Below are 53,775 nucleotides of genomic sequence, written 5' to 3'. Positions count from 1 at the left end.
TCCTCCCTGGGGCCGCAGACGCCCCCGGCCGCACCGGGCACCCCGGCTTCCCCGGCCTGACGGCCCCGGCCCGAGGGCCCCGCCCGCCCGGCGGGGCCCGCCCCCGCCTGGACCGCCCCCGCCTGGACCGCCGCCGCCAGCCCGGCCGCGGCCGCCAGGCCGCTTCCCGGGCTGGTGAGCACCGGTGCGCCCGCGCCGTCCCCGAGCAGCTCGGCGGCGGGGGCCATGGACGCCTGGGCCAGGACCAGGGCGTCCACGCCGCCGGCGGTGCGCAGCCGCCGCGCCGCGCCGGCCACCGCGGCGAGATAGCCCTCCTGGTCGCCGGCCTGGAACCGCTCCCAGGCGCCCGGCACGAGCACCGTGCGGACCTCGGCCCGGCGGCCGGCCCGGTGGGCCTCCTCGGCGATCAGCTCCTCGGTGGGCGCCAGGGTGCTCTCCACGGCCGCGAGCACCGCGATCCGGGGCCCGGCCGCCACCGCGGCGGCGGCCATCGGCCGGTCCACCCGGAGCACCGGCAGCCCCAGGGCCGGGCCGGCCGCCTCGGCCACCGGGCCGAGCGTCGAGCAGGTGCACAGCGCCGCCCGCGCCCCGGCGCGCACCGCCTCGCCGAGCGCCCCGGCGACCTCCTCCGCGACCCGCGCGGGCCCCAACTCCCGCGCGCGGGCCAGGAGTTCCGGGCGGACCAGATGGTGCAGCGGCAATCCGGGCGCCTCCTGGTCGCGCAGGGTGTCGAAGACCGGGACGTGGACGGGCGAGGTGTGCAGCAGGGCCAGCATCCGGCGAGCGTAACGGCCGCGGGCGGGGCGGCCGGCGACGGGGCCGCGGGGCGACGGCGCGGTGCGCGGCCGGAAACGGGCGGGGCATTGGTCTTGACCAAGGGTGGGGTCGGTCATATCGTCGGGATACTGCAACAACCTTTAATAAAGAACCGCTCATTATTCGGGCCCGGGGGCGGGCCCGCGTCCTTGGGGGTGGGGACCACGCAGCTCGAAACGGCTCCGGAGCCCAAGTACTGGCATCTCAAGACCGTGCTCAGCGACGCGCTGGACACGGAGTTCTCGGTCGGCGAGATCCTGCCCAACGAGCGGGACCTGGCGGCCCGGTTCGGCGTCGCCCGGGCCACCCTCCGCCAGGCGCTGGAACAGCTCGAACTGGAAGGCCGGCTCCAGCGCCGCCGCGGTGTCGGCACCACCGTCGCGCCGCCCCGGGTCGGCGTCGCCGTCGATCCCGCCCGGCACACCTGGCCCGGCGCCACCGGTGACGACTGGCAGCCGGTCGCCGCCGAGGAGGCCGCCACCGTGCCGGCCCCGGTGGCCCGCCTGCTGGAGCGCGCCCCCGGTGAGCCGGTGCACGTCGTGCGCCGCAGCCGGGTCTCGGCGGGCCGCCCGGTCGCCGCCGAACTCCTCTACGTCCGCACCGACGCGCTCCCCGGCTGCGCCGACCCGGCCGGCCCCGACCCCGCCGCGCGCGCCCGCGCGGTCCTGCACGCCCTCCAGGCCCTCGACCTGGACGGCCAGGACCGCACCGTCGAACTGGGCTCGGCCAGCGCCGAGGACGCCAAACAGCTGGACCGGCTGCCCGGCGCGCCCGTCCTCGTCGTCACCACCCGCTATGTGTCCGGCGGCCGGCCCACCGCCGTCGCGGTCTCCACCTACCGGGCCGACACCTGCCGCCTCACCTTCGGGGAGCGCGCGGCGGAGCCGGTACTCACCGGCTGACCGCCCCGCTCGCCGCCCGCCTCGGCGGTACGGGCCCGCACCGGACGCCCCGGTGCGGGCCCGCCGCCGTCCGGCGCGGGGCCACCCCGGGACCTGTCTGACAAACGATCTCGGGTGGGTTCGCGGAGCCAGAGGATGAGTGCCGCGAGGTGGAGTCGGGCCTTGTGGCGGGTGGCCAGTTTGCCGAAGCGGGTGGCGATCGCGCGGAACTGCTCGAGGCGATTGAAACCGCGTTCGACCACATTGCGGGCCTTGTGAAGCTCTCGGTCGGAGGCCGTACCGGAACGCCACGACGGTACCCCGGCCACTCCCACCAGCTGCAAAGCTCCCCGGCCGTGCACCTGCTGGCCGCCTGGTCGCCGCCCGCAAGGACCCGCTGACCGGGCTTCTGCGGCGCGACGCCTACCTCGCCAAGGCCCGGCAGACCCTCCGCCGCGGCGACGACGCCCTGGGCCTTGTGACGTGGAGGGGGATCACGGCCCCACCCCGCGTCGCCGCAGGTGAGCGCGGTTGGTGTGGGAGGAGTACGCCGTGTCGGCCAGGGACATGTCGGGCCGGGTGCGGGGCGGAAGAGGGGAGGGGGCGGGCCGCCGTGCCGTCGGGGCCGGCTGGCCGTCGATCTGGAGCGTTCCGGGTGCCCAGTCCTGCGCATCATGACTACGATGCGGATCGTTCGTCTCGCTTGATGGTCTCAAGGAGGAGACATGGCAAGGAAGTTAGGCCGGGCAAGACTGGCTGCCACACTCGGCGCGGCGTGTGCGCTGCTGCTCGTGCTCCCTCCGGCGGCGCAGGCCGCGCCCGCAGCCTCCGATGCCCATGCCGACACGCTGGCGGCGCTCAAGGCGTTCCAGTCGGCCGCGGGCCCGGGCGCCGGCGTCTACGCGGGGGACGCCACGAACTCCTGGAGCCTCTCCGCCGGTACCGGCACCATCAACACCAACGCCCCGATCCAGCCGAACGAGCACTACCGGATCGGCAGCCAGACCAAAACCTTCACCGCGGCCACGGTCCTGCAACTCGTCGACGAGGGCAAGGTCTCGCTGGACGCGTCGATCGAGAAGTACCTGCCCGGCGTCGTCGACGGCAACGGCTACGACGGCAACGCCATCACGGTGCGGCACCTGCTCCACCAGACCAGCGGGATTGCGGTCTACGAGCCGTTATCCGCGCCGCCCGCCAGTAATCCGGACGGCTCGTACTCCCTCGAGGCGCTGGTCCGAGAGGGCCTGAAGCGCGCCCCGGCCTCCGCGCCCGGCACCGCGTTCCTGTACTCCAACACCAACTACCTGATTCTCGGCATGCTCGTCGAGAAGGCCACCGGGATGCCGGTGTACAAGGCCGTCACGAACCGGATCAGCACGCCGCTCGGCCTGACCCAGACCATTTTCCCGGCCCCCGGCGATCACTCCCTGCCCACCCCGTCCGTACGCGGGTACCACGGAGTGCGGATCGGCGGGTACTACTTCTGGTCCCGGGTCGTCGACTACGACCCGTCCCTCTTCAGCAGCGCCGGAGCAATGATCTCGACGGAAGAGGACCTCACGAAGTTCTACCGGGCGTTGATCGGCGGCAAAGTCGTCTCTCCGGCCGCCCTGGCCGAGATGGAGAAGACCGCGGGCGCCGAGGGCGTGGGAGGCGGGTACGGGCTCGGGCTGATCAGGCGCGACCTGCCCTGCGGCGGCTCGGCATGGGGTCACAACGGCATGGTGCCCGGCTACCACACCCAGACGATGGTCACCGCAGATGGCCGCCACGTGTCCGTGGTGACCAATGCGTATCTCGCGACCAACGTACCCAGCGCGCAGATGGACAAGGTCCTGACGACGGCCCTGTGCGAGAACCGCTAGGACCACGGACGACCCCGCCCGTCAACACCCGGCAGCAGCGGTGCTACCCGCTCCCACGTCACATCCGCCAGCTCACCACGACCCACCACAAGATCAATCATCAGACAGGTCCTGGCGCGGGGGCGGCGGGGCCGAGGCGGGCGGTGCTCGTCAACGGCCCCCGCGGCGGCGCGGCCGCTCACCGCCGCCCCGTCACCGTGCCCTCCACGGCGAACAGTTCGCCCTCCACGTGGTCCAGGGCCAGTCGCAGCGCCCCGGTGGCGATCGCCGCCTCCCCCAGCTCCGACAGCACGACCTCCGGCGGCCGCAGGCAGTAGCGCGCCAGTTCCCGGCGCAGCGGCGGCAGGACGCCCGCCAGCCCGGAGGCCCAGCCGCCGACCACCACCAGCTCCGGGTCGAGCGCCAGCACCAGGGCCGCGACGTCGTGCACCAGCCGCCGGATGAAGCGGTCCACCGCCTCCCGCGCCTGCCCGTCCCCGTCCCGGGCCGCCGCGAACACCGCCGCGACCTGCGCCTCGTCCAGCGGGTGCAGCGGTTCCCCGGTCGTCGACAGCAGCGTCTCCGGGGTCGCCTCCCGGCCCAGCAGGTGCAGCGCCCCGATCTCGCCCGCCGCGCCCCCGAACCCGCGGTGCAGCCGCCCCCCGATCAGCGCCCCGGCCCCCGGACTCAGGCCCGCGAGGACGAACACCACATCGCCGGAACCGGTCGCCGCGCCCTGCCAGTGCTCGGCCACCGCCGCGGCGTTGGCGTCGTTCTCCACCAGCACCGGGCAGCGGAACGACCGCCGCAGCCGCTCGCCCAGCGGCAGCCCCGTCCAGCCGGGCAGCGCGGTGCTCAGCCGCACGGTGCCGTCCGCCTCGACGATGCCCGGGCCGGCCACCCCGACCGCGCGCAGCGAACCGCGGGCCACCCCCGCGCGGCGCAGCAGATCGCCCACCAACGCCCGTACCCGGTCCAGCCGTTCGTCGGCCGGCGCGGTCTCCGCCACGGTGCGCTGCGCCGCGTCCAGCACCTGGCCGCTGAGGTCGGAGAGCAGCGCCGCGACCCGGTGCGGGCCGATCTCGATGCCCAGCAGGTGCCCGGCCTCGGTGCGGAAGCGGAACCGGCGGGCCGGCCGCCCCTGGCGCCGGGTCTCGCCCTCCTCGGCGGCCGCCTCGGCCACCAGCCCGGTCTCGACGAGCCCCTCGATCACGCCCTCGACCGTCGGCCGGGACAGACCGGTCACCTGGACGAGATCGGTGAGCGTGGGGGAGTCCGCGGCGCGCAGCGCGTGCAGCACCACCGCGGAGTTGATCCGTCGCAGCAGGGAGGGGTCCCCGCCGGTGAGCCGACCCAACGTCCGTCTCCTCGCCTCGCCTGTCTGGCGGATCGTAGCCGGTCAGCGGGTGTGCGGCGAGCCCCGTGCGGGGTGCGCGGCGGACCGGGCGGCGGGCCCCGCGGCGGCCGGCGCCGACCGTACGGCCGGCCGGCAGGCGGGTGCGGACGGCCAAGTGTCAGACCCCGGCGGTTTACTGACGGTATGACGACGAAACCCGAACCCCAGCCCGGATCCGGAACGGGATCCGCAGCCGAAGCGGCGTCCGAAGCCGGAGCGGCATCCGCATCTGCACCCCGCTCCGCAGCCGTTCCCGCCCCGGCGTCCGGCTCCGGCCCGCGGCCGGGCGGGAGGACGCCCCCGCCGCGTCCGGCCCCGGCGCTGCCCGGGCCGCGCGGTGGGCCGCCCGCCGCTCTCGCCGCGCTCGACGCGTTACGCGCCCGGGGCTTCCCGGCCCGGCGGGAGCGGACGGCGGACGGCGAGAGCGGACCCGGCTTCCACGTCGCCCCGGTGTGGACGAGCGGGGCGCTGTGGGACGCCGACCCGGCGGACGTCGCGGCGGCCCGCGAGGAGTGCGTGGCGCAACTGGCCGCGCTGGCCGCCCTGCTGTCCGTGCGGTGGGGCGAGCCGGTCGTCCACGACCTCGCGGAGGCGCTGGAGCGCGGCGCGATGGGCCTGCCGGTGGCGCCGCCGCTGGACGTGCTGAGCGCGCTGGCGCCGCGGGTGTACGCCTGGCGGGACGGCACCGGCCGGTGGATCGCCCTCGGCGCGGACCGGGCCGGCGCGGACCCGGGCGGTACGGACCGGCCGTGCCAGGTGGTGGCGGCCGTGGCGGCGGCGCCGCCCGGCGGCCGGATATCCGCCCCGTAGGTGATCAGGCCCCGCCGGACGGACCTCCGTCCTCCGCGAAGGCCGCCGTCCGCAGCCGCCCGTACTCCTCGGCCATCGTGGTGAGCGACCAATGGGCGTTCAGCCCGCTGGGGTTGGGCAGGGCCCAGATGCGGGTGCCGCCCAGGGCGCGTTCCTGGGGGCCGATCGCGGCGTGCTTGTCGCCGAACGCGACGCGGTAGGCGGTGACGCCGGCGACCGCGAGCCAGCGCGGCCGCAGCCGCGCCACCTTCTCGGCCAGTATCCGCCCGCCCTCGCGGAACTCCTCCGCGGTCAGCTCGTCGGCCCGGGCGGTCGGCCGGGCCACGACGTTGGTGATGCCCAGCCCGTGGTCGAGGAGTTCGGCCTGCTCGGCGGGGCGGAAGCGCCGGGGGGTGAAGCCGGCGGCGTGCAGCACGGGCCAGAAGCGGTTGCCGGGGCGGGCGAAGTGGTGCCCGGTGGCCGCCGACATCAGCCCGGGGTTGATGCCGCAGAACAGCACCCGCAGCCCGCCCGCGATGACGTCGGGGACGACGCGGTCGCGGGCGGCCTCCAGTTCCTCAGGGGTGAAGCGCATACCGGTTCCGGCTCTAGAGGATCGCGCCGGGGGCGTAGGCGGCGGCCTCCGGATGCCGCGCGGCGATCTCCTCGATGCGGGCGACCACCGCGGCCACCTGGTCGCCGGCCGCGCCGGTGAAGGACAGCTTGTCCGCCATCAGGGTCGCCAGCTGCGCCGCGTCCAGCGGGATCCGGGAGTCCGCGGCGAGCTTGTCCAGCAGCTCGTTGCGGTCCACGCCCTGCTCCCGCATGGCCAGCGCCGAGGCGACCGCGTTCTCCTTGATGGCCTCGTGCGCCTCCTCGCGGCCCACGCCGGCGCGGACGGCGCCCATCAGCACCTTGGTGGTGGCCAGGAACGGCAGGTAGCGGTCCAGCTCGCGGGCGACCACGGCGGGGAACGCGCCGAACTCGTCGAGCACCGTCAGGAAGGTCTCCAGCAGGCCGTCCAGCGCGAAGAAGGAGTCCGGCAGCGCGACCCGGCGGACCACCGAGCACGACACATCGCCCTCGTTCCACTGGTCGCCGGCCAGCTCACCGGCCATCGAGGCGTAACCGCGCAGGATGACCATCAGGCCGTTGACGCGCTCGCAGGAGCGGGTGTTCATCTTGTGCGGCATCGCCGAGGAGCCGACCTGGCCGGGCTTGAAGCCCTCGGTGACCAGCTCGTGCCCGGCCATCAGCCGGATCGTCTTGGCCAGCGACGACGGCGCGGCCGCCAGCTGCACCAGCGCGGTGACCACCTCGTAGTCCAGCGACCGCGGGTAGACCTGGCCGACGGAGGTGAACGCCTGGCCGAAGCCGAGGTGTGCGGCGACCCGCTGCTCCAGCTCGGTGAGCTTGGCCGCGTCCCCGCCGAGCAGGTCGAGCATGTCCTGGGCGGTGCCGACCGGGCCCTTGATCCCGCGCAGCGGGTAGCGCGAGAGCAGCTCCTCGACCCGCGCGAAGGCGACCAGCAGTTCGTCGGCGGCGGTCGCGAAGCGCTTGCCCAGGGTGGTGGCCTGGGCGGCGACGTTGTGGGAGCGGCCGGCCATGACCAGCTCGGAGTGCTGGGCGGCCAGCGAACCGAGGCGGGCCAGCACCGCGACCGTGCGGTCCCGCACCAGTTCCAGCGACAGCCGCACCTGGAGCTGCTCGACGTTCTCGGTCAGATCGCGGGAGGTCATGCCCTTGTGGATCTGCTCGTGCCCGGCCAGCGCGTTGAACTCCTCGATCCGCGCCTTGACGTCGTGCCGGGTGACCTTCTCGCGCTCGGCGATCGACGCCAGGTCGACGGTCTCCAGCACCCGCTCGTAGTCGGCGAGCGCCTGCTCGGGGACCTCCACCCCCAGGTCCTTCTGGGCGCGCAGCACCGCCAGCCACAGCTTCCGCTCCAGCTTGACCTTGTACTCGGGGGACCACAGCACGGCCAGCTCCGCGGAGGCGTAGCGGCCGGCCAGGACATTGGGGATGCGAGGCTTCGCAGACACAGCAGTCACGTGGTCAGAGTCTACTGGCGGTTTGCGCAGGCCAGCGCCCCGGTCCTGGTTGTGGGTTCCTCCAGGCGGAATGCCGGGCCCCGGGCGGCCGGCGGGGCGCCGGGCCCCGGTGGAATCAGGTCTTCCGCGGGGCGGCGTTCCCCTCGTCGTCCTCCGGCAGCCGCTCGCCCTCCGCCTGGGACGGCTGGGTGCGCATCGTCTCGGGGTGCCGCTGCTCGGCCGGATCCCGGTCCTCGTCCAGCCGCTCGCCCTCGGCCTGGGACGGGGTCGTGTACTCGTCGTACTGGCTCATGCCCGCCTCCGCACGATCGGGACGTACCCCTACAGAACGAGCGTAGCGCGCACCTTCCGGGCCGCCAGCGGCCCGCCGCCCGGGCCGCCTCTCCGCCCGGCGACGCGCGGGGGACAGCACTCCGGACGCGGGCGCCCAGCCTCCGGAGGCCGGGTGCGCCCGTTGCGGGAGGTCGCGCGGGCCCGCCCCGAGGGCGTCGGTGCAGAGCTGGACGAACCACCGCAGGCCCGGGATCGCCAGCAGCCAGCCCAGTACCGCCCAGCCCAGGTGCAGGTGGCCGAGCAGCCGGCCGAGCGCGGCGACGCCCTCGGCCCGGACGGCGCCGTCGTCGGTCTCGTAGGTCATCCGGCGCAGCGGCCGGGGGTGCCGCTCGGCCGGGACGAGGACCAGCGCCACCGGCCGCCGCCGCGCCACCCAGCGCCCGAACCGGCTGCACGGCCCGCAGCTCTCCGCGACGTACAGCCGGGCCCCGGCGCTGCCGCTCCAGGGCCGGAACCGGGGCAGCCAGGCGGGCACGGCGGCCCGGTAGGCGGTCCAGGGCGCCCCGTGGCTCGCCCGCATCCGGCCGCCCTCGTGCCAGGCGGCGAGCCCGGCGCCGTACGCGAACGCCGTGGCGGCCGCCGCGAGCAGCCGCACGTCCCGCGCCAGCACTCCCAGAAGGAGGTGGGAGAGGACGAGCGAGAGCTGCATGGGGTTGCGGACGTAGGCGTACGGGCCGCTGGTGACGAGCCGGCGCGGCGGGTCGTAGGGCAGCGGGGTGCCGCCGCCGCGCTGGACGAACTCCCGGACGGCGACCGCCCCGAGGAGCAGCGGTACGGCCAGGAGCTGGGCGGTGACGGTCCAGCCGACCCGGCCGCCGGGCAGCGCGGGCCGGACCAGCGCGAGCGGCAGGGCGAGCATCAGCGCACCGCTGAGCAGCAGTTGGGCGCCCGCGCGCAGGGCCAGGCGGCGGCCGCGCACCGTCCAGCGGGCGAGCAGCAGCCCGGGGACGAGCGCCAGCGCCACCGCGGCCGCCTCCCCGGCGAGCCAGCCGCCGCCGAGCCGGACGACCGGGGCGGCCAGCGGCATGGCCGCCAGATCGCACCACGCCAGCGCCGCGGCGAGCAGCGGCAGCCCGATCCGGTCCGCGCCGGCCAGGACGGGCAGCGCGCCCCACAGCAGCACCCAGCCCAGCAGCAGGTCCACCGGGAGCCCGGCGGCGGTGCCGCCGTCGGCGTGGAAGGTCCACCAGCCGCGGGCGAGGGCGAGGAGGTTCACGGCGGGCAGCCAGACCGCGTTCCAGGAGGCCGCCAGGAGCGCGGCGGCGAGCGTGCGCCGGTCCGGGGGCCGCCGGAGCGCCGCGGCACCGGTGGCCAGGAGCGGGCCGAAGAGGCATACGGCGCGGATCAGCGCGGGGTCGCCACCGGGGACGGCGGTCACCGGGCGTCCGGGCCGGCGGTCGCCGCGGCGGGGTGGGTGAAGGTGTCGGCGAGGTAGGCCGCCGCCTGCTCCATGCCGTACTGCTGGAGCGGGCCGAAGTACCAGCCGGGGTCGAAGGTGCGCCGGTAGCGCAGGGTCCAGGTGACCTCGGTGCGGCCCGGGGCGGCGGACCGCCAGGTCACCTCGGCCGACCGGAGGTCGAGCCAGCGGGCCAGCGTGGTGTCCCGGGCGACGGTGAAGACGACCCGGCCGGGGGTGTGCGCGGTGACCACCAGGCGCATCCCGCGCGGGGTGGGGTGCGACCCGATGCCCAGGGACCGGTGCGGGTTGAAGGTGACCTGCCGGTGGGCGCCGACGGCCAGGCCCGCGCCCTCGGAGCGCTGCGGGCGGGGGAAGGGGATCTTCAGGAACACCGGCCGGGGCGCGGCGAAGCGCGGCGGTGCGGCGAGGGCCTGCGCGAACTGCCCGGTGCTCAGCGCGACGGTCCGGGTCACCGACGCGGTGCCCTCCCGCGGCAGGTCGTACGCGCCGCTGCCCTCCAGGGCGAGGACCGCGATCAGCGGCACGGTCGCGAAGGCGTGCGCCCGCCCGCCGCGGCCCCGGCGCCGCCGGCGGGACGCCCAGTCCACCGGCGCGGCGATCGCCACGGCCAGGAGGTAGAACAGCGGCGCCGCCATGACCAGGCAGACCACGCCCTCGTCGAGCAGCGGCCCGGCCAGGGCGAGGCCGATGGTCACGGCGGCCAGGGCGGTGCCGGTGGCGCTCCTGGGCCGGGCGCCGACGGCCACCGCGAGGGCGATGAACGCGGGCAGGCCCACGTAGAACAGCGCGGTCTGCTGGAGGTGGCCGGCGTGCAGCACCTTGTAGACCAGCATCGCGGTGAAGAGCGCCGCCAGTACGCAGACCAGTTGCCGGCGCGCCCGTGTCATGGCCCGGCGTTCCGGTGTTCCGTCCATCGTCCCCACCCCTGTCTTCCGTCGTCCGCCGTCGGTGCGGCCGCCACCGGGCTCCCCGGTGTTTCATCGAGCGATTTAACCACTTGATTAAACCGTATGATGAAGGTTCAGCGAGAGGACGGTCGATGACGGCGGAGCGCGGTGCGGGCAAGGGCCCTGACGGAACGAAGGATTCCGGAGGTGGGAAGCGGCAGCGGGGGGCCGGCGGTGCCGCGGACACCAAGGACCGGCTGATCGAGGCGGCCACGGCGGTCCTGAAGGAGCAGGGCTACGCCGGCACCAGCGCCCGGACGATCGCCAAGGCGGCGGGGGTCAACTCCGCGCTGGTCTTCTACCACTTCGGCGGCGTCGACCCGCTGCTGCTGGCGGCGCTGGACCGGTCGTCGGCGGAGCGGATGGCGCGGCACAGCGCCACCGTCGCCGGCGTCCGCACGCTGGAGGAACTGGCCGACGCCGCCACCCGCATCTACCGCGACGACCTCGACGGCGGCCACATCACGCTCTTCTCGGAGCTGGTGGCCGCCGCGGTGGCCAAGCCCGAGCTCCGGGAGCCGCTGTCGGAGCGGGCCGAACCCTGGCTCGGCTTCATCGAGGCGACCCTCGACCGCGTGATCGGCGGCACCCCGCTGGCCCGCCTGACCCCGCCCCGCGACCTGGCGAACGCGGCGATCACCTTCTACCTCGGCGTCAACCTCTTCACGGTGCTGGACGCCGACCGGTCGCGTACCGACTCGGTGTTCGCGATGGCCCGGCGGCTCGCCCCCCGCGCGAAACTGCTCACCCTGCGGCTGCCGCGGCGCCGGTCACGGGGCGAGGAGTGAGGGAAACGGGGCAGGGGCAGGGGTCGCGCGCCGGCTCAGGGGGCCAGCGCGCGCCAGCCCGTGACCGGGCCGGGTGCGGTGTGCTCGGCCGGGGTCATCCAGAAGGGGGCGCCCAGCTCGGGGTGGACGTGGGCGCCGGTGCGGCCGTCGCCGGAGGAGCGGCCGGTCAGCCGGCGGCCGATCCAGGGGAGGAGGTGCTCCCGGGCGAACCGCAGATCGGCGGCGCGGCGGGCGGCCCAGCGGGGTGGGGCGGCCGGCGGCAGCGGCGCGTTCCAGTCGGACTCCGCGGGCAGGCCCAGCGCCTGCCAGACCGCCTCGGCGACCCGGCGGTGCCCCTCGGCGTTCAGGTGCAGCCGGTCGTCGGCCCACATCCGGGGGTCGGCCAGCGCCGCGGAGGAGTAGAGGTCCACCACCACGGCGCCGTGCCGGGCGGCCAGGTCGTCGATCCGGGCGAACAGCCGCTCCATCCGGGGCCGGAAGCGCTCCAGCACCGGCCCGCGGCGGCCGGGGCTGCGCATCAGCACCAGCTGCCCGCCGCCGCGCGCCAGCAGCTCGGCGCAGTCCGCCAGCCGGGCGCACACCCGCTCCACGTCGCAGTTCGGGCGCAGCACGTCGTTGAGCCCGCCGACCAGCGTCACCAGGTCCGCGCCCATCGCGGCGGCCGGCCCGCACTGCTCGTCGGCGATCTGGTCGATGAGCTTGCCGCGCACCGCGAGATTGGCGTACCGGAAGCCGGGCCCGGCGGGCTGCCCGGCCGGCGGGCGGGGGAGGGCCGCGAGGCGGGCGGCGAGCAGATCCGCCCAGCCCCGGTACGAGCCGTCCGGGAGGCCGTCCGCCATCCCCTCGGTGAAGCTGTCACCCACCGCGACGAAACTGGTGTACCGCACAATCTTCTCCATGGCGCGGTGATCCTATCCCGCGGTGTACGGTCGTCTGCGGCCGGAGTGCGGGCCGCGGAGAGGTACGGAAAGGCAGAGGTGGGCGTGGGATGAGTCCCCGGCGGAGCACGGATCCCGAGGCGGCGACGTTCACCGAACGGGCCCGGCGCCGGCAGTTGATCGAGTGCACCATCGACCTGATCTCCACCCGCGGCTACCCGGCCACCTCGCTGTCCGCGATCGCCGAGCGCGCCGGGGTCTCCAAGGCCGCGGTGCTCTACCACTTCACCTCGAAGGACAACCTCACCCGTGCCGCGCTGACCCAGGTGATGGCGGAGTTCTCCGCTTACGTCCGCGAGCGGGTGGAGCGCGCCCCGGACCCGCTGGCCGCGCTCCTCGCCTACGTCCGCGCGATGATCGGCTACCAGCGGGACAACCGCCGCCACGTCCGCGTGATCACCGAGATGCTGCTCGACGACGGCGGCGGGACCCGCCTGAAGAACCCCGGCTCGCACGACACCCACGACCGCTGGCAGTCGCTGGCCGCCCTGCTGGCGGACGGGCAGCGGGCGGGCGTGCTGCGGGAGTTCGACACCCGCACGGTGGCGCTGGCGATCGGCGGCGCGATCGACGGGGTGATCGGCCACTGGCTCGTCCACCCGGACCTCGACCTCGACGCCGCCGCCGCGGAGCTGGAGACCTTCACCCTCAACGCCGTCGCGCCCCGGGACTGACCCGGGCGAAGTCCGGGGTCGGCTCGGGCCGGATGCCGATGCCGCCGAGGTAGCCGGTGACGGTCCGCAGCGGGGGCACCCGCCGCAGCAGCCGCATCGGGACCGGCAGCCGGTCGCCGTGCAGCGTGCCGTCGAGCGCGGACCGGATCATCTCGTGCTCGCCGCGCTGCGACGCCTGCACCACCGCCATCGGCCACTCCCGGCGCCGCTGCACCCGGGCCAGGTCCGCGCCGGTGACCGCGGTGCGGCGCAGCGGGCCGGCCAGGATCCGGGCCGCGGCCACCGCGTCCTGGAGCGCGAGGTTGACGCCGACGCCGCCGACCGGCGACATGGTGTGCGCGGCGTCCCCCAGGCACAGCAGACCGGGCCGGTGCCAGCGCGGCAGCCGCCCGAACGTCACCTCCAGCAGCTTGACCTCGTCCCAGGAGGCGATGGTGCCGGTCACGGCGGCGTCCCAGCCGAACAGCGTGCCGAGCCGGTCGCGCAGCCACTGGATGTCGTGCCGGCGCAGCGCGGCGTCCTGCCCCTTGCCGATCAGGTACGAGGTCTGGAAGTAGGTGCCGCGGTCCATGGTGACCGCGGCCTGGCCGCCGCCGAACCGGCCGAAGACCCGGCCCCCCTTGAGGGCGTCGGCCGGCGCGTCCACCCGGATCTGCCAGACGTCCATCGGCACGTCGGTGTACCGCTGCCGCAGTCCGGCGGCGGCCCGGATCGCCGAGTCCCGGCCGTCGCAGGCCACGACCAGGTCCGCGGCCAGTTCCCCGGGCGCGCCGTGCTCGTCGGTGTAGCGGACCCCGGTCACCCGGCCGCCGCCGGTGCGCAGTCCGGTGGCCCGGGTGCGCATCCGCAGGGTGAAGGAGGGCTCCCGCGCGGCGGCGCCGGCCAGCAGGTTGAGGAAGTCCCACTGCGGGACCATCGCGAAGTACTTGTGCCGGCCGGGGATGCGCCGCATGTCGGCCATCACCACGGTCGTGCCGCCGACCTGGATCCGCATCTCCTCCAGTTTCCGGAACGGCAGCCGGGCGAACTCCGCGCCGAGCCCGAGGTCGTCCAGGAGGTTCAGGGTGGAGGGGTGGACGGTGTCGCCGCGGAAGTCGCGCAGGAAGTCGCCGTGCTTCTCCAGGACGGTCACCTCGATCCCGGCCCTGGCCAGCAGCAGTCCGAGCATCATGCCGGCCGGGCCGCCGCCCACCACGCAGCATGTCGTGCGGTCCATGTGTGCCCCCTCGTCGCGTACGCGTACGGATGCGTGACCGGGCCGCCGCGGCGGTTCCGCACGCGACTGACCGATCGGTTAGCAATCTAACCGATCGGTCAGTGAGCGTTTTTCCGGGGGTCGGATCCGCCCGCCGCCGGGCCGCGGCGGGCGCCGGATCAGCCGGCCGGCCGCTGGAGCACCAGCTCCCGCAGGACGTCCTCCATGGTCACCAGCCCGGCCAGCCGCCCGTCGTCACCGATCACGGCGGCCAGGTGCGTGCGCGATCCGCGCATCGCGGTCAGCACGTCGTCCAGCGGCGTCGCCGCCCGCACCCGGGCGATCGGGCGGAGCGCCGACACCGGGAACGGCGTGCTCCGCCGGGCGGCGTCCAACGCGTCCTTGACGTGCAGGTAGCCCAGGATCCGGCGGGTGTCGTCGACGACCGGGAAGCGGGAGAACCCCGACCGGGCGGCCAGCTCCTCCAGCTCCTCGGCGGTGATCCCCATCCGCGCGGAGACCACCTCGCCCACCGGGAGCACCACGTCCCGCACCGGGCGGCGGCCCAGCTCCAGGGCGTCCCGCAGCCGCTCCTGGGCCCGCTCGTCGAGCAGCCCGGCGGCCCGCGAGTCCTCGACCATCTGGGCCAGCTGGGCGTCCGAGAAGGTCGCCGCGACCTCGTCCCTGGTCTCCACCCGCAGCAGCCGCAGCACCCCGTTGGCCAGCGCGTTCACCGCGAAGATCACCGGGCGCAGGGCGCGGGTCAGCGCCACCAGCGGCGGCCCCAGCAGCAGCGCGCTGCGCACCGGCTCGGCCAGCGCCACGTTCTTCGGCACCATCTCGCCGAAGAGCATGTGCAGATAGGTCGCCGCCGCCAGCGCGATCACGAACGACACCGGGTGGATCAGCGCGTCCGGCAGCCCCACCGCGTCGAACACCGGGGAGAGCAGGTGCGCGATGGCCGGTTCGGCGACCGCGCCCAGCACCAGCGTGCACAGCGTGATGCCCAGCTGGGCCGCCGCCAGCAGCGCCGAGACGTGCTGGAGCCCCCACAGCACCCGGCCGGCCCGGCGGTCCCCGGCCTCCGCGTACGGCTCGATCTGGCTGCGCCGCACCGAGATCAGCGCGAACTCGGCGCCCACGAAGAAGGCGTTGACGACCAGGGTCAGCAGGCCCACCAACAACTGGAGCGCGGTCATCGCCGGGCCTCCTCGGCCTCGGCGGTGCCGGCCGGCGGCGCGTGCAGCAGCACCCGCGCCGCCCGGTGGCCGGACGCGTCCAGCACGTCCACCGACCAGCCGGCGACCTCCAGGGCGTCGCCGCGCCGCGGGATGCGGCCCAGCTCGGTGGCGATCAGCCCGGCCAGCGTCTCGTACGGGCCCTCCGGCAGCCGCAGGCCGATCCGCTCCAGCTGGTCGGCCCGGGCGGCGCCGTCGGCCTGGTAGAGCGCCCGCCCGTCGCCGTCCCGGCCGGCCGGGGCCAGGTCCGGGTACTCCAGCGGGTCGTGCTCGTCGCGGACCTCGCCGACCACCTCCTCGACGATGTCCTCCAGCGTGGCCACCCCGGCCGTACCGCCGTACTCGTCGATCACCACGGCCATCGTCCGCCGGCCGGACAGCCGGTCCAGCAGCCGGTCCACGGTCAGCGTCTCGGGCACCAGGAGCGGTTCCCGCAGCAGCTCGGAGACCGGGTGGCGGGGGCGCAGCTCGGCCGGGACGGCCAGGACGTCCTTGATGTGCGCGACGCCGACGACGCTGTCGAGGGTGCCGCGGTAGACGGGGAAGCGGGACAGACCGGTGGCCCGGGTGGCGTTGGCCACGTCCTCGGCGGTGGACTGCACCTCCAGGGCGATCACCTGCACCCGCGGGGTCATCACGTTCTCCGCGGTCAGGTCGGCGAGGCTGAGGGTGCGGACGAACAGCTCGGCGGTGTCCGCCTCCAGCGCGCCCTCCCGGGCGGAGTGCCGGGCCAGCGCGACCAGTTCCTGGGGGCCGCGCGCCGACGCCAGCTCCTCGGCGGGCTCCAGGCCCAGCCGGCGGACCGTGCGGTTGGCGGTGTTGTTCAGATGGCGGATCAGCGGCCGGAAGGCGGCGCTGAACACGCGCTGCGGGCCGGCCACCCGCTTGGCGACGGCCAGCGGGCTGGAGATGGCCCAGTTCTTGGGCACCAGCTCGCCGAGGACCATCAGGACCACGGTGGACACCGCGGTCCCCAGGACCAGCGCCACCGAGTCCGCGGCCGACCCGGACAGCCCGACCGCGGTCAGCGGCCCGGCCAGCAGGGTGGCGATGGCCGGTTTGGCGAGCATGCCGATGAGCAGGCCCGTCACGGTGATGCCGAGCTGGGCGCCGGAGAGCTGGAAGGTCAGTCCCCGCACCGCCGTCAGGGCGCTGTCCGCGCCCCGCTCGCCGCGCGCGACGGCGCGTTCGAGGTCGCTGCGCTCCACGGTCGTCAGCGAGAACTCCGCCGCGACGAAGACACCGCAGGCCAGGGTCAGCAGGAGCGCCACGGCCAGCAGGAGCAGGTCGGTCATCGGGTCACCTCCGTTCCATGATCGGACACGTCGCGGAGGTTCGCGCCCCGTCGCGGGGACGTATGACAACTGGGAGGCTCGGCCATGGCCGGACGCTCACACACCTTTCCGTCGAAATGGGTCCCGGACCGTATACCCGGACCCTCCATGGTAAAGGCACGGCAAAGTGCCCCGGTGTGGTGCGCCCCACCCGCCCCCGTGCGCGGAAGAGCCCGCCCCGGAAACGGGACGGGCTCTTCCGCGGCCGGCGGGCGCGTCAGCCGGTGAGCGGCTTGACCCAGCGGCTCCACTGCGGCTCGGGCGCGTAGCCGGCCGCCCGCCACGCGTGCTGCGCGAGCGCGTTGCGGTCCAGCACCATCGCGTCCGCGCGCCGGCCGCCGAGCGCGGCGAACCGCTCCTCGGCCGCCGCCAGCAGCGCCCCGCCGATCCCGCGCCGCCGGTGGTCCGGGTGGACGGCCAGCCGGTACAGGTGGCAGCGCCAACCGTCGAACCCGGCGATCACGGTGCCCACCAGCTCCCCGTCCCGCTCGGCCAGCAGCAGCGCCTCCGGATCGCGCGCCACCAGGCGGGCCACCCCGTCGGTGTCGTCGCTGATGCTGGTGCCCTCGGCGGCCACCTTCCAGAAGGCCAGCACGGTGTCGAGGTCGGCCGGTACCGCGGCCCGAATCTGAAGATCACTCATGGCCGGATCCCACCACCGGCCGCCGCTCCCTGTCGACCCTGCCCGCCGCCCCGGCTCCCGTGCAGCTTCCCCTCAGCTCCCCTTCAGCTCCTCGATCACCGGCGCGAACTCCTCCAGGCAGGTGTCCAGCACCGTGATGTACGAGAAGCCGTACTGCTCCCGGCGCTCCCGCAGCTGCTCGGCCATCTGCGCCGGTGTGCCGATCAGCAGCGTCGGCACCTCCAGCGCCTGGTCCTCGTCCACCCCGACGCCGTGGCCCGCGAACTCCCGGGCCGCCGCCCGCCGGTCGCCGGTCACCAGCACCCGCTGCACCAGGATGTTCAGCTCGGCCGGCTCCGCGCGGTCCGCGGCGTACGTGCGGTACGCGGCCACCGACGCCGCCACCTCCGTTGCGGGCAGCAGCTCCAGCGTGCCCTCCGGCTTGCCCGGCGCCTGCCGCCCGCCGGTGAACGCCACGATCTCCGCGTACCGGGCGGCCAGCCGCAGCAGCCGCGGCCCGTTGCCGCCGATCAGCAGCGGCGGGCGGGGCCGCTGCGCCGGCCGGGGCAGCTGCTCGGGATCGCCGAGCAGCCGGTCCAGCTCCCGGACCGTGTGCGCCAGGTGGTCCACCCGCTCGCCGGGCGTCCCGAACGGCAGCCCGGCCGCGTCGTGCTCGTCCTTGACGTACCCGGTGCCCAGGCCCAGCTCCAGCCGGCCGCCGGTGAGCGCGTCGGTGGTGGCCGCGTCGCGGGCCAGCAGGGCGGGGTTGAAGAAACCGGCGTTGAGCACGAAGGTGCCCATCCGCGGGCGCTCGGTCGCCTCCGCCGCGGCCACCAGCGCGGGGAACGGCGACGGCCACCCGAGGTGGTCGGGGACGAGCAGGACGTCGTAGCCGAGCTGCTCGGCGCGGCGGCACTTGGCGCGCCAGGCCGGGCCGGATTCGAGGGTGAGCAGATTGACGCCGAAACGGAACGGACGTGGCATGGCGGCCCCCTGGATACGTGGTCACGCACGGTGCGTGTAACCGTCAACGGTTATGCAATCACGCCCCGTTGGCCGTTGTCCGGGGGAATTCCGGGCCGGTGGCGCCGGGAGGGGAGGGGCCCCGCCGGGCGGGTCAGCCGCGTGCGGGCCGCGGGTTCGGGGTCCGCCGCCCGGGGCGGGCGTCCGCGTCGTCCGCGGCCTCCAGGGCCGCCTCCTCCGCCGCGGCCTCCTCGGCCAGTCCGCCCCAGATCTCCCCGGTCAGCGCCACCGCGGTGGCGGTGTCGCCCGCCGCGCAGGCGTCGATCAGGGCGTCGTGGCGGGCGGCGGAGGCCCGGGCCGCGGTGCTGGAGAAGCGGCGGCGCTCCAGCCGGCGCAGCAGCGGGGTGTAGCGGCGCACCGTCTCGGCCAGCGCCTCGTTGCCGCACACCGCCAGCGGGACGGCGTGCAGCGCGTCGTCGGCGGCGACCGCGGCGGCCGGGTCCTGGGCGTCCAGCGCGCGGACGAACGCCGCGTTCGCCGCCCGCATCGCGGCCAAGTGCTCGCCGGTCAGCGCCGGGACGGCGGTCCGCACCGCGAGTGCGTGCATGGCCTGGACGACCGCCAGCGCGTCCCGGATCTCCCGGGCCACGACCGGCGCGACCCTGGTGTAGCTCTGCGGTTTGGAGACCACCAGCCGCTCGGTGGCGAGCCGGGCCAGTGCCTGGCGCACGGGAGCGCGGGACAGGCCGAGCCGCTCGGCCAGCTCCCCGTCGTGCAGCCGCATCCCCGGCGGCAGCTCGCCGGAGACGATCGCCTCCAGCAGCGCGTCGTACGCCTTGTCGCGGAGCAGCCTTCTCGGCACCGGTTCCAGTGCGGTCACGCCCCGATCCTAAGCGGCCGGACCCGGCGGCCGGGGCCCGGGGAGCGGGCACTAACATTTTAGATGTCAGTATGGAGCCCGCGCGCCCCCGGCCTGCCGGGTCGGCGGCGCGCCGGGCCGTCCGGAGGGAGAGCCGTGCCGAAAGCCGTGCGCGGGATACGACGGGGCACCGCGGTCCCCATGGCGCTCGGCGTCCTCGCCGCCGCCTGCTTCGCCACCACCTTCGTCCTCAACCGCATGATGAGCGTGGCCGGCGGCTCCTGGCTGTGGAGCGCGAGCCTGCGCTACCTCTTCATGGCCGGGCCGCTGCTGGCACTGGTGGCGGTGCGCGGCGGGCTGCCCGCCGTGCTGCGCAGCCTCCGCGCCCGGCCCGGCGGCTGGCTGCTGTGGTCCACGATCGGCTTCGGCCTCTTCTACGCGCCGCTGACCTGGGCCGGGACGGCCGGCGCCGGATGGCTGGTGGCCGCCACCTGGCAACTGGTCATCGTCGCCGGCATCGTCCTCGGCGCGCTCGGCGGCGACCGGGTCCCGCTGCGCACCCTCGGGGTCTCCGCGCTGATCGTGCTGGGCGTGCTCCTCACCCAGCTCCGGGACGCCGGCGGCACCGGCCCGGGCGCCGCGCTGCGGGTGGTGCTGCCGGTGCTGGTCGCCGCGGTCGCCTATCCGCTCGGCAACCGCCGGCTGCTCGGCCTGGACGGGCTGGACGGCGTGCAGCGGACGCTCGCGATGACCCTCGGCTCGCTGCCGCTGTGGCTGCTGCTGGCCGGTATCGCCGCGGCCACCCAGGGCCCGCCGTCCGGTGGCCAGCTGGCGCGGTCGGCGGTGGTCGCGCTGGTGTCCGGGGTGGTGGCCACCACCCTCTTCTTCCGCGCCACCGACCTGGTGCGCCACCAGCCCGCCGCGCTGGGGGCGGTCGAGGCGACCCAGGCGGCCGAGGTGCCGTTCACCCTGCTCGGGGAGGCGCTGCTGGCCGGGGTCGCCGCGCCCGCGCTATCGGGCTGGGCCGGCCTGGTGCTGATCGTCGCCGGGCTGTGCGCGCATGCGCTGGGTCACGTACCCGGCGGCGCCGACCGCCAGCAGCAGGCCGACGGTGCCCAGGGTGAACGTCTCGAAGGTGAGCCGGGTAACGCCCCACACCGCCCGGAAGCGGTACGGCATCCCGGCGGCCTCCTCCAGGGTGCCGGGGAACAGCACCACCCATGAGCCGAGCAGGATCCAGGCGTACACCAGCACCGCCGCCCCCGTGAACCCCGGGGTGCCGAAGGGGACCTCGTAGGGCCGGGGCACCTCCCGGTGGCGCAGCCGGAGCGCCAGCAGCGCCGGGATCACCGCCAGGTAGGAGAGCAGCAGGGTGGTGATCGCCACCGACAGCACCACCCCGAAGACGGCCGAGGCGTCACCGCGCGCCAGGTGCATGGCGGCGAGCATGAAGGCGGTGGCGGTGACACCGGAGAGCAGGTTCATCCGGACCGGGGTGCCCAGCCGCGGGTGGAACGCGCCGAGCGCCCGGGTGAAGAACCCGCCGTCGGCCGCGGCCATCGCCTGCATCCGGTCCGCGACGATCATCCAGGCGCTGCCCTGCGTCAGCAGCGCCAGCGCGAACACCACCGCCGCGCAGGTCAGCAGCGGTCCCCGCCAGCTCCCGTAGATCTCGAAGACCAGCGCGGCGGCATCCATGAACCCGCCGACCCCGGTGACCCGGCCGGGCGGGGCGGCCGACAGGATCGCCGCCACCGGCAGCAGGTAGCAGCCGGTGGCGATGGCACCGGACATGCCGATCGCCACCGGGACGTCGTGCTGCGGGTCGCGCATCTCGTCGCCCGCCGCGTTGGGCGCCTCGAACCCGACGAAGGCGAAGAGCAGCACCGGCACCAGCGCCAGGAACCCGGCCCCGGTGGGCGTGAAGTCCGCCTCCGCCAGCCCCCGGAAGCCGTGCCGTACGCCGTACGCCACCGCCGTCGCGGTGAAGAAGGCCAGCGCCAGCACCTTCGCCGCGGCGCCCGCCGTGGTGATCCACTTGCCGCGGCGCAGCGAGACCACCGCGGTCAGGATCGCGGCCCAGATGAAGACCAGTTTGAAGACGTAGTCGGCGGGGGTGCCCGGGGCCAGCGGGAAGACGAAGCCGTTCCACGCCGCCGCGGCGAGGTACACCAGCGAACCGCCCAGCCAGACCGGGTTGGTGACCCAGTAGAACATCGTGGTCAGCGCGGCCGGCAGCCGCCCGAAGGCCACGTCCACCCACACGTACGGGCCGCCCTCCTGAGGGAAGGCGGCGCCGGTCTCGGCGAACAGCAGGGCGTAGGGCAGCAGGAACGCCACCGCCAGCGCCGCGGTCCAGGTGACGGCCTGCCCGCCGCCCGCCGCGATCTCCCCGATCACGTCCAGGGAGACCACCGCGGCGACGCCCATCGCCATGATGTCGAACCGGCGCAGCGTGCGCCGCAGATGCGGAACGGGGGCGGGCACGGACACGGCGCTGGCTCCTGACGGGACGGGGCGGCCGGGCGGACCGGCGGCCCGGCCGCCCCTCATCGTGCGGCACCGGCCCGGCCGCCCGGCGGCGGCGCGGCGGGCGGGCCGGTGCCTCTCGCCCCGATGACCCGGGGCCGGGCAGTGCGGTCCGCCACGTCCGGCAGCCCTGTCCCCGGCGGACTTCCCCCGCTAGGGTCGGCTGCGTAGTCGATCTTGGCGCTTCCCCCACGGCGCCCCGCGCAACCGTGCGCCGAGGACCGAGGGAGGGCCGTGGAACTCAACCTCCACCAACTGTGGATCTTCATGCAGGTGGTCGAGCACCAGGGCTTCTCCGCCGCGGCCCAGCGGCTCTACCTGAGCCAGCCCGCGGTCTCCAACCAGGTGCGCCGGCTGGAGCAGGCGCTGCGGGTCACCCTCATCGACCGCTCCGGCACCCGCGCCCGGCCGACCGCCGAGGGGGAGGTGCTCGCCGCGTACGGCGCGCGGATCCTGCGGCTCGCGGAGGACGCGGTGGCCGCCGTCCGGCAGGCCGCCGAACCGGTCACCGGGCGCCTCCTGGTGGGCGGTTCCACGACGGTGGGCACCTATCTGCTGCCCGGCCTCCTGGCCCGCTACCAGCGGCGCCACCCGGACGTCGGCTGCGAGGTCTTCGTCGCCGACGCCGACGCCGTCACCGAGCGGCTGCGCACCGGCGGCCTCGGGCTGGCGGTGGTGGCCGGCAGCCCGCCCGGCGACCGGCTGGCCGTGGAGCCGGTGCTCGACGAGCACTGGCTGCTGATCGCCGGCCCCGGCCATCCGCTGGCCGGCCGGGACACCGCCACCCCGGACGACCTGGCCGCCGCCGGCGCCCGCTTCCTGCTCCGCGAACCGGGTTCGCCGGCCCGCGCCCACCAGGAGCGGACCCTGGCCGACTGGGGCCTGGCCGGTGCCCCGCGCGCCGACATCTGGGGGCCCGAGACCGTCAAGCGGTGCGTGGCGGCGGGGATGGGCCTGGCCCTGCTCCCGGAGCACGCGGTGGCCGCCGAGCTGCGCGCCGGCACCCTGGCCGCGCTGCCCGTCACGCCGGCCCCGCCGCCCCGCCCGGTCAGCCTCGTCCGCCACCGGGACCGGCCGCCGTCCCGCGCCGAACGGGCCTTCCTGGCGGTGCTGCGGGAGCTGCGGGACGGGCCGGGGGAGCCCGGCCCGGAGCCGGCCGGTCCCGCGCCCGCCGGGCCCGGAGGACGCCCCTTGCCGGTGCTAGCGGATCCGCGCTAGCGTGGAGGCGTGGCGAAAACCCAGTTGAACGTCCGGGTGGACGAGGCCACCGCCGAAGCGGCGCGGGAGCGCGCCCTCCAGCGGGGCGTCAGCGTGAACCGCTACATCGAGGAGCTCGTCCTCAAGGACGCCGGCGAGGTCGGCCAGACCTTCGTCGAGGCCGCCGCGGACTTCATGAAGCAGTACGAGCGGGTCTTCGCCGAGGAGTTCGGCCCCGACCCGGGCCCGGACCGGCAGCCCGCCGCCGGCGAACGGCCCGCGCGCCACGGGGAAGGACATCCGGGCACAACGTGACACTGCGCATCGATCTGGCCTGGCTCCTCCTGATCGCCGAACGGCACACCCCCGGGGACCCGCAGGTCACCGACTGGGGCGCCCTGATGGCCGCGGTCGGCCGCCACGAAGCCGAGATATTCGGCGTCCCCGTCTACCCCGAACCCCAGGACCGCGCCGCCGCACTGCTCCAACTCCTGCTGCACGTCCCGGCCCTGGAGCGCTCCAACGCCATGTTCGCCAGCGCGGTCGCCTACGGCTTCCTCGTCGCCAGCGGCCTGAAGGTCACCACCTCCCCCGAACAGGTCCGCGAGCTGGCCCGCCGGGTCAAGGACGGCACCGCGGACGTCCGCGCCATCGCCGACGAACTGCGCACCTGGACGCACTGACCCGGGGCCGCCGGCTCAGGGGAGCCGCCGCGCGACCGTGATGATCTCCGGGGAGTCCGGGGTGAACGGGCGCCGGTCCCAGTCCCCGTAGCGCGCCTCGACCGCCAGCCCGGCCGCCGCGAGCCGCGCGGCGAGCGCCGCCGCGTCCAGGAACCGCAGCGTGGCGTGGCTGACCACCGGTGCGTCCCACCCCGGCCCGTCGAACGTCTCGGTGAACCGCACCAGCTCACCCCTGACCGGCAGTTCGACCCGGTGCGTCACCCGCGCCCGGCGGCCGTCCGGGCGGGTCACCGTCACCGCCCGGTCCGGCGTCCACCGCTCCCACGGCCGCACCAGCGGATTGCGGGTCTCGAACGCGAAGCGGCCGCCGGCCCGCAGCGCCGCCCGGACCGCGGCCAGCGCGGTGTCCGGCTCGGCGGCACCGGTCAGGCACTGGAAGGCGTGCCCGGTCATCACCACCAGGTCGAAACCGGAGTCCGGGCCGGTGCCGGTGACGTCCGGGGCCCTGGCCGACGCAGCGCCGGCCAGGAACCACTCGATGCCCAGGTCCGCGCGGCTCCGGGCCCGGCCGAGCATCGCCGGGGACGGGTCGAGCCCGGCGATGCGGCCGGTGTGGCCCGCCTCCCGGGCCCGGTGCAGCAGGGTGCCGGTGCCGCAGCCGACGTCGAGGACGGCGTCCGCGGCCAGGACCAGCGCCAGGTAGAAGTCGTTGTCGGGACCCCAGGGGTTCAGCACGTCATACCACGCGGCGAGGTCCGCGTCCGCGGTCGGGTGATCGGCCATTCCGCCAGTGTCCGGCACAACGGGCCCCGTACGCACGGGAGTTACGCGGTGCCGGCGTCCTCCGGGAGTGCCGGGCCGGTGCCGCCCAGCTGCGGGGCCAGCCAGCCGGGCGCCGCGGCGCGGAAGGCGTCCGGCGGCAGCGTCCCGGAGCCCTCCGGGATCAGGCCGAGCAGCGGGACGCCCGCCGACTCCGGCAGATCGGCGAGGTTGCAGCGGGCGGCGAGCCCCGGCTCGGCCGGCCAGCTGCCGATCACGACGCCGGGGCAGTGCAGCCCGTGGGTGCGCAGCGCCAGCGCGGTCAGCGCGGTGGTGTTGAGGGTGCCGAGCCCGGCCTCGACGACCACCAGGACCGGGGCGCCGGCCATCCGCGCGGCGTCGGCCAGGGTGTGGCCGGCCGCGTCGAACCGGACCAGCAGGCCGCCCGCGCCCTCGACCAGTACCAGGTCGTGCGAGGCGGCCAGCTTCGCCGCGGCCTCGGCGATCTCCTGCGGACCCACCGGCGGCAGTCCGGACCGGCGGGCGGCCGTGGCGGGCGCCAACGGCTCGGGGAAGCGGGCGAGTTCGCTGACCGTGACCGGGCCGGCCAGGCGCGCGGTCTCCGCCGCGTCCCCCGGCTCGTCCGGTCCGACGCCGGTCTGGGCGGCCTTGAGGACCGCCACCGAGCGGCCCCGGCGGAGCTCCGCCGCGGCGATCGCGGCGGTGGTCACGGTCTTGCCGATCTCGGTACCCGTACCCGTCACGAACAGCACCGACATGGGTGTGCCTCCGAACTCTCAGGGGGTGGTGGGGAAGAGGAAAAGGGGAGGGGAGGGAGCCGTGGCGGGGACGGCCGGCGCCCCCGCCACGGCGGGGTCAGCCCGCGCGGGCGGCCGCGCACACCGCCGCGCCGATCCGCGCCACGTCCTCGTCGCCGGTGATGTACGGCGGCATGGTGTAGATCAGGTCCCGGAACGGCCGCAGCCAGACGCCTTCCCGGACCGCGGCCCGGGTCGCCGCCGCCATGTCCACCGGGTGGTCGAGCTGCACCACGCCGATCGCGCCCAGCACCCGGACGTCGCGCACCCCGGGGACGTCCCGCGCCGCCGCCAGCCCGTCCCGCAGGCCGGTCTCGATCCGTTTGACCTCCCGCGTCCAGTCCTGGGACAGCAGCAGCTCCACGGAGGCGTCGGCGACCGCGGCGGCGAGCGGATTGCCCATGAACGTGGGACCGTGCGCCAGTACCGGCAGCTCGCCGCGGGCGATCCCGCCGGCCACCTCCGCGGTGCACAGCGTCGCCGCGAGGGTGAGGTACCCGCCGGTCAGCGCCTTGCCCAGGCACATCACATCGGGGGCGACCGCGGCGTGCCCGGCCGCGAAGAGGGCACCGGTCCGGCCGAAGCCGGTGGCGATCTCGTCGAAGACCAGCAGGACGCCGTGCGCGTCGCACGCCTCCCGCAGCACCCGCAGGTAGCCGGGGGAGTGGAAGGACATCCCGCCCGCGCCCTGCACCACCGGTTCCACGATCACCGCCGCCAGCTCGTCGGCGTGACGGGCGATCAGCTCCCGCAGGTGGGCCGCGTACCCGGCGTCCGGCGGGGCGTCGAAACCGGCCGGCGGCGCGTCCGCGAAGACCTGCCGGGGCAGCACGCCCTGCCAGAAGTGGTGCATCCCGCCGTCCGGATCGCACACCGCCATCGGCTGCCAGGTGTCGCCGTGGTAGCCGCCGCGCCAGGTCAGCAGCCGCTGCTTGCGCGGCTTGCCCAGCGAACGCCAGTACTGGAGGCACATCTTGACGGCCACCTCGACCGACACCGAACCGGAGTCGGCGAGGAAGACGTGGCGCAGCGGCTCCGGCGTGATGTCCACCAGCCGCTTGGCGAGCCGCACCGCGGGCTCGTGGGTGAGCCCGCCGAACATCACGTGGCTCATCCGCTCCAACTGGCCGCGGGCCGCGTCGTTGAGCACCGGGTGGTTGTAGCCGTGCACCGCCGACCACCACGACGCCATGCCGTCGACCAGCTCGGTGCGGCCCTCGGCCGGCCGGCCCAGCCGCAGCCGGACACCGGCGGCCGACTCGACCAGCAGCGGCTCGGTCCGGCCGGGCATCGGCCCGTACGGGTGCCAGACGTGCTCCCGGTCCAGAGCCAGCACGTCGGCCGGTGTGAGCGGCTCAGGCATTGGGCGGCAGGTCGGTCCCGGCGCCGCGGCGGCGCACTGCGACGAGGTTGCGCCGGGCCTCCTCGGCGGGGGCGGGCACGGCGGCCGGCGCCCCGTCCGCCGGCTCCGCGCCGCAGGCCTCCGCCGGGCCGGCGGCGTCCCGGCGGTGGGCCGGGAGGGTGGCCGTCCCGGCCTCCTCCACCTCGAACCCGGCGTCCGCGATCATCGCCAGGTCGTCCTTGCCGGCCTGGCCCTCACTGGTCAGGTAGTCGCCCAGGAAGATGGAGTTGACCAGGTGCAGGGCGAGCGGCTGGAGGCTGCGCAGGTGCACCTCGCGGCCGCCCGCCAGCCGGACCTCGATGTCCGGGCAGACGAACCGCACCATGGCCAGGATGCGCAGGCACCGCTGCGGGGTGAGGTTCCACTCCTCGGCCAGCGGGGTGCCCTCGAACGGGATCAGGAAGTTGACCGGCACCGAGTCCGGGTCCAGCTCGCGCAGGGCGAAGACCACGTCGACCAGGTCGGCGTCGGTCTCGCCCATCCCGGCGATCAGCCCCGAGCAGGCGGACATCCCGGCCGCCTGGGCCTGTTGGACGGTGTCGACCCGGTCCGCGAAGTCGTGCGTGGTGCAGATGTCGCCGTACGTGGCTTCCGAGGTGTTGAGGTTGTGGTTGTAGGCGTCGGCGCCCGCCGCGCGCAGCCGCTCCGCCTGGCCCTCGCTCAGCAGCCCCAGGCAGGCGCACACCTCGACGCCCTCGTTCTGCTCCTTGATGGCGGAGATGGTCTCCGAGACCCGGTCCACGTCCTTGTCCGTCGGGCCCCGGCCGCTGGCGACCAGGCAGACCCGCTTGGCGCCGCCGGCCACCCCGGCCGCGGCCGCCTTGGAGGCGTCATCGGGCTTCAGCCAGGTGTACTTGAGGATCTCCGCCTTCGAGCCCAGCCGCTGCGAGCAGTACGAGCAGTCCTCCGGGCACAGGCCCGACTTGAGGTTGACGAGGTAGTTGAGCTTGACCCGCCGCCCGAACCACGCGCGGCGCACCTTCCCGGCCGCGGCCACCACATCGAGCAGTTCGTCGTCGGACGTCGCCAGGACGGCGAGCGCCTCCTCGCGGGTCGGCACCTCGCGCCGCAGTCCCTTGTCCACCAGTGTGTTCAGCAGGTCCATGGCGATGATCCTGGCGTACGCCACGGCGTACGGCCAAGGAGGATTCCCACAACGCCCGGCGATCGGGGTGTGTGTATCACCACACCGTCCACCGGTGGAACGACCGCTAACGTCTATCGACAGCCCACAATCGAGCCCCCACGGGCCCGTTGCCCGGAACCGCTGACGGGAACCGTACCCCGCGCGGTACGGGACCGTTCCCGGTGCCGAGACGACGAAGGACGCCGATGCCGCAGGACTCCGCCCCGCCGCTGCCGCGCGACACCCCGCCCGCACCCCCCGCCGGGCGGGCCGTCGCGGCCCTCCGGCCGGCCTCCGGCGCGGCGTTCGACTGGCTGGACACCGCCCGTGCCGAACGCCGGCGGGCCGGCTTGGTCCGCACCCTGCGGCCCCGCCCCGCCGACTCCCCGCTGCTGGACCTGGCCGGCAACGACTACCTGGGCCTGGCCCGGCACCCCGAGGTCACCCGCGGCGCGGCGGCGGCCGCGCACCGCTGGGGCGCCGGCGCCACCGGCTCCCGGCTGGTCACCGGCAGCACCGAACTCCACGCCCGGCTGGAGGCCGACCTGGCCGCGTTCTGCGGCTTCGAGGCGGCGCTGGTGCTCTCGTCCGGCTACACCGCCAACCTCGCCGCCGTCACCGCGCTCACCGCCCCCGGCACCCTGGTCGTCTCCGACGCCGGCAACCACGCCTCGCTCATCGACGGCTGCCGGCTCTCCCGGGCCCGTACCGAGGTCGTCCCGCACGCCGATCCGGCGGCCGTGCGCACCGCGCTGGCCGGCCACCGCGGCCGGGCACTGGCCGTCACCGACGCGGTCTTCTCCGTCGACGGCGACGCCGCGCCGCTGGCCGCCCTCGCCGACGCCTGCCGCAGCCGGGACGCGGCGCTGCTGGTCGACGACGCGCACGGCCTGGGCGTCCTGGGCGACGGCGGCCGCGGCGCGGTCCGGGCCGCCGGACTGGCCGGGGACGCCGACGTGGTGGCGACCGTGACGCTCTCCAAGTCCCTCGGCGCACAGGGCGGGGCGGTGCTCGGCCCGGCCCGGGTCATCGAGCACCTGGTCAACACCGCGCGGTCGTTCATCTTCGACACCGGGCTGGCGCCGGCGGCGGCCGGCGGCGCGCTCGCCGCGCTGCGGCTGCTGGGCCGGGAGCCCTCCCGCGCGGCCCGCGTCCGGCGGGTGGCGCGGGACCTGCACGCCCGGCTCACCGCCGCGGGCCTGACCGCGGCCCGCCCGGACGCGGCGGTGGTCTCCGTGCGCGCGCCCTCGCCGGAGGCGGCGGTGCGCTGGGCCGCGGACTGCCGGGCGGCCGGCCTGGCGGTCGGCTGCTTCCGGCCGCCGTCCGTGCCGGACGGGATCTCCCGGCTGCGGCTGACCGCCCGCGCGGACCTGACGGACGCTCAGATCGCCGCGGCGGTCCGCACCGTGGTGGCCACCGCGCCGGCGGCCTGACCCCGCCGGCCCCGCCCGCACCGCCCCTTCCTCCCCCGATCGCCGCCTTACGCGGCCCACTTCACCGGATCGGACGAGCGCACCGCGCAAGAAGTCCGTAGGGGTGGGGCGCCCGCCCGCCGCACCGGCAGCACGGGTGGCAGTCTGGCGCACAGCACACAACCGAGGCGGCCGGCGTCCCGGCCGGCCGCCCGGCCGCCCGGCGCCGCGCCCGGTGGGGAAAGGGACGGCGTCGTCATGGCAGACCACCAGGAATCCACCCGCACCCTGCCGAGCCTCCCCGCCTCGGTCGCCGCCGCCCGGGGGCACGTCCGCGACGTCCTCACCGGCTGGGGCCTGCCACCGGGGTCGGCGGCGGCCGGCGATCTGCTGCTGATGGTCTCCGAACTGGCCTCCAACGCCGTCCAGCACACCCGCGGCCGCTCCCCGGCCTTCACCGTCGAACTCCGCCTCGACCGGGCCGAACGGCTGCGCCTGGGCGTGACCGACAGCCATCCCCGCCCGCCGCGCCGGCTGCCCGCCGCGGTCCAGCAGGACAACGGCCGGGGCCTGGTCATCCTCCGCGCGCTGGCCGCGGAACACGGCGGCCGGCTCTCGGTCGAGCCCACCGCCGCCGGCGGCAAGACGGTCTGGGTGACCCTGCGCTGGCCGCCGGCCGCGCCGTGACACCCGGCACCGCCCGGCCACCGGCGCGCCGCTCCCCGGCACGGCCCTAACCGGGCGGGGTCAGCAGGGCCTCCGCGCCCACCGGGCGGAAGCCGGCCGCCAGCAGTGCCCGGACGCTGCGCGCGTTGCCCGGCGCGACCTGGGCCCAGAGCACTTCTCCGGCCGGTATCAGATGCCGCGCGGCCCGGGCCAGGGCCCGGCCCAGACCGCGGCCCCGGGCGGGCTCGTCCACCTCCAGGGCCAGCTCCCAGCGGCCGGCCACCCCGCGGCCGACCGCCACCGTGCCGCCGTCGCCGGTGGTCCAGGCGCGCACCGCGTCGCGGTGGCGCAGGGCCCGGGTGCTGCGCGGGTGCCCGGCGGCGGTTGTCCCGGTCAGGGCGAGCGGGGGCGGACCGGGGAGCGCCCCGGCGACCGCCAGCAGGTCGACGCAGCCGATCTCCCGGCCGGTACGGGCGCTGAGCGCGCCGAGGAACGGCGGGTTGAGCGGCGCCGCCAGATCGCCGGGCGGTATCCGCTCGCGCACCCACGCGGGCGGCACATCGGCGAACACCACGGCGTGCGCGGTGAAGGACAGCACCCCGGCATCGCGTGGTGTCGGCGCGGGCAGCACCGTCACCGCGCCGTCGGCGGGTGGGAAGCTGCCCCGCGCCGCGGCCGCCAGCAGCTTGCTCAGTTCCCCGGCCATACCGCCAAGTTACCGAACGGCACTGACACGTGGGCATGGTGCGCGGCGCCGCCGGTCAGCGCACCCGCCCGTACCAGACCGCGCGGCTCCAGATCCGCTCCAGGCGGACCACCGCGCCGGCCTTGGGCGCGTGCCAGATCCGGTCGTCGCCGGCGTAGATCCCGACGTGGTACACGCCCCGGCCGGAGTGGAAGAAGACCAGGTCGCCGCCCCTGCGGGCGGACCGCGAGACGTGCTCGGTGTGCCGGTACTGCTGCGCCGCGGTGCGCGGCAGGGCCCGTCCGGCGCGCCGGAAGGAGTACAGCGTCAGGCCCGAGCAGTCGAAGCTGTTGGGTCCCTGCGCCCCGTACCGGTAGGGGGCGCCCTGCTTGGAGGCGGCGATCCGCAGGGCCTTGACGGAGACCGAGGCCAATTCGACCTCGGGAGCGGCCCCGTGGGCCGGTACGGGCCCTCCCAGGGTGACCAGGGTGAGGGCGGAGACGGTGCCGGCACGCGCCAGCAGATGCGGCATCTGCACGCGCATGGTCATGCGCAACCCTTCGTCAGCCGGTGATCCGGACGACGGCGGGTTCAGCTGCCCGTCCGGACCGCCCCGTCGCTGTGGCGGGGGCTTGTCGTCCCAGGGATCGTCACGCACCACCCACCCGATTTCCGAGCTGAAAATGCCGTCTGTGACATTGGTCACCTTTGCGCCGAATGAGCGGTTTCGTCCCGATCGACCCGTTGACCGGCGCGGCGGCGCGGCCGGGACCAGCGCCGAAACCGCGGGGCCACCGGAATCTCCGGTGACCCGCGCAATTCCTCGCCCCCTTACCGCAGCCGCCTGCGCTACGCCGTCCGGGCACCCCGGAGCGTCACGTGTCCCGGCCCGGACCGGGGCGCGCCCGCGTGGCGCGCCCCGGTCCGGGCCCCCGTACGGCGCCCGTGCGCACCCGGTCCGTCCGTCAGGCGCCCTCCTGCGGCGGCACCGCCACCCGCTGGGCCCGGCGTTCGCCGTCCAGCACGCGCAGCGCCCGGCCCAGCGTCGCGGGGTGCAGTTCGCTCTCCCCGCGCCGGTGCATCAGGGCGAGCGCGTCCCGCAGCTCGGCGGCGGCGCCGACCAGGGCCTGGGCGGCGCGCAGCGAGCCGTAGGTGCTGGTGCCGCGGGCCGGGTTGATCCGGCCGAGCTGGTCCAGGGCCGCCAGATAGGCGTCGATCAGCTGCCCCTCGGCGCGGGTCAGGGCGGGCAGCGGCGGGAGCTGCGGCGGCCACATGCCCCTCACCGCCCGGTGACCGCGGCGGCGGTCCGCTTGCGGCCGCGGGTGAGTCCGTCGATCAGGCCGTACGCCCGGGCGCCCGGCGCGTCGAAGAAGGTGTCGCGGACGGTGTCCTCGGCGATCCGCTCCCGGGGCTGCCCGGTGTGCCGGGCCAGCAGGTCCACCAGGGTGTCGCGGGTGCGCAGCATCTCCTCCGCCTGGATGCGCAGGTCCTCGACCTGGCCGCGGACCGGTTCGGGCAGCGCGGGCTGATGGATCATCACCCGCGCGTGCGGCAGCGCCAGCCGCTTCCCCGGGGTGCCCGCGGCCAGCAGGACCGCGGCCGCCGACGCCGCCTGGCCCAGGCAGACCGTCTCCACGTCGCAGGAGATGTAGCGCATCGTGTCGTAGATCGCGCTCATCGCGGTGACCGAGCCGCCGGGGGAGTTGAGGTAGAGCGAGATGTCCCGGTCCGGCGCGGCGTGTTCGAGGTGGAGGAGCTGCGCCATCACGTCGTTGGCGGAGGCGTCGTCGATCGGTGTCCCCAGGAACACGATCCGCTCGCTCAGCAGCTTGGAGTACGGGTCCGTGGTCCGGACCCCGTAGCCGGTGCGCTCGGTGAACTCCGGCAGGACGTGGCGCGCCGTCGGCGGCAGCATGGGCTGCTCCCTTCCTCTGTAAAAAATGTACAGGATGTACATCCCGTTAGAATGGGAGCATGGCCTACGAAATTCCGGTGACGCAAGCCCGGGCCGAGCTCGCGGATCTGATCAACCGCGTCGTCTACGGCGGCGAACGGGTGGTGGTCACCCGCCACGGAAAGCCCCTCGTGGCGCTGGTGTCCGCCGCTGACCTGCAACGGCTCGAAGAGCTGGGGCGCCAGGAGGAGGCCGCCGAGCAGGACGGGGTGATCAGCACGGTCTCCTCGGTGCGGCCCCTGGCGTCCGCTCCGGGCGAACGCCGGCGCTTCGGCATCGCCGCGGAACACCGCGACCCGGCCGCCGGGGACCGGCGACCGGGTCGGGAGAGCTGACCTGCGGGGTGCGGCGCGGACGGGGGTGCCGGCCGCGCGGTGCGGCGGCCGCCCCCGTCCGGCGCGGCGTCAGGAGCTGAGCTGCCAGACGGCGTTGGCGATGGCGTCGGTGTGGTTGTGCAGCGCGGTGTCGTCGATGTTGCGGGAGGTGTCGCAGGAGCGGTGGTAGCAGGCGTCGAACGCCTTGCCCGCGGTGCCGCCCCACGCCTTGGCCTGGGCGGCGGTCTTGATGTAGTCCGCCCCGGAGAAGAGCCCGCCGACCGGGACGCCGGCGTCCTTGAAGGGCGCGTGGTCGGAGCGGCCGTCGCCCTCGGTCTCCGGCTCGGTGGCGATGTTCTTCGCGGCGAACCAGTCCTTGAAGACCTTCTCCAGCTTGGCGTCGTCGTCGTAGACGAAGTAGCCCGGGTTCGGCGAGCCGATCATGTCGAAGTTCAGGTACGCGGAGATCTTCGCGCTGTCGGCGCCGAGGGCGTCGACGTAGTGCCGGGAGCCGACCATGCCGTCCTCCTCGTCGCCCCACCAGGCGAACCGCAGGTGCTTGGCGGGCTTGAGGTGCTCCCGGGAGACGGCGAGCGCGACCTCCAGGATGCCCGCCGAGCCGGAGCCGTTGTCGTTGATGCCCGGGCCGGCGTCGACCGAGTCCAGGTGCGAACCGGTCAGGACGGTGGCGTCCTCGGCGCCGCCGGGCCAGTCGGCGATGAGGTTGTAGCCCTTGGCGCCGCCGCTGGTGAACTCCTGCACGCTGGTGGTGAAGCCGGCGGCGTCCAGCGTGCCCTTGAGGTAGTCCAGCGACGCCCGGTAGCCGGGCTGCCCGTGGGCGCGGTTGCCGCCGTTGGCGTCGGCTATGGACTGGAGCTTGTCCAGGTGGGCCTTGACGGCGGCCACCGGGATGTCGGGGGCGGCCTGGGGGCTGGGCGTGGCGGCCCCGGCGGCCGCGGCCCCGCCCAGCAGGGCGGCGACGGCGGTGCAGGCGCCGGCGGCGAGGGCCGCGCGGCGGATACGCGAAGAGCGGGTCACGAAGGGCTCCGATGCTGTTGTGGGGGGTGCCCCGGAGCGGGACATTGTTGACGCGAGCATGAGGATTGCGAGGGAGTTCGAAAAGCGTCAAGAGCGGATACCGGACACCCGCGTTCGCGCAGCGGAATGCCGTCTGGTTTATGGCGAAAATTCCGATTGATTGCGAGACTCTCGGTCGTTTTTCCGTATTCCGGAAGGGGGTTGAGGGTGTGGAATTCGCCACCACGCATCCGTACAACCCTGGGCCGTGGAAGGGGAAAGCGAAGGGCTCGATTCCGGTCGCCGACCGGTAACAGCTGGTGATTTCCGGTGTGTTACGCCGGGCGCGGCAAGGGCTGGGGAAATCGCCCGCGCGCGTAACGGCGTCGAAATCCCGCCTAACTAGCCTGCCCGCATGGGGCAGTTGATGGTCAAGTGCTGGAATCCGGTTTGCTTCCCCTTTAAACATTGTGTGGTACATCTAACGACACAGGTGTGTCCATGCCTGTGACCTGGGCAAATGCGCCCGGGTGAAAACCTGTGAGGTGGAACGTATGCAACTGACCCCGCATGAGCAGGAACGGTTGTTGATTCATGTGGCGGCAGACGTGGCCGAAAAGCGGCGGTCCCGGGGGCTGAAGCTCAACCACCCCGAAGCCATCGCGCTGCTGACGGTGCACATCCTTGAAGGGGCCCGGGACGGCCGTACCGTCGCCGAGCTCATGTCCTCCGGGCGCAAGGTGCTCACCCGCGACGACGTCATGGAAGGCGTCCCGGAGATGATCCACGACGTCCAGGTGGAAGCCACCTTCCCCGACGGCACCAAGCTCGTCACCGTTCACGAACCCATCAACTGACCACGGGAGAGCAGACAATGATCCCGGGACAGATCCTCTACGCCGACGAGCCGGTGCGCCTCAACGACGGCCACCCCCTCACGCGCATGACCGTCCTCAACTCCGCCGACCGCCCCGTCCAGGTCGGCTCCCACTACCACTTCGCCGAGGCCAACGCCGGCCTCGACTTCGACCGCGCCGCCGCGCACGGCAAGCGGCTGAACGTCGCGGCCGGCACCGCCGTGCGCTTCGAGCCCGGCATCCCCACCGAGGTCGAGCTGGTCCCCATCGCGGGCAAGCGGATCGTCGTGGGCCTGCGCGGACAGACCGGAGGTCCCCTCGATGGCTGAACTGACCCGCCAGCAGTACGCCGACCTCTTCGGCCCCACGGCCGGCGACCGGATCCGGCTCGCCGACACCGACCTGGTCGTCGAGATCACCGAGGACCTCTCCGGCGGCCCCGGCCGGGCCGGTGACGAGGCCGTCTTCGGCGGCGGCAAGGTGATCCGCGAGTCGATGGGTCAGTCGCGGGTGACCCGCGCCGAGGGCGCCCCGGACACCGTGATCACCGGCGCCGTGGTCATCGACCACTGGGGCATCGTCAAGGCCGACGTCGGCATCCGCGACGGCCGGATCACCGCCCTGGGCAAGGCCGGCAACCCCGACACCATGGACGGCGTCCACCCCGACCTGGTGATCGGCCCGGAGACCGAGGTCATCGCGGGCAACGGCAAGATCCTCACCGCCGGCGGCATCGACACCCACGTCCACTTCATCTGCCCCCAGCAGGCGGACGAGGCGCTGGCCGCGGGCATCACCACCATGATCGGCGGCGGCACCGGCCCGGCCGAGGGCAGCAAGGCCACCACCATCACCCCCGGTGCCTGGCACGTCGCCCGGCTCTTCGAGGCGATGGACAACCTGCCGGTCAACGTCGGTCTGCTGGGCAAGGGCAACACCATGTCCCTGCCCTCGATGCGCGACCAGCTGCGGGCCGGTGTCCTCGGCTTCAAGATCCACGAGGACTGGGGCGCCACCCCCGCCGTCATCGACGCCTGCCTGTCGGTCTGCGAGGAGAGCGGCGCCCAGCTCGCGATCCACACCGACACCCTCAACGAGGCCGGCTTCCTCGGCGACACCATCGCCGCCATCGCCGGCCGCTCCATCCACGCGTTCCACGTCGAGGGCGCCGGCGGCGGCCACGCCCCCGACATGATCGCGATGGTGTCGGAGCCGAACGTGCTCCCCGCGTCCACCAACCCCACCCGGCCGCACACCGTCAACACCGTCGAGGAGCACCTCGACATGCTGATGGTCTGCCACCACCTCAACCCCGCGGTCCCCGAGGACCTGGCCTTCGCCGAGTCCCGGATCCGGCCCTCCACCATCGCCGCCGAGGACATCCTGCACGACCTCGGCGCCATCTCGATCATGTCCTCCGACGCCCAGGCCATGGGCCGGATCGGCGAGGTCGTGATGCGCACGTGGCAGACCGCCCACGTCATGAAGCGCCGCCGCGGCGCCCTGCCCGGCGACGGCCGCGCGGACAACCACCGCGCCCGCCGCTACGTCGCGAAGTACACCATCAACGCGGCCCTCGCCCAGGGCATCGACCACGTCGTCGGCTCCGTGGAGAGCGGCAAGCTCGCCGACCTCGTGCTGTGGGACCCGGCGTTCTTCGGCGTCAAGCCGCAGCTGGTCATCAAGGGCGGCCAGATCGCCTACGCGCAGATGGGCGACGCCAACGCGTCCATCCCCACCCCGCAGCCGGTCCTGCCGCGCCCGATGTTCGGCGCCATCGGCAAGGCCCCGGGCAGCAACTCGCTGAACTTCGTCTCACAGCAGGCCATCGAGGACAACCTCCCCGAGCGCCTCCCGCTGGGCAAGTCCTTCGAGGCGATCCGCTCCACCCGCGGGGTCACGAAGGCCGACATGCGCAACAACGACGCCCTGCCGCGCGTCCACGTCGACCCCGACACCTTCACGGTGACCATCGACGGCGAGGTGGTCGAACCCGACCCCGCCACCGAACTGCCCATGGCCCAGCGGTACTTCCTCTTCTGAGGCGCCGCCACCGAAAGATCCGGAGCACCATCGATGAGCCGCGCTGCGCTGCTCGTCCTCGCCGACGGCCGGTTCCCCGCCGGAGGGCACGCCCACTCGGGCGGCGCCGAACCGGCCGTCACCGCGGGACACATCAAGGACGCCGCCACCCTGGAGACCTTCTGCCGGGGGCGGCTGCACACCGCGGGCCTGGTCGCGGCCGGCCTGGCCGCCGCGGCCGCGGCCGGCCTGGACCCGCTCCTCCTGGACGACGCCGCGGACGCCCGCACGCCGGTCCCGGCGCTGCGCCAGGTCGCCCGCCGGCTCGGCCGGCAGATGATGCGGGCCGCCCGCGCCACCTGGCCCGGGCCCGAGCTCGACGCGCTGGCCGCGGCCCGCCCGCGTGGCGCCCACCAGCCCGTCGTCCTCGGTCTGGCGGCCCGGTCCGCCGGCCTGACGCCGCTGGACGCCGCGTACGCCGTCGCGTACGAGAACATCAGCGGCCCGGCCACCGCCGTGGTCCGCCTGCTGAGCCTGGACCCCTTCGACGCCACCGCCGTCCTCGCCCGCCTCACCGGCGACCTCGAACAGGTCGCCGCGCAGGGTGCCGAAGCCGCGGACCGCGCCGCCACCGAGGGACTCGACGCCCTGCCCGCCGCCTCCGCGCCGCTGCTCGACATCGCCGCCGAAGCACACGCCGCCTGGCCGGTCCGGCTCTTCGCGTCCTGACCTTCCCACCCGCACGACCACGCCGCGCACCCCGCGGCCGTACGACCCACGGAGGCACCATGCACCTCGACCACCAGGACGGCTTCCCCGAGCGCCACACCTACAGCGCGGCCGGCCCGGTCCGCCCGGACGGCACCCGGCGCGCGCTGCGCATCGGCCTGGGCGGCCCGGTCGGCACCGGCAAGACCGCCACCGTCGCCGCACTCTGCCGCCAGCTGCGCGACGAGCTGTCCATCGCCGTCGTCACCAACGACATCTACACCCGCGAGGACGCCGAGTTCCTGCGCCGCGAGGCGGTCCTGCCGACCGAGCGGATCGTCGCGGTGGAGACCGGCGCCTGCCCGCACACCGCCATCCGCGACGACATCTCCGCCAACCTCGAAGCCGTCGAGGACCTGGAGGACACCGTCGGCCCGCTCGACCTGGTCCTGGTCGAGTCCGGCGGTGACAACCTCACCGCCACCTTCTCCAAGGGCCTGGTGGACGCCCAGATCTTCGTCATCGACACCGCCGGCGGCGACGACATCCCGCGCAAGGGCGGTCCCGGCGTCACCACCGCCGACCTGCTCGTCATCAACAAGACCGACCTCGCGCCCTACGTCGGCGTCGACCTGGAGGGCATGGCCCGGGACGCCAAGGCCCAGCGCGGCGACCTGCCGGTCGCCTTCACCGCCCTCAAGCAGCCCGGCGGCGTCGCGCCGGTCGCCGAGTGGGTCAAGGCACAGCTCGCCGACTGGACCGCGGCCCAGGCATGACCCGCACCCTGCCCCGCACCGACACCCCGCAGGCCCCCGCCCTCCCGGCGGGCGGCCTGCGGGCCACCGCCCGCATCACCGCCCGGGCCGACGCCGGCGGCACCACCCGGCTGCCCGTCCTGGACGGCGGCGGCCCGTTCGCGCTCCGGCACATCCAGTCGCACGCCGACCAGGCCCGGGTCTGCCTGATCGGCGCCATGCACGCGCCGCTCGGCGGCGACCGGCTGCGCATCGAGGCCACCGCCGAGGCCGGCACCTCGCTGCGCGTCACCGCCGCCGCGGCCACCGTCGCGCTGCCCGGCCGCACCGGCGACCCGGCCACCTACGACGTGCACCTCACCGTCGGCGAGGGCGCCCGGCTCGCCTGGCTGCCGGAGCCGCTGATCTCCGCCGAGGGCAGCGACCTGCGCATGACCACCACCATCGACCTCGCCCCCACCGCCCGCCTGGTCTTCCGCGAGGAGCAGATCCTGGGCCGCAGCGGCGAGCGGACCGGTGCGCTGCGCAGCCGTCTGACGATCCGTCAGCACGGGCGGACGCTGCTCGACCAGGAGACCGCCTACGGCCCCGGCGCGCCCGGCTGGGACAGCGCGGCCGTCCTCGGCGGCCACCGGGCCATCGGCCAGTACCTCGTGGCCGGGCCGGAGTTCGACGACAAGCCGGCCGAGGTGCGGCTGCTGGGCGCGGCGGCCGGCGGGGACGCGGACCGCGGCCAGGGCGTCCTGGCCCCGCTCGGCGGGCCCATGGCGCTGGCCACCGCGGTCGCCCCCGACGGCCTGGCGCTGCGCCGGCTGCTCGACGAGGCCGCGGCCGGCTGACCGGCACCCCGGGAGCGCCCGGCGCACCGGGTGGCTCACACCTCCAGATCGGTCTCCAGACGGGCAAGGCGGTGCCGCGCCAGCGCGAGGTTGGCGCGCTTGCGGTCCAGCACCAGATACAGGAACAGGCCGCTGCCGTTCTTGCCCGTCACCGGCCGGATGAGGTGGTACTGCGAGGTCAGGGTGATCAGCATGTCCTCGATCGTGCCCTGCAATTCCAGCATCTCCATGGTGCGCAGCTTGGCGCGCACCACATCGGTGTTCCCGGCCGCCGCCACATTGAGGTCGAAGGTCTGCGGGTCGCCCAGGGTGGCCAGGGCCATCCCGCTGGTGTAATCGACCAGCGCGACACCTATCGCGCCCTCGATCGTCGACATCGCCTCGGCCAGCGCGGTTTCCATCTGCGTCATGAGGGGTGGGGCCTTTCCGTGGTGTGCGGTGGTGGTGCTCGGGTCTTCTCGAAAACGCGGGGGGGCTCAGCGGTGCGGGGCGGCCGGCGCGGCCGGCGCGTCGAGCAGCGCCGCGATCCGGGCCGCGGTGCGCCGGGCCTGGAGGTGCAGCCGGCCCACATTGGTGTCGGGTCCCGCCACGGCGGTGAGCACCGCGCGGTTCCCGGCGGCGTACGCCGCGACGTAGCCGCGGCTGCCCCGGGTCAGCGACTCCTCGAAGCCGCCCTGCCCGGTGGCGTCGGTCAGCCGGGTGGCCACCCCGATCGCGGCGGCGGTGAGCGCCGCCAGGCCGTCCGGTTCGATGTCCGGCAGGTCATGCGCGATCACCATGCCGTCGGCGCTGGCGACCATGCCGCCGTGCAGCTGCCGGACGTGGTCGCGCAGCGCGCGCAACTCCGCCCGGACGCCGGCGGCGATCGCCTCGGTCTCCCTGGTCATCGGTCTCCTGACGCTCCTTCTTTTGGCACGCGGGGAAAAGACGTGCCTCATGGCCGGGGTTCACAGGGGTTCACAGGTTCTCCTCCAGTGCGGTACGCAGACGGACCAGCAGGGCGGCGTCCGGATCCGCGGTCGCCAGCACGCCCGGGTCCGGCAGGTGCCAGGCCGTGGGGCCCGGCGGGGCGTCCGCCGCCCGCGGCCCGTCCCGGAACGCCCCCGGGCGCCGCCGGGGGAGCGCGGCCGGCGCGGGCAGCCGCACCCGGCCGGCCGCGGCCAGCCGCCGCACCTCCAGGACGGTCAGGAACGCCGACCGGCCCAGCGCATGGGCCAGTTGGCCCGGGGTACGCCGCCCGTCGGCGTGCGCCAGCAGCCACCGCTGCCGTCCGGTCAGCGGCCGCCCGCCCGGCGCCGGGGGGACGGGGACGACCGGCGCACCGTCGGCCGCCGCCCAGGCACCCAGCCGGTCCAGCTGCGCCCGCCGCCGGGCCACCGCCGCCAGCAGGGCCCCGGCGCCCACCGGCCGGACGACGCCCAGCCAGTGCGCCTCGCCCGGGGCGAACGAGACGCTGCCGGGCGCCGGCGGCAGCACGAAGCAGGCCGCGTCGAGCATCGCGGTCAGCTGGCACAGCTCCAGCTCCCCGCGGGTCAGCCAGCCCCGCCCGACGAGGAACCGCGCGCCCTGCCGGTCCGCGCCGGCCGCCTCCTCGGCGTGCCGCCAGCATTCCGGCGCCAGCCGCCCGGCCGCGGCGAGCCGGGTGCCGGGCCCGGGGGCCGCCGGGCACTCGACGCAGTACACCGCGCCCTGGTGGAGGTAGACGCAGCCGGCCGGGCCGCGCAGCGCGCCGGTGGCCCGCTCGGCGGCGTACCGGTCGAGGGGCCCGGGCCGGCCGCCGGCCGCCGGCCGCGAGGGTCCGGGTGCGGAGAGCGATGCCATGGCGCCCCGTCAGCCCTCCGCCAGTTCGGCGGCCAGTTCGCGCAACCGCAACCGGGCGATGGCGAGGTTGGCCCGGTCGCGGTCGAGCCAGAGGTGCAGACAGGTCTGGCTGTCGAAGGCGGTGGGCACCAGGCGGACCAGGTGGTAGCTGCGCCCGGTCGTGACGATCAGGTCCTCCAGCGGCTCGGCGTCGCCGCCCGCGGTGTCGAACGTGGCGTTGCGGGCCACCGCCTGCACCAGCTCCGCGGTGTCCGCCGCGGCCGCGTCGTGGTCGCCGTGCGGGGCGCGGCCGGCCGTCCCCAGCGTCAGCCCACTGGTCCAGTCGGTCAGCCCGGCGCCGAGGACTCCGGGGACCCCCATCGCGCGGGCCAACACCTGGTCGATACCGGGCACTTGACGTCTCCCTCCGGCGAGCGCACTGCACCAGGCAGCGCACGGCACAACGCGGAGGCTCCCCCACATGGCGGTGCGTGGGAGAGCCTGCACGGAAGGTTACTGAAGCTGGTACGGACCGCACCGGCATATGCGCCCGGCCGGGGCCGATTGACCGGTTCTCGCCTCTCCTCGGCCCGTTGTCGGCGTTCTGTTGACCGCCCGCCCGAAGGGCCGGCCGCCGCGCCCCGGCCGCCCGCCGCCGGCGCCCGGCCTTCCCGGGCAGAGGTGCCCCAACCCTACGGATTGATAAAGAAATTATGGCCCGATCTGTTCAAACATGGCCCGTACACGACAGGATCCTCCCTGTAGCTCTGTGATCATCGCCGCCACAAGCGGCGCACCATGCAGGGGGATCAACCACGTGAGACGAACAGCAGCGCTCGGCGCCGCCGGCACCCTGGTGACCGGCGCGCTCCTCGCCGGCGCGATAGCCACGCCCGCCGCCGCCGGGGACCGCCGGCCCGGGGGCACCACCGAGGCGCACGGAGTGGCGATCGCCGCCGCCCGGGCCGCCGAGGCCGGCATCAAGTGGCAGGACTGCCCCGCCGACTGGGGCCTGGCCGCCCCGATCCAGTGCGGATATGTCACCGTCCCGGTCGACTACACCAAGCCCGACGGCCGCACCCTCAAGATCGCCGTCGACCGGGCCGCGGCCACCGGCACCCCGCAGCAGCGGCAGGGCGCCCTGGTCTACAACCCCGGCGGCCCCGGCGGTTCGGGCATGCGCTTCCCGACCCGCGTCACCGGCAAGAACCCGCTGTGGGCCAAGACCGCCCAGGCGTACGACTTCGTCGGCTTCGACCCGCGCGGCGTCGGCCACTCCGCCCCGATCTCCTGCCAGGACCCGCAGGAGTTCACCAAGGCCCCCAAGGCCGACCCGGTGCCGGACAGCGAGGCCGACAAGCGCGCCCAGCGCAAGCTCGCGTACACGTACGCCCAGGGCTGCCTGGAGCGCACCGGCCGCACGGTCCTGTCGCAGATGACGACCGCCAACACCGCCCGCGACCTGGACGTGATCCGCGCCGCGCTCGGCGAGAAGAAGCTCAACTACCTCGGCGTCTCCTACGGCACTTACCTCGGCGCCGTCTACGCCACGCTCTTCCCGGACCACGTCCGCCGGATGCTGGTCGACAGCGTCGTCAACCCCTCCCGCGAGAAGATCTGGTACCAGGCCAACCTCGACCAGGACATCGCCTTCGAGACCCGCTGGGGCGACTGGAAGAAGTGGGTGGCCCGGAACGACGCGGCGTACCACATCGGCGACACCCCGGAGAAGGTCCAGGCCGCCTGGGAGAAGCTGCGCGCCACCGCCAAGAAGCACCCCATCGGCGGCGTGGTCGGCCCGGCCGAGCTGACCGGCTTCTTCCAGAGCGCCCCGTACTACGACTCCTCCTGGGCCGAGGTCGCCAAGGTCTGGAGCGCGTACCTGGCCGGTGACGCCAAGCCGCTGATCGACAACGCCGGGCCGCACCCCGACGACAAGGCCGGCAACGCCAAGGCCGAGAACAGCAACGCGGTCTACACCGCCGTCGAGTGCACCGACGTCAAGTGGCCCACCAACTGGCGCACCTGGGACCGCGACAACACCCGCGTCAACCGCCAGGCGCCCTTCATGACCTGGGCCAATGCGTGGATGAACCTGCCCTGCGCGAGCTGGCCGGTCAAGCAGCAGACCCCGGTCGAGGTCCGCACCGGCAAGGGCCTGCCGCCGGTGCTCATCGTGCAGAGCACCCGTGACGCGGCGACCCCGTACGACGGCGCCGTCGAGCTGCACAAGCGGTTCGCGGGCTCCCGCCTGATCACCGAGCGGGACGCCGGTTCGCACGGCGTCACCGGTCTGGTCAACCCCTGCATCAACGACCGGGTCGACGCCTACTTCCTGAAGGGCACCACCGACCCGGCGGACGTCACGTGCGCCCCGCACGCCACGCCCGTCCCGCAGAAGCAGACGGCCAAGGCCGCCGGCTGACCCACCACCGGGGGCGGCGGGGACCACGTCCCGGCCGCCCCCGGCGCATAGCGGTTCACGGGGGGACGGACCACGGCCGCCGCCGTACAGAAGCCGTCGCCGCCCCCCCCGGCACCCCCGCGGTCCGTACGCCGGGCCCGCGAATCCGCCGGTCCGTCCGGGCGACCGCCCGGCGTGGCCCCTTGAGCCCCGGGGCGCGGCGGAGTGGCCTGGGGCCGCCGGGCGCCGTCCGGCCCCCGCGCCCGCCCCGAGCGTTCCAGGAGCCCCGATGCCGCTCAGCCGCCGACGCCGCAGCCGCCCCACCCGTGCCGCCGCCGCGGCGGGCGCGGCCCTGGTCCTGTGCGCCGCGCTCGCCCCGGCGGCCCGCGCCGGCGAACCCGCCGACGGCCTGTTCCTGACCGTCGCCGGCGCCGGCGACACCTGGATCCGCGGGGTCCGGCTCGTCTGCCCGGCCTCCCGCGGCCCCCATCCGCACGCCACCGCCGCCTGCGACGAACTGGCCCGGGCGCACGGCGACCTGGACGCGTTGCGCGGCGACCCGCACCTGTGCACCCGGGAGTACGACCCGGTCACCGTCGCCGCGTCCGGCAACTGGCGCGGCGTTCCCGTCGACTGGCGCCGGGAATACCCCAACACCTGCACCATGGACGCCGCCACCGGCCCGGTCTTCCGCTTCTGACGCCGCCGCCCCCCGGCCCGTCCGCCGCGCCCGCTCACACCCGCCGCGCCGTCACCACCCCGACGGTCACCAGCGCCAGCACCACCCACAGGAACCAGACCCAGCCGTTCCCCCCGAACACCACGGTGTAGGCGGTCGCCGCCACCAGCGCGCCCACCGTGCACACGGCCATCGTCCTGGCAGATCCGGGCATACCCGCAACCTCCTCACGGCGGCCCGCCGCGGACAACGCCACGGGCCGCGGCCTGGGACCATCGTCCCCGGCCGCGGCCCGTGCCGCCAGATGACCATGCGCCGCCCGGTCCGTTCCGGCCGCGGCGGCACCGGCGTTACCGCCCCCGCGCGTTGAGCGACGCCAGGTAGGCGTTGTAGTCCGCCAGGTCCTTGTCGCCGTTGCGGTCCGCGGCCCGGTCGGCGCGCTGCGAGACCCGCTCCTCGGACTTGTACCACTGGAAGACCAGCGCGATCAGCACCACCACCGACGGGATCTCGCTGAACGCCCAGGCGATGCCGCCCGCCGCCTGCTGGTCGCCCAGCGCCTCGATGCCCAGCGAGGCCGGCGGGTGCAGGAAGGTGTCGACCATCGGCTCGGACGCCATCATCAGCGCGATGCCGAAGAACGCGTGGAACGGCATGCCCGCGAAGAGCTCCAGGATCCGCATGATGTGACCGGGCCGGTGCGGGCCCGGGTCCACGCCCATGATCGGCCAGAAGAAGACCAGCCCGACCGCGAGGAAGTGCACCATCATCGCGATGTGACCGGCCCGGGACTCCATCAGGAAGTCGAACAGCGGGGAGAAGTACAGCCCGTAGAGGCTCGCGATGAACATCGGGATGGTGAACGCCGGGTGCGTGATGACCCGCATGTAGCGGCTGTGCAGCAGCGCCACCAGCAGCTCCCGCGGCCCCTTGCGGCCCCGCCCGGCGGCCGGCAGCGCCCGCAGCGCCAGCGTCACCGGCGCCCCGAGCAGCAGCAGGATCGGCGAGAGCATGCTGACGATCATGTGCTGGACCATGTGGACGCTGAACATCACCATGCCGTAGTCGTTCAGCTTGGTGCACATCGACAGCGCCACCGTCAGCACGCCCAGCGCCCACGCGGCGACCCGGCCCGCCGGCCACGCGTCGCCGCGCCGCCGCAGCCGGACCACCGCCCAGCCGTACAGCGCCAGCGCCAGCAGGCAGCCGACGAGGAAGAACGCATCACCACCGAACGCGAGGCCCCGCGCCAGCGTGAACGGCGGCAGGTCCATGTTCATGCCGTCCATGCCGTGCCCGCTGTGATGCATCCGCTCGCTCCTGATTCGTACCAATGCTCCGGCGACAAGCGTAGAGGCGCCCCCGGCCGGGGCGACGGCCGGGGGCGCCTGTCGCGGGTACGCGCCCGCGGCGGACTACGGACGGCTCACAGCACGCACTCCGCCTCGTCGTAGCGCTCGGCGGGCACCGTCTTCAGACTCTCCACCGCCTCGGCGAGCGGCACCAGCGTGATCTCCGTGCCGCGCAGCGCGGTCATCATCCCGAACTCCCCGCGGTGCGCGGCCTCCACCGCGTGCCAGCCGAAGCGGGTCGCCAGCACCCGGTCGTACGCGGTCGGCGTCCCGCCGCGCTGGACGTGGCCGAGGATGACCGGCCGGGCCTCCTTGCCGAGCCGCCGCTCCAGCTCCACCGACAGCTGCCGGGCGACCCCGGCGAACCGCTCGTGCCCGTAGACATCGGTGCCGCCCTCGTCGAAGGCCATGGTGCCCTCGCGCGGCTTGGCGCCCTCGGCGGCCACCACGATCGCGAACTTCTTGCCGGCCTCGAACCGCGCGGCGACCCGCGCGGTCAGCTCCTCGATGTCGAACGGCCGCTCCGGCACCACGATCGCGTGCGCACCGGCCGCCATGCCCGAGTGCAGCGCGATCCACCCGGTGTGCCGCCCCATCACCTCGACGATCATCACCCGCTGGTGCGACTCGGCGGTGGTCTTCAGCCGGTCCAGCGCCTCGGTGGCCACCCCCACCGCGGTGTCGAAGCCGAACGTCACGTCGGTGACCGCGATGTCGTTGTCGATGGTCTTGGGCACCCCGACGATCGGCAGCCCGGCGTCCGACAGCAGCCGCGCCGCCTTCAGCGTGCCCTCGCCGCCGATCGGGATGACCGCGTCCAGCCCCAGCTCGGCGACGTGGCCGCGGGCCCGCTCGACGCCGTCCCGCAGATGGGCGGGCTGTACCCGGGACGACCCGAGGATGGTGCCGCCGCGGGCCAGGATGCCGCCGACGGCGTCCAGGTCGAGCTTGCGGTGATCGCCCTCCAGCAGGCCCTTCCAGCCGTCCATGAAACCGATCACCTCATCCCCGTGATCGGCGGTGGCGCGGTGGACGACGGACCGGATGACGGCGTTCAGACCGGGGCAGTCGCCCCCGGAGGTGAGGACACCAATGCGCATTGCTCGTAACAAACCCATCGAGATTCAACCGGATTCCCGGACCCCGTCGTCCGGTTGGATGCCGCTCAGCCTACAAGCGCGCCGCCCTGCGGCACACGCGCGCCCGCACTGCGGACGCCCGGGTACGGAAAACGGCCGGATCCGGGCCGCGGGACCCGGATCCGGCCGCTTTGAAGGGCCGTCAGGCGTTCTCGGTCGCCGCCGCGATCCGCTCCTGGCGCAGCGCCTCGTACCACCGGTCGTCGGCCGGCGGCAGCGCGTTGACGTCCAGCGCCAGCTTGATCAGCAGGTCCGCGATGTGCGGGTTGCGGGCCATCACCGGGCCGTGCATGTACGTCCCGAAGACGGTGTCGTTGTACGCGCCCTCGTACCCGTCGCCGACGCCGTTGCCGTTGCCGAACCGCACCGTGGCGAACGGCCGGGCGCTCTGCCCCAGGTGCGTCACGCCCTGGTGGTTCTCGAAGCCGGTCAGCGGCGGCAGCCCCAGCTTCGGGTCGATGTCGGCCAGCACGTCGCCCACGCACCGGGCGCCCTCGCCGCGGGTGCTGACCACGTCCAGCAGCCCCAGGCCCTGCTGCCGCTCGCCGAGGTCGTTGATGAACTCGTGGCCGAGGATCTGGTAGCCGGCGCACACCGAGAAGACGATCGCGCCGTTGGAGACCGCGCGGTCCAGGCCGCCGTCGCGGATCAGCCGCTCGGCCGCCAGCCGCTGCGGCCGGTCCTCGCCGCCGCCGATCAGGTAGATGTCCCCGGAGGTGGGGATCTGCTGGTCGGAGCGGACGTCCAGGCGCTGGACGTCCAGGCCGCGCTGGCGCGCCCGCCGCTCCACCACCAGGACGTTGCCCTGGTCGCCGTAGGTGCTCAGCAGGTCCGGGTAGACCCACACCACGCGCAGGCTGTTGTCACTCATGCTCGCTCGTCCTTGTCCGTACTGTCGGTGGACCGCACTCAGTTGCCCACGCGGCGGCGCAGGTCCTGGAAGGCCGTGTAGTTGGCGATGACCTCGATGCGGCCCGGCGGCGCCATCCGCACCGCGTCGTCGAGGGTGTCGCACACCTCGAAGTCCAGCCCGGCGACCTCCAGGCGCACCGCCAGGTCCAGCTTGCGGTCGCCCAGCACGAACAGCGGGTGCCCGGCGAGCCGGGTGTAGTCCACGTCCCACAGCCACGAGGTGTCGGTGCCGTCCGCGCCGCGCGCGTTCACCGACATGATCACCGGGGTCGGCGGCCCGTCGATCAGCGAGAAGGTCTCCAGCCAGCCGGCCGGGTTCTTCGCCAGCAGCAGCCGCAGCTCGCGCTCCTGGAACGACACCACGTCGTACCGGCCGGCCACCGCCTGCACCGCGAACATCCGCTCCAGGGCGACCTGCGGCGGCACCCCGAAGGCGGCCGCGACCGCGGCGGAGGTGGTGGCGTTGGCCTTGTTGGCGCGGCCCGGCAGCTGGAGCTTGATCGGCCAGGCACTGCCGTGCGGGTCGAGCACGTGGTCGCCGGAGAGCGCCCAGCTGGGCGTCGGGCGGCGGAAACCGCACTCGGCGCAGAACCAGTCGTCGCCCGGCCGCTGCATCACGCCGCCGCACGACGGGCAGGACCAGGCGTCGTCCTTCCACTCCTGGCCGGCCGCTACCCACACCACGTTCGCCGACGACGAGGCCGCCCAGACGATCAGCGGGTCGTCGGCGTTGGCGATGATCAGCGCCTTGGAGCCGGACAGGCCCTCGCGCCAGCGCTCGGCCAGCATCCGGGTCTCGGCGGCCCGGTCGAGCTGGTCCCGGGAGAGGTTCAGCAGCGCTATGGCCTTGGGCGTCACGTCCCGGGCCACCGTCGCCAGGTACTTCTCGTCCACCTCGATGACGCCGTACTTGGCGTCCGAACCGCCGGCCAGCGCCGAGGTGATGCCCGCGGGCATGTTGGCGCCCAGCGCGTTGGAGACCACCGGGCCGCTGGCCCGCAGCGCCTCGGCGATCAGCCGGGTGGTGGTCGTCTTGCCGTTGGTGGCGGACACCAGGACCACGTCCAGGTGCCTGGCCAGCGAGGCCAGCAGGTCGGGGTCGAGTTTGAGCGCCACCCGGCCACCGATCACCGATCCGCTGCCGCGTCCCGCCGCGCGCGACACCGCTGCCGCGGCCTTGCCGGCCGTCACGGCCAGCTTGGCCCGCGGCGACAGCGGCTCCGTGTTGCCTGCCATCGTCCTAGATCCTCCTTGCATCCGGCACGCTCCTGCCCGCGAAGGCCGCCGGGGGAGCGCCTCCTCCGCGGCCGCCGACCGGCCGGAGGCTTCGGTCGGAGTGCAGCCTATCGAGATCCGGCGCCCGGCCCGAACTCCGCCACCTGTGTGACGTCATCCGGTGCGTTCGGCCCGTACGCTGGGCGCATGCGCCACCGCACCATCCCGGGCAGTTCCGGCCGCCCCCGCCCGCTGCGCCTGTACGGCGATCCCGTGCTGGCCCGCCCGTGCGCGGAGGTCACCGCCTTCGACGGCGAGCTGGCCGCGCTGATCGAGGACATGTTCGCGACGATGTACGCCGCGAACGGGGTCGGCCTGGCCGCCAACCAGATCGGCGTCCCGCTGCGGGTCTTCGTCTACGACTGCCCCGACGACGAGGACCGCCGGCATCTGGGCCACCTCGTCAACCCCCACCTGGCGGAGGCCGACGGGCCGGTGATCCGCGGGCCGGAGGGGTGCCTGTCGCTGCCCGGCATCGAGGCCGGCACCCCGCGCCCCGACCACGCCGTGGTGACGGGGTTCACCGCCGCCGGGGAGCCGGTCACGGTGGCCGGCACCGGCTTCTTCGCGCGCTGCCTCCAGCACGAGTGCGACCACCTCGCCGGCGGCCTCTACGTCGACCGCCTCACCGGCCTGCGGCGCCGCCGGGCGCTGCGCGCGGCGGCCCGGGCCCCGTGGGCGGCGGACCGGCCGGACGTGGACCGCGCGGCGGCGCCGGCCTGAGTCCGGCCGTCCGGCGTCAGAAGCCCGGGCCGTCGGCCAGGTCCTTGACGGTGGCCAGCTGGCCCCACAGCAGATCGGTGAGGTGGTGCACCAACTGCTCGCGGGAGCAGGGGCGTTCGCGCAGCCACCAGTCGCCGGCCGCGTGCATCATGCCGACGATGCCGTGCCCCCACACCCGGGCCCGCTCCGCGCCGTCCGGCCCGAGGTCGAGCCGTTCGGAGATGACCTCGGCCAGTTCCTCGCCGAGCCGGCGGAGCAGGGGGGCGGAGTGCCGGCCCACGTCGAAACCGGACTCCGCAGGGAGGTCCTCGTCGGCCGGGTGCATCAGGAAGCGGTAGACCTGGGGCCGGGCCTCGATGGCGGCCAGGTAGGCGTCGAGGGTGGCCTCGACCCGGTCCCGGCGCACGGACGGGCCGTCCAGGGCGGCCCGGAGGTTGGACAGCAGGGCGTTGGTGTGCCGGACGGCCAGGGCGCGGTAGAGGCCGCCCTTGTCGCCGAAGTGCCGGTAGAGGATCGGCTTGGTGATCCCGGCCTCGGCGGCGATGGCGTTCATCGACGCGCCCGGGCCGTCGCGCAGCACGATGCGTTCGGCCGCCTCCAGCAGCTCCCGCCGTCTGCGCTCGGTCGCGGACCGCTGCCGGTCGCCGCCTTCCGTGCCGTCCCGCGCGGTGCCGGCCTGCCCGGTGGTCCGCCCGGTGCGCTCGATGCTGTCCATAGTCGTGGTGCCCCCTTGTGAATGCGTGGCGCTCGCGCAACGTAACACCCGGACTCGGCGAGACCCGAACCGCGCGGCGCATGGGACTCCCGGGAGGAGTTGACATCCATTACTGGCGAGTAACAGACTCGGGGCATCGCACGGGTTACCGCAAGTAATCGCTGGCCGTACGCGCCACTGGAGGGGACATGGCCGAGTTCACCATGGAGCTCAACGACGAGCAGAGGGAGGTCCGCGACTGGATCCACGGCTTCGCCGCGGACGTCATGCGCCCCGCCGCCGCCGAATGGGACGAGCGCGAGGAGACCCCCTGGCCGGTCATCCAGGAGGCCGCCAAGATCGGCCTGTACTCCCTGGACTTCTACGCCCAGCAGTTCTTCGACCCCACCGGCCTCGGCATCCCGATGACCATGGAGGAGCTGTTCTGGGGCGACGCCGGCATCGCGCTGTCCATCGTGGGCACCGGCCTGGCCGCCGTCGGCGTCCTCGCCAACGGCACCGAGGAGCAGATCGGCACCTGGGTCCCGCAGATGTACGGCGACGCCGACGACGTCAAGGTCGCCGCGTTCTGCTCCTCCGAGCCGGACGCCGGCTCCGACGTCGCCTCCATGCGCACCCGCGCGGTCTACGACGAGGCCAAGGACGAGTGGGTGCTCAACGGCACGAAGACCTGGGCCACCAACGGCGGCATCGCCCATGTGCACGTCGTGGTCGCCGTGGTGGACCCGGAGCTGGGCTCCAAGGGCCACGCCTCGTTCATCGTCCCGCCGCACACCCCCGGCCTGTCCCAGGGGCAGAAGTTCAAGAAGCACGGCATCCGCGCCTCGCACACCGCCGAGGTCGTCCTGGAGGACGTCCGGGTCCCCGGCCACTGCCTGCTCGGCGGCAAGGAGAAGCTCGACGAGCGGCTGGCCCGCGCCCGCGAGCGCGCGCAGGGCGGAGAGCGGGTGCGGAACGCGGCGATGGCCACCTTCGAGGCGTCCCGTCCGGCCGTCGGCGCGATGGCCGTGGGTACCGCCCGCGCCGCGTACGAGGAGGCGCTGGAGTACGCCAGGACGCGGGAGCAGTTCGGCCGCCCGATCATCGACAACCAGGGCGTGGCGTTCCAGCTGGCCGACATGCGGACCCGGATCGACGCCGCCCGGCTGCTGGTGTGGCGCGCCTCCTGGATGGCCGCCACGGGCAAGAAGTTCGAGCACGCCGAGGGCTCGATGTCCAAGCTGTTCGCCAGCGAGACCGCCAAGGAGGTCACCGCCCAGGCCATCCAGATCCTCGGCGGCAACGGCTTCACCCGCGAGTACCCGGTCGAGCGGATGCACCGCGACGCCGCGATCTACACGATCTTCGAGGGCACCAGCGAGATCCAGCGGCTGGTCATCGCCCGCGCGCTGGCGGGCATGCCGATCCGCTGACACCGCGGGACACCGCCGAAAGGGCGGGGGCCGGGCGAGAGCCCGGCCCCCGCCCTTTTGCGCGTGCGCGTCAGTCCTTGCCGTCGCGGGGGGCGAAGTGCAGCAGCCGGTCGGCCTCGCGCTGCGTCTCCTGCGCCGCGCGGCGGCTCTCGGCGAGGACGTCGCCGTGTTCCGAGACGAGGCTCTCGTAGATCGGTGAACCGCTCGCCGGGGCGGGCGCGGGGGCTGGGAGGGGGGCGGGCATCGATAACTCCTGAAGAATTCGGTCTGTGCCGGCGGCGGCACCACGGTGCGCGCGCGCCGCCGCGCGCCCGACTACCCAACCACGCCGGACCCATGCGGGGTCCCGTATGTGATCAGTTCCACGTCCACCAGGTGAGACGGCGCCGTCCGCCCAGTGTGCTCCTCCTTCCTCGCGCGGTATCGCGCCGCCCTCCCGCGGGCCGGGACGCCTCTTGACGGGTTGCACGTCTCGCTCTACGTTCCTTCCATAAAGCAAAACATTAGTTCCATGATGCGGAATTAAGTCACTCCGGCCCCTTCGGCCGGACGTGCCCGTGACAGGTCGACGCAGGAGTACTCGATGCCTCGAATGACAGCCGCCCGCGCTGCGGTGGAGATCCTCAAGCGCGAGGGCGTGACCAACGCCTTCGGAGTGCCGGGCGCGGCCATCAACCCCTTCTACGCGGCGCTCAAGGCCGCGGGCGGGATCGACCACACCCTGGCGCGCCACGTCGAGGGCGCCTCGCACATGGCCGAGGGCTACACCCGGACCAACCCGGGCAACATCGGCGTCTGCATCGGCACCTCCGGCCCGGCCGGCACCGACATGATCACCGGCCTCTACTCCGCCACCGGCGACTCGATCCCGATCCTGTGCATCACCGGCCAGGCCCCGACCGCGGTGATCCAGAAGGAGGACTTCCAGGCCGTCGACATCGCCTCGATCGCCAAGCCGGTCACCAAGGCCGCCACCACGGTCATGGAGGCCGCCCAGGTCCCCGGCGTCTTCCAGCAGGCGTTCCACCTGATGCGCTCCGGCCGCCCCGGCCCGGTCCTGATCGACCTCCCGATCGACGTCCAGCTCACCGAGATCGACTTCGACCCGGAGACCTACGAGCCGCTGCCCGCCTTCAAGCCGGCCGCCACCCGCGCCCAGATCGAGAAGGCCCTGGCGCTCCTCAACGAGTCCGAGCGCCCGCTGATCGTGGCCGGCGGCGGCATCATCAACGCCGACGCCGCCGACCTGCTGGTCGAGTTCGCCGAGCTGACCGGCACCCCGGTCGTCCCGACCCTGATGGGCTGGGGCATCGTCCCGGACGACCACGAGTTGAACGCCGGCATGGTCGGTCTACAGACCTCGCACCGCTACGGCAACGCCACCTTCCTGGAGTCCGACTTCGTCCTGGGCATCGGCAACCGGTGGGCCAACCGCCACACCGGCAAGCTGGACCTCTACACCCAGGGCCGGAAGTTCGTCCACGTCGACATCGAGCCGACCCAGATCGGCAAGATCTTCGCGCCGGACTACGGCATCGCCTCCGACGCCAAGGCCGCCCTGGAGCTGTTCATCGAGGTCGCCAAGGAGCTCAAGGCCGCCGGCAAGCTGCCCGACCGCAGCGACTGGGCCGCCTCCACGCAGGAGCGCAAGGCCCAGCTCCAGCGCCGTACGCACTTCGACAACATCCCGATGAAGCCGCAGCGCGTCTACGAGGAGATGAACAAGGCGTTCGGCCCGGAGACCCGCTACGTCACCACCATCGGCCTCTCCCAGATCGCCGGCGCGCAGATGCTGCACGTCTACAAGCCGCGCCACTGGATCAACTGCGGCCAGGCCGGCCCGCTCGGCTGGACCATCCCCGCCGCCCTGGGCGTGGCCAAGGCCGACCCGGAGACCCCGGTCGTCGCCCTCTCCGGTGACTACGACTTCCAGTTCATGCTGGAGGAGCTGGCGGTCGGCGCCCAGCACAAGATCCCCTACGTCCACGTGCTGGTGAACAACGCCTACCTGGGCCTGATCCGCCAGGCGCAGCGCAACTTCGACATCAACTTCCAGGTCAACCTGGAGTTCGAGAACATCAACTCCCCGGAGCTGGGCGTCTACGGCGTGGACCACGTCAAGGTCGCCGAGGGCCTGGGCTGCAAGGCCATCCGGGTCACTGACCCCAGCGAGCTGGGCGCCGCCTTCGAGGAGGCCAAGAAGCTGGCCGCCGAGCACCGCGTCCCGGTCGTCGTCGAGGCGATCCTGGAGCGGATCACCAACATCTCGATGGCCGCCGCGGAGATCGACAAGGTCAACGAGTGGGAGGAGCTCGCCACCGAGCCCGGCCACGCCCCGACCGCGATCAAGCCGCTGAAGGTCTGACGTCGAGCCGGAGGAGGGGCCGGTTTCCGGCCCCGATCCGGCCGACGTGCCGGACGCGGCTTGACCGCCGCGTCCGGCACCCGCAACATCCCGTAAAGCAAAAATCGAAATCCGCTATCCGGAAGGAGCGCCGGGCCCTATGGGTTTCACGGACACGCGCTTCAA

At 74.5% G+C, this 53,775-nt stretch carries 57 protein-coding genes and 2 pseudogenes (2 of these 59 cut by a window edge); 24 read left to right on the top strand and 35 right to left on the bottom strand.

Translation table 11 applies throughout. The features are described 5' to 3' along the window. A protein-coding gene (locus MUU72_RS25305; protein WP_248015722.1) for an RNA polymerase sigma-70 factor crosses the window boundary here: on the top strand, positions 1–60 show its 3' end. Its footprint begins 852 nt before the window's first position; the window shows 60 of its 912 coding nt (coding positions 853–912); its start codon lies beyond the left edge, outside the window; the stop codon is at positions 58–60. Here the strand turns inward: MUU72_RS25305 and MUU72_RS25300 are convergent. Further along, positions 1–776, bottom strand: partial view of an aspartate/glutamate racemase family protein gene (locus MUU72_RS25300; RefSeq protein WP_372503255.1) — the 5' portion only. The gene continues 28 nt to the left of window position 1, outside the view; the window shows 776 of its 804 coding nt (coding positions 1–776); its start codon is at positions 774–776; its stop codon lies beyond the left edge, outside the window. The two genes, MUU72_RS25305 and MUU72_RS25300, sit on opposite strands and share 88 nt — an antisense overlap. Before the next feature lie 195 nt (positions 777–971). Here MUU72_RS25300 and MUU72_RS25295 point away from each other — a divergent pair, with 195 nt between their 5' ends. Continuing rightward, positions 972–1,718, top strand: coding sequence for a GntR family transcriptional regulator (locus MUU72_RS25295; protein ID WP_248015697.1), 747 nt, complete (start codon positions 972–974; stop codon positions 1,716–1,718). Between the two features lie 89 nt (positions 1,719–1,807). Here the strand turns inward: MUU72_RS25295 and MUU72_RS35925 are convergent. Next, a pseudogene (locus tag MUU72_RS35925) lies at positions 1,808–2,284 on the bottom strand (transposase); the annotation flags it as partial. Between the two features lie 138 nt (positions 2,285–2,422). Between MUU72_RS35925 and MUU72_RS25285 the strand changes: the two are divergent. Continuing rightward, complete coding sequence (locus tag MUU72_RS25285; RefSeq protein ID WP_248015696.1) at positions 2,423–3,565, top strand: serine hydrolase domain-containing protein; 1,143 nt, start codon at positions 2,423–2,425, stop codon at positions 3,563–3,565. A gap of 178 nt (positions 3,566–3,743) precedes the next feature. On the opposite strand, the gene MUU72_RS25280 is transcribed toward MUU72_RS25285, so the two are convergent. Then, the gene (locus tag MUU72_RS25280; protein ID WP_248015695.1) at positions 3,744–4,901 is read right to left on the bottom strand and encodes an ROK family transcriptional regulator; all 1,158 of its coding nucleotides are present in this window, start codon (positions 4,899–4,901) and stop codon (positions 3,744–3,746) included. 489 nt (positions 4,902–5,390) lie between these two features. Between MUU72_RS25280 and MUU72_RS25275 the strand changes: the two genes are divergently transcribed. After that, the gene (locus MUU72_RS25275) at positions 5,391–5,750 is read left to right on the top strand and encodes a hypothetical protein (protein WP_248015694.1); all 360 of its coding nucleotides are present in this window, start codon (positions 5,391–5,393) and stop codon (positions 5,748–5,750) included. A gap of 4 nt (positions 5,751–5,754) precedes the next feature. Here MUU72_RS25275 and mug read toward each other — a convergent pair whose 3' ends face one another. From mug to MUU72_RS25255, 4 genes are all read right to left on the bottom strand, one after another. Beyond that, a complete protein-coding gene (mug, locus tag MUU72_RS25270; protein ID WP_248015693.1) occupies positions 5,755–6,324 on the bottom strand; it encodes a G/U mismatch-specific DNA glycosylase in 570 nt (189 codons plus the stop codon). Positions 6,325–6,337: 13 nt separating this feature from the next. Beyond that, positions 6,338–7,771 carry an adenylosuccinate lyase gene (gene purB / locus MUU72_RS25265; protein ID WP_248015721.1) on the bottom strand — a complete coding sequence of 478 codons (1,434 nt, stop codon included), beginning with the start codon at positions 7,769–7,771 and terminating at the stop codon, positions 6,338–6,340. A gap of 124 nt (positions 7,772–7,895) precedes the next feature. Then, entirely contained in the window at positions 7,896–9,491 is a 1,596-nt protein-coding gene (locus tag MUU72_RS25260) for a methyltransferase family protein (protein WP_248015692.1), read from the bottom strand. After that, complete coding sequence (locus MUU72_RS25255; protein WP_248015691.1) at positions 9,488–10,447, bottom strand: hypothetical protein; 960 nt, start codon at positions 10,445–10,447, stop codon at positions 9,488–9,490. The genes MUU72_RS25260 and MUU72_RS25255 overlap by 4 nt, the downstream gene beginning before the upstream one ends. Positions 10,448–10,572: 125 nt before the next feature. Between MUU72_RS25255 and MUU72_RS25250 the strand changes: the two genes are divergently transcribed. Beyond that, positions 10,573–11,268 (top strand): TetR/AcrR family transcriptional regulator, encoded by a 696-nt coding sequence (locus tag MUU72_RS25250; protein ID WP_248015690.1) that lies wholly within the window; start codon positions 10,573–10,575, stop codon positions 11,266–11,268. Between the two features lie 35 nt (positions 11,269–11,303). Here the strand turns inward: MUU72_RS25250 and MUU72_RS25245 are convergent, their stop codons facing one another. Next, positions 11,304–12,167: an SGNH/GDSL hydrolase family protein gene (locus MUU72_RS25245; RefSeq protein ID WP_248015689.1), complete on the bottom strand. Its 864-nt coding sequence runs from the start codon at positions 12,165–12,167 to the stop codon at positions 11,304–11,306. Between the two features lie 89 nt (positions 12,168–12,256). On the opposite strand from MUU72_RS25245, the gene MUU72_RS25240 reads away from it, so the two are divergent. After that, positions 12,257–12,880: a TetR/AcrR family transcriptional regulator gene (locus MUU72_RS25240; protein ID WP_248015688.1), complete on the top strand. Its 624-nt coding sequence runs from the start codon at positions 12,257–12,259 to the stop codon at positions 12,878–12,880. Here the strand turns inward: MUU72_RS25240 and MUU72_RS25235 are convergent. The 6 genes from MUU72_RS25235 to MUU72_RS25210 all read right to left on the bottom strand — a co-directional run bounded on the left by MUU72_RS25235 (position 12,855) and on the right by MUU72_RS25210 (position 19,112). Next, complete coding sequence (locus MUU72_RS25235; RefSeq protein ID WP_248015687.1) at positions 12,855–14,096, bottom strand: FAD-dependent oxidoreductase; 1,242 nt, start codon at positions 14,094–14,096, stop codon at positions 12,855–12,857. The two genes, MUU72_RS25240 and MUU72_RS25235, sit on opposite strands and share 26 nt — an antisense overlap. Positions 14,097–14,254: 158 nt before the next feature. Next, on the bottom strand, positions 14,255–15,274 hold the full coding sequence (locus tag MUU72_RS25230) for a hemolysin family protein (protein ID WP_248015686.1): 1,020 nt from the start codon (positions 15,272–15,274) through the stop codon (positions 14,255–14,257). Next, entirely contained in the window at positions 15,271–16,608 is a 1,338-nt protein-coding gene (locus MUU72_RS25225; RefSeq protein ID WP_248015685.1) for a hemolysin family protein, read from the bottom strand. Before MUU72_RS25225 ends, MUU72_RS25230 begins: the two co-directional genes overlap by 4 nt. Positions 16,609–16,864: 256 nt before the next feature. Then, on the bottom strand, positions 16,865–17,290 hold the full coding sequence (locus MUU72_RS25220; RefSeq protein WP_248015684.1) for a GNAT family N-acetyltransferase: 426 nt from the start codon (positions 17,288–17,290) through the stop codon (positions 16,865–16,867). Positions 17,291–17,362: 72 nt separating this feature from the next. Further along, a complete protein-coding gene (locus MUU72_RS25215) occupies positions 17,363–18,253 on the bottom strand; it encodes an LLM class F420-dependent oxidoreductase (RefSeq protein WP_248015683.1) in 891 nt (296 codons plus the stop codon). Positions 18,254–18,386: 133 nt separating this feature from the next. Continuing rightward, entirely contained in the window at positions 18,387–19,112 is a 726-nt protein-coding gene (locus MUU72_RS25210) for a GntR family transcriptional regulator (RefSeq protein WP_248015682.1), read from the bottom strand. Between the two features lie 63 nt (positions 19,113–19,175). On the opposite strand from MUU72_RS25210, the pseudogene MUU72_RS25205 reads away from it, so the two are divergent. Beyond that, positions 19,176–20,099, top strand: a pseudogene (locus MUU72_RS25205) (multidrug resistance efflux transporter family protein); the annotation flags it as partial. A 3-nt stretch (positions 20,100–20,102) separates the two neighbouring features. Here MUU72_RS25205 and MUU72_RS25200 read toward each other — a convergent pair. After that, positions 20,103–21,584 carry an APC family permease gene (locus tag MUU72_RS25200; RefSeq protein WP_248015681.1) on the bottom strand — a complete coding sequence of 494 codons (1,482 nt, stop codon included), beginning with the start codon at positions 21,582–21,584 and terminating at the stop codon, positions 20,103–20,105. Positions 21,585–21,854: 270 nt separating this feature from the next. On the opposite strand from MUU72_RS25200, the gene MUU72_RS25195 reads away from it, so the two are divergent. Genes MUU72_RS25195 through MUU72_RS25185 form a run of 3 tightly spaced genes read left to right on the top strand, consistent with a single transcriptional unit; the run spans position 21,855 to position 23,500 of the window. Further along, positions 21,855–22,838 (top strand): LysR family transcriptional regulator, encoded by a 984-nt coding sequence (locus MUU72_RS25195; RefSeq protein ID WP_248015680.1) that lies wholly within the window; start codon positions 21,855–21,857, stop codon positions 22,836–22,838. Between the two features lie 9 nt (positions 22,839–22,847). After that, positions 22,848–23,132, top strand: a complete 285-nt coding sequence (locus MUU72_RS25190) for a hypothetical protein (protein ID WP_248015679.1) — start codon at positions 22,848–22,850, stop codon at positions 23,130–23,132. Further along, a complete protein-coding gene (locus MUU72_RS25185) occupies positions 23,129–23,500 on the top strand; it encodes a fic family toxin-antitoxin system, toxin component (protein WP_248015678.1) in 372 nt (123 codons plus the stop codon). The genes MUU72_RS25190 and MUU72_RS25185 overlap by 4 nt, the downstream gene beginning before the upstream one ends. 15 nt (positions 23,501–23,515) lie before the next feature. On the opposite strand, the gene MUU72_RS25180 is transcribed toward MUU72_RS25185, so the two are convergent. The 4 genes from MUU72_RS25180 to bioB form a co-directional block, all read right to left on the bottom strand. Next, entirely contained in the window at positions 23,516–24,283 is a 768-nt protein-coding gene (locus MUU72_RS25180; protein WP_248015677.1) for a class I SAM-dependent methyltransferase, read from the bottom strand. A 41-nt stretch (positions 24,284–24,324) separates the two neighbouring features. Continuing rightward, positions 24,325–25,038 (bottom strand): dethiobiotin synthase, encoded by a 714-nt coding sequence (gene bioD / locus MUU72_RS25175; RefSeq protein ID WP_248015676.1) that lies wholly within the window; start codon positions 25,036–25,038, stop codon positions 24,325–24,327. A 97-nt stretch (positions 25,039–25,135) separates the two neighbouring features. Beyond that, on the bottom strand, positions 25,136–26,440 hold the full coding sequence (locus MUU72_RS25170; protein WP_248015675.1) for an adenosylmethionine--8-amino-7-oxononanoate transaminase: 1,305 nt from the start codon (positions 26,438–26,440) through the stop codon (positions 25,136–25,138). Beyond that, positions 26,433–27,584: a biotin synthase BioB gene (bioB, locus tag MUU72_RS25165; RefSeq protein WP_248015674.1), complete on the bottom strand. Its 1,152-nt coding sequence runs from the start codon at positions 27,582–27,584 to the stop codon at positions 26,433–26,435. The genes MUU72_RS25170 and bioB overlap by 8 nt, the downstream gene beginning before the upstream one ends. Positions 27,585–27,811: 227 nt before the next feature. On the opposite strand from bioB, the gene MUU72_RS25160 reads away from it, so the two are divergent. Together MUU72_RS25160 and MUU72_RS25155 are read left to right on the top strand one after the other, a co-directional pair. Continuing rightward, positions 27,812–29,038, top strand: coding sequence for an 8-amino-7-oxononanoate synthase (locus MUU72_RS25160; protein ID WP_248015673.1), 1,227 nt, complete (start codon positions 27,812–27,814; stop codon positions 29,036–29,038). A gap of 237 nt (positions 29,039–29,275) precedes the next feature. Next, complete coding sequence (locus tag MUU72_RS25155; protein ID WP_248015672.1) at positions 29,276–29,704, top strand: ATP-binding protein; 429 nt, start codon at positions 29,276–29,278, stop codon at positions 29,702–29,704. Between the two features lie 46 nt (positions 29,705–29,750). Here the strand turns inward: MUU72_RS25155 and MUU72_RS25150 are convergent, their stop codons facing one another. The 4 genes from MUU72_RS25150 to MUU72_RS25135 form a co-directional block, all read right to left on the bottom strand. Next, complete coding sequence (locus MUU72_RS25150) at positions 29,751–30,389, bottom strand: GNAT family N-acetyltransferase (RefSeq protein WP_248015671.1); 639 nt, start codon at positions 30,387–30,389, stop codon at positions 29,751–29,753. Positions 30,390–30,444: 55 nt separating this feature from the next. Beyond that, entirely contained in the window at positions 30,445–30,918 is a 474-nt protein-coding gene (locus tag MUU72_RS25145) for a C40 family peptidase (protein WP_248015670.1), read from the bottom strand. A gap of 415 nt (positions 30,919–31,333) precedes the next feature. Beyond that, positions 31,334–31,642 (bottom strand): hypothetical protein, encoded by a 309-nt coding sequence (locus MUU72_RS25140; protein WP_248015669.1) that lies wholly within the window; start codon positions 31,640–31,642, stop codon positions 31,334–31,336. Between the two features lie 5 nt (positions 31,643–31,647). Then, on the bottom strand, positions 31,648–32,283 hold the full coding sequence (locus MUU72_RS25135; RefSeq protein WP_248015668.1) for an ATP-dependent Clp protease proteolytic subunit: 636 nt from the start codon (positions 32,281–32,283) through the stop codon (positions 31,648–31,650). A 59-nt stretch (positions 32,284–32,342) separates the two neighbouring features. Between MUU72_RS25135 and MUU72_RS25130 the strand changes: the two genes are divergently transcribed. After that, positions 32,343–32,657: a type II toxin-antitoxin system Phd/YefM family antitoxin gene (locus MUU72_RS25130; RefSeq protein ID WP_248015667.1), complete on the top strand. Its 315-nt coding sequence runs from the start codon at positions 32,343–32,345 to the stop codon at positions 32,655–32,657. A gap of 69 nt (positions 32,658–32,726) precedes the next feature. Here MUU72_RS25130 and MUU72_RS25125 read toward each other — a convergent pair whose 3' ends face one another. Further along, the gene (locus tag MUU72_RS25125) at positions 32,727–33,674 is read right to left on the bottom strand and encodes a M28 family metallopeptidase (protein WP_248015666.1); all 948 of its coding nucleotides are present in this window, start codon (positions 33,672–33,674) and stop codon (positions 32,727–32,729) included. Between the two features lie 533 nt (positions 33,675–34,207). Between MUU72_RS25125 and MUU72_RS25120 the strand changes: the two genes are divergently transcribed. Genes MUU72_RS25120 through MUU72_RS25095 form a run of 6 tightly spaced genes read left to right on the top strand, consistent with a single transcriptional unit; the run spans position 34,208 to position 38,834 of the window. After that, positions 34,208–34,510 carry an urease subunit gamma gene (locus MUU72_RS25120; protein ID WP_248015665.1) on the top strand — a complete coding sequence of 101 codons (303 nt, stop codon included), beginning with the start codon at positions 34,208–34,210 and terminating at the stop codon, positions 34,508–34,510. Between the two features lie 17 nt (positions 34,511–34,527). Beyond that, positions 34,528–34,839, top strand: coding sequence for an urease subunit beta (locus MUU72_RS25115; protein WP_248015664.1), 312 nt, complete (start codon positions 34,528–34,530; stop codon positions 34,837–34,839). Continuing rightward, positions 34,832–36,553 carry an urease subunit alpha gene (locus tag MUU72_RS25110; RefSeq protein WP_248015663.1) on the top strand — a complete coding sequence of 574 codons (1,722 nt, stop codon included), beginning with the start codon at positions 34,832–34,834 and terminating at the stop codon, positions 36,551–36,553. The genes MUU72_RS25115 and MUU72_RS25110 overlap by 8 nt, the downstream gene beginning before the upstream one ends. A gap of 33 nt (positions 36,554–36,586) precedes the next feature. Continuing rightward, positions 36,587–37,261, top strand: coding sequence for an urease accessory protein UreF (locus MUU72_RS25105; RefSeq protein ID WP_248015662.1), 675 nt, complete (start codon positions 36,587–36,589; stop codon positions 37,259–37,261). 59 nt (positions 37,262–37,320) lie between these two features. Further along, positions 37,321–38,016, top strand: coding sequence for an urease accessory protein UreG (gene ureG, locus MUU72_RS25100; protein WP_248015661.1), 696 nt, complete (start codon positions 37,321–37,323; stop codon positions 38,014–38,016). After that, positions 38,013–38,834, top strand: coding sequence for an urease accessory protein UreD (locus MUU72_RS25095; RefSeq protein WP_248015660.1), 822 nt, complete (start codon positions 38,013–38,015; stop codon positions 38,832–38,834). The genes ureG and MUU72_RS25095 overlap by 4 nt, the downstream gene beginning before the upstream one ends. 35 nt (positions 38,835–38,869) lie before the next feature. On the opposite strand, the gene MUU72_RS25090 is transcribed toward MUU72_RS25095, so the two are convergent. From MUU72_RS25090 to MUU72_RS25075, 4 genes are all read right to left on the bottom strand, one after another. Continuing rightward, on the bottom strand, positions 38,870–39,244 hold the full coding sequence (locus MUU72_RS25090) for a roadblock/LC7 domain-containing protein (RefSeq protein WP_066975160.1): 375 nt from the start codon (positions 39,242–39,244) through the stop codon (positions 38,870–38,872). Positions 39,245–39,310: 66 nt separating this feature from the next. Beyond that, positions 39,311–39,721 carry a roadblock/LC7 domain-containing protein gene (locus MUU72_RS25085; protein WP_248015659.1) on the bottom strand — a complete coding sequence of 137 codons (411 nt, stop codon included), beginning with the start codon at positions 39,719–39,721 and terminating at the stop codon, positions 39,311–39,313. A 70-nt stretch (positions 39,722–39,791) separates the two neighbouring features. Further along, the gene (locus MUU72_RS25080) at positions 39,792–40,655 is read right to left on the bottom strand and encodes a hypothetical protein (RefSeq protein WP_248015658.1); all 864 of its coding nucleotides are present in this window, start codon (positions 40,653–40,655) and stop codon (positions 39,792–39,794) included. A 9-nt stretch (positions 40,656–40,664) separates the two neighbouring features. Next, a complete protein-coding gene (locus MUU72_RS25075) occupies positions 40,665–41,048 on the bottom strand; it encodes a hypothetical protein (RefSeq protein ID WP_248015657.1) in 384 nt (127 codons plus the stop codon). 403 nt (positions 41,049–41,451) lie between these two features. Between MUU72_RS25075 and MUU72_RS25070 the strand changes: the two genes are divergently transcribed. Together MUU72_RS25070 and MUU72_RS25065 are read left to right on the top strand one after the other, a co-directional pair. Further along, positions 41,452–43,059, top strand: a complete 1,608-nt coding sequence (locus MUU72_RS25070; RefSeq protein ID WP_248015656.1) for an alpha/beta hydrolase — start codon at positions 41,452–41,454, stop codon at positions 43,057–43,059. A 268-nt stretch (positions 43,060–43,327) separates the two neighbouring features. Then, positions 43,328–43,738, top strand: a complete 411-nt coding sequence (locus MUU72_RS25065) for an SSI family serine proteinase inhibitor (RefSeq protein ID WP_248015655.1) — start codon at positions 43,328–43,330, stop codon at positions 43,736–43,738. 34 nt (positions 43,739–43,772) lie between these two features. Here the strand turns inward: MUU72_RS25065 and MUU72_RS25060 are convergent, their stop codons facing one another. From MUU72_RS25060 to MUU72_RS25040, 5 genes are all read right to left on the bottom strand, one after another. Beyond that, on the bottom strand, positions 43,773–43,931 hold the full coding sequence (locus MUU72_RS25060; RefSeq protein WP_248015654.1) for a hypothetical protein: 159 nt from the start codon (positions 43,929–43,931) through the stop codon (positions 43,773–43,775). Positions 43,932–44,067: 136 nt separating this feature from the next. After that, positions 44,068–45,027: a cytochrome c oxidase assembly protein gene (locus MUU72_RS25055; RefSeq protein ID WP_248015653.1), complete on the bottom strand. Its 960-nt coding sequence runs from the start codon at positions 45,025–45,027 to the stop codon at positions 44,068–44,070. A 116-nt stretch (positions 45,028–45,143) separates the two neighbouring features. After that, positions 45,144–46,169 carry a 6-phosphofructokinase gene (locus tag MUU72_RS25050; protein WP_248015652.1) on the bottom strand — a complete coding sequence of 342 codons (1,026 nt, stop codon included), beginning with the start codon at positions 46,167–46,169 and terminating at the stop codon, positions 45,144–45,146. 181 nt (positions 46,170–46,350) lie between these two features. Beyond that, a complete protein-coding gene (locus MUU72_RS25045; protein ID WP_248015651.1) occupies positions 46,351–47,079 on the bottom strand; it encodes a type 1 glutamine amidotransferase in 729 nt (242 codons plus the stop codon). A gap of 38 nt (positions 47,080–47,117) precedes the next feature. Continuing rightward, positions 47,118–48,356: a MurT ligase domain-containing protein gene (locus MUU72_RS25040; RefSeq protein ID WP_248015650.1), complete on the bottom strand. Its 1,239-nt coding sequence runs from the start codon at positions 48,354–48,356 to the stop codon at positions 47,118–47,120. A 186-nt stretch (positions 48,357–48,542) separates the two neighbouring features. Here MUU72_RS25040 and def point away from each other — a divergent pair, with 186 nt between their 5' ends. Next, a complete protein-coding gene (gene def / locus MUU72_RS25035; protein WP_248015649.1) occupies positions 48,543–49,118 on the top strand; it encodes a peptide deformylase in 576 nt (191 codons plus the stop codon). A 16-nt stretch (positions 49,119–49,134) separates the two neighbouring features. On the opposite strand, the gene MUU72_RS25030 is transcribed toward def, so the two are convergent. After that, entirely contained in the window at positions 49,135–49,833 is a 699-nt protein-coding gene (locus tag MUU72_RS25030; RefSeq protein ID WP_248015648.1) for a TetR/AcrR family transcriptional regulator, read from the bottom strand. Between the two features lie 188 nt (positions 49,834–50,021). Here MUU72_RS25030 and MUU72_RS25025 point away from each other — a divergent pair, with 188 nt between their 5' ends. After that, positions 50,022–51,245 carry an acyl-CoA dehydrogenase family protein gene (locus MUU72_RS25025; RefSeq protein ID WP_248015647.1) on the top strand — a complete coding sequence of 408 codons (1,224 nt, stop codon included), beginning with the start codon at positions 50,022–50,024 and terminating at the stop codon, positions 51,243–51,245. Between the two features lie 70 nt (positions 51,246–51,315). Here the strand turns inward: MUU72_RS25025 and MUU72_RS25020 are convergent, their stop codons facing one another. Continuing rightward, a complete protein-coding gene (locus MUU72_RS25020; protein ID WP_248015646.1) occupies positions 51,316–51,489 on the bottom strand; it encodes a hypothetical protein in 174 nt (57 codons plus the stop codon). 339 nt (positions 51,490–51,828) lie between these two features. Between MUU72_RS25020 and gcl the strand changes: the two genes are divergently transcribed. Then, positions 51,829–53,610, top strand: coding sequence for a glyoxylate carboligase (gcl, locus tag MUU72_RS25015; protein ID WP_248015645.1), 1,782 nt, complete (start codon positions 51,829–51,831; stop codon positions 53,608–53,610). Positions 53,611–53,775 lie beyond the last annotated feature (165 nt).

The organism is Streptomyces rhizoryzae (assembly GCF_023155275.1).
In the GTDB taxonomy this organism is placed as follows: Bacteria; Actinomycetota; Actinomycetes; order Streptomycetales; family Streptomycetaceae; genus Streptomyces; species Streptomyces rhizoryzae.
Note: the sequence above shows the minus strand (reverse complement) of the source record. Positions and strands in the feature narration are given on the sequence as shown.

Excerpts from the sequence above, each read along its gene's own strand:
- MUU72_RS25285 (WP_248015696.1), top strand. The coding sequence starts at position 2,423 with ATGGCAAGGAAGTTAGGCCGGGCAAGACTGGCTGCCACACTCGGCGCG.
- mug (WP_248015693.1), bottom strand. The coding sequence starts at position 6,324 with ATGCGCTTCACCCCTGAGGAACTGGAGGCCGCCCGCGACCGCGTCGTC.
- MUU72_RS25255 (WP_248015691.1), bottom strand. The coding sequence starts at position 10,447 with ATGGACGGAACACCGGAACGCCGGGCCATGACACGGGCGCGCCGGCAA.
- MUU72_RS25250 (WP_248015690.1), top strand. The coding sequence starts at position 10,573 with ATGACGGCGGAGCGCGGTGCGGGCAAGGGCCCTGACGGAACGAAGGAT.
- MUU72_RS25245 (WP_248015689.1), bottom strand. The coding sequence starts at position 12,167 with ATGGAGAAGATTGTGCGGTACACCAGTTTCGTCGCGGTGGGTGACAGC.
- MUU72_RS25240 (WP_248015688.1), top strand. The coding sequence starts at position 12,257 with ATGAGTCCCCGGCGGAGCACGGATCCCGAGGCGGCGACGTTCACCGAA.
- MUU72_RS25235 (WP_248015687.1), bottom strand. The coding sequence starts at position 14,096 with ATGGACCGCACGACATGCTGCGTGGTGGGCGGCGGCCCGGCCGGCATG.
- MUU72_RS25230 (WP_248015686.1), bottom strand. The coding sequence starts at position 15,274 with ATGACCGCGCTCCAGTTGTTGGTGGGCCTGCTGACCCTGGTCGTCAAC.
- MUU72_RS25225 (WP_248015685.1), bottom strand. The coding sequence starts at position 16,608 with ATGACCGACCTGCTCCTGCTGGCCGTGGCGCTCCTGCTGACCCTGGCC.
- MUU72_RS25220 (WP_248015684.1), bottom strand. The coding sequence starts at position 17,290 with ATGAGTGATCTTCAGATTCGGGCCGCGGTACCGGCCGACCTCGACACC.
- MUU72_RS25215 (WP_248015683.1), bottom strand. The coding sequence starts at position 18,253 with ATGCCACGTCCGTTCCGTTTCGGCGTCAATCTGCTCACCCTCGAATCC.
- MUU72_RS25180 (WP_248015677.1), bottom strand. The coding sequence starts at position 24,283 with ATGGCCGATCACCCGACCGCGGACGCGGACCTCGCCGCGTGGTATGAC.
- bioD (WP_248015676.1), bottom strand. The coding sequence starts at position 25,038 with ATGTCGGTGCTGTTCGTGACGGGTACGGGTACCGAGATCGGCAAGACC.
- MUU72_RS25170 (WP_248015675.1), bottom strand. The coding sequence starts at position 26,440 with ATGCCTGAGCCGCTCACACCGGCCGACGTGCTGGCTCTGGACCGGGAG.
- bioB (WP_248015674.1), bottom strand. The coding sequence starts at position 27,584 with ATGGACCTGCTGAACACACTGGTGGACAAGGGACTGCGGCGCGAGGTG.
- MUU72_RS25160 (WP_248015673.1), top strand. The coding sequence starts at position 27,812 with ATGCCGCAGGACTCCGCCCCGCCGCTGCCGCGCGACACCCCGCCCGCA.
- MUU72_RS25155 (WP_248015672.1), top strand. The coding sequence starts at position 29,276 with ATGGCAGACCACCAGGAATCCACCCGCACCCTGCCGAGCCTCCCCGCC.
- MUU72_RS25150 (WP_248015671.1), bottom strand. The coding sequence starts at position 30,389 with ATGGCCGGGGAACTGAGCAAGCTGCTGGCGGCCGCGGCGCGGGGCAGC.
- MUU72_RS25145 (WP_248015670.1), bottom strand. The coding sequence starts at position 30,918 with ATGACCATGCGCGTGCAGATGCCGCATCTGCTGGCGCGTGCCGGCACC.
- MUU72_RS25140 (WP_248015669.1), bottom strand. The coding sequence starts at position 31,642 with ATGTGGCCGCCGCAGCTCCCGCCGCTGCCCGCCCTGACCCGCGCCGAG.
- MUU72_RS25135 (WP_248015668.1), bottom strand. The coding sequence starts at position 32,283 with ATGCTGCCGCCGACGGCGCGCCACGTCCTGCCGGAGTTCACCGAGCGC.
- MUU72_RS25130 (WP_248015667.1), top strand. The coding sequence starts at position 32,343 with ATGGCCTACGAAATTCCGGTGACGCAAGCCCGGGCCGAGCTCGCGGAT.
- MUU72_RS25120 (WP_248015665.1), top strand. The coding sequence starts at position 34,208 with ATGCAACTGACCCCGCATGAGCAGGAACGGTTGTTGATTCATGTGGCG.
- MUU72_RS25115 (WP_248015664.1), top strand. The coding sequence starts at position 34,528 with ATGATCCCGGGACAGATCCTCTACGCCGACGAGCCGGTGCGCCTCAAC.
- MUU72_RS25110 (WP_248015663.1), top strand. The coding sequence starts at position 34,832 with ATGGCTGAACTGACCCGCCAGCAGTACGCCGACCTCTTCGGCCCCACG.
- MUU72_RS25105 (WP_248015662.1), top strand. The coding sequence starts at position 36,587 with ATGAGCCGCGCTGCGCTGCTCGTCCTCGCCGACGGCCGGTTCCCCGCC.
- ureG (WP_248015661.1), top strand. The coding sequence starts at position 37,321 with ATGCACCTCGACCACCAGGACGGCTTCCCCGAGCGCCACACCTACAGC.
- MUU72_RS25095 (WP_248015660.1), top strand. The coding sequence starts at position 38,013 with ATGACCCGCACCCTGCCCCGCACCGACACCCCGCAGGCCCCCGCCCTC.
- MUU72_RS25090 (WP_066975160.1), bottom strand. The coding sequence starts at position 39,244 with ATGACGCAGATGGAAACCGCGCTGGCCGAGGCGATGTCGACGATCGAG.
- MUU72_RS25085 (WP_248015659.1), bottom strand. The coding sequence starts at position 39,721 with ATGACCAGGGAGACCGAGGCGATCGCCGCCGGCGTCCGGGCGGAGTTG.
- MUU72_RS25080 (WP_248015658.1), bottom strand. The coding sequence starts at position 40,655 with ATGGCATCGCTCTCCGCACCCGGACCCTCGCGGCCGGCGGCCGGCGGC.
- MUU72_RS25065 (WP_248015655.1), top strand. The coding sequence starts at position 43,328 with ATGCCGCTCAGCCGCCGACGCCGCAGCCGCCCCACCCGTGCCGCCGCC.
- MUU72_RS25060 (WP_248015654.1), bottom strand. The coding sequence starts at position 43,931 with ATGCCCGGATCTGCCAGGACGATGGCCGTGTGCACGGTGGGCGCGCTG.
- MUU72_RS25055 (WP_248015653.1), bottom strand. The coding sequence starts at position 45,027 with ATGCATCACAGCGGGCACGGCATGGACGGCATGAACATGGACCTGCCG.
- MUU72_RS25050 (WP_248015652.1), bottom strand. The coding sequence starts at position 46,169 with ATGCGCATTGGTGTCCTCACCTCCGGGGGCGACTGCCCCGGTCTGAAC.
- MUU72_RS25045 (WP_248015651.1), bottom strand. The coding sequence starts at position 47,079 with ATGAGTGACAACAGCCTGCGCGTGGTGTGGGTCTACCCGGACCTGCTG.
- MUU72_RS25040 (WP_248015650.1), bottom strand. The coding sequence starts at position 48,356 with ATGGCAGGCAACACGGAGCCGCTGTCGCCGCGGGCCAAGCTGGCCGTG.
- def (WP_248015649.1), top strand. The coding sequence starts at position 48,543 with ATGCGCCACCGCACCATCCCGGGCAGTTCCGGCCGCCCCCGCCCGCTG.
- MUU72_RS25030 (WP_248015648.1), bottom strand. The coding sequence starts at position 49,833 with ATGGACAGCATCGAGCGCACCGGGCGGACCACCGGGCAGGCCGGCACC.
- MUU72_RS25025 (WP_248015647.1), top strand. The coding sequence starts at position 50,022 with ATGGCCGAGTTCACCATGGAGCTCAACGACGAGCAGAGGGAGGTCCGC.
- MUU72_RS25020 (WP_248015646.1), bottom strand. The coding sequence starts at position 51,489 with ATGCCCGCCCCCCTCCCAGCCCCCGCGCCCGCCCCGGCGAGCGGTTCA.
- gcl (WP_248015645.1), top strand. The coding sequence starts at position 51,829 with ATGCCTCGAATGACAGCCGCCCGCGCTGCGGTGGAGATCCTCAAGCGC.